Source organism: Citrobacter sp. W9 (genome assembly GCF_026719375.1).
Lineage (GTDB): Bacteria > Pseudomonadota > Gammaproteobacteria > Enterobacterales > Enterobacteriaceae > Citrobacter > Citrobacter werkmanii.
Genome location: NZ_JAPPTE010000011.1, coordinates 114,346 through 165,313 on the forward strand (window position 1 = coordinate 114,346; position 50,968 = coordinate 165,313).

Below are 50,968 nucleotides of genomic sequence, written 5' to 3' on the forward strand. Positions count from 1 at the left end.
ACGTTGTTAAACCATGCATATTCCATCCCTTCGCGCCCGGTCCAGACGTTTTTACAGGTGACGGAGCAGGTGTGGCAGCCGATACACTTGTCAAGATTAAGAACCATGCCTACCTGTGAGCGTATTTTCATTTTTTCGCCTCCTGTACCTGATCGCGACCTTCATCATCCAGCCAGTTAATATTTTTCATTTTTCTAATCATGATGAACTCATCGCGGTTAGAGCCGACCGTACCGTAATAGTTAAAGCTGTACGCCAACTGCGCATAGCCACCGATCATATGCGTCGGTTTCGGGCAGACGCGGGTGACCGAGTTATGGATCCCGCCACGCATCCCGGTGACTTCTGAGCCGGGAATGTTCATGATTCGTTCCTGAGCGTGATACATCATGGTCATTCCCGGTGGCACGCGCTGACTCACTACCGCACGGGCGGTAAGCGCGCCATTGGCGTTAAAGGCTTCGATCCAGTCGTTATCTTCAATACCCAACTCTTTGGCATCGGTCTCGCTGATCCAGACGATGGGGCCGCCGCGCGACAGCGTCAGCATCAGCAGGTTTTCGCTGTAGGTGGAGTGGATCCCCCATTTCTGATGCGGCGTCAGGAAATTGAGCGCTTTTTCCGGGAAACCGTTAGGCGGAACGTCGCGCATTTCGCTAACGCTGCGGGTGTCGATAGGCGGACGGTAGGCCACCAGGCTTTCACCAAATGCACGCATCCACGCGTGATCCTGATACAACTGCTGGCGACCGGACAGGGTGCGCCATGGGATCAGCTCGTGGACGTTGGTATAGCCTGCGTTATAGGAGACATGTTCGCTTTCAAGACCGGACCAGGTAGGGCTGGAGATAATTTTGCGCGGCTGCGCCTGAATATCGCGAAAACGGATCTTCTCATCTTCTTTGTTCAACGCCAGATGCGTATGGTCGCGTCCGGTCATGGCGCCCAGCGCTTCCCAGGCTTTGACCGCCACCTGACCGTTGGTTTCCGGCGCCAGGGCGAGGATCACCTCCGACGCATCCAGTGCGGTGTCGATCAGCGGGCGACCTTTCGCCGGACCTTCGCGTTTGGTGTAGTTCAGTTTGCCGAGGAAATCGACCTCGGTCTGGGTATTCCAGGAGATACCTTTGCCACCATTTCCGAGTTTGTCCATTAGCGGGCCGAGCGAGGTAAAACGCTCGTAGGTGGCAGGGTAGTCACGCTCCACGACGGCGATATTAGGCGCAGTTTTTCCTGGAACAAGATCGCATTCGCCTTTACGCCAGTCGAGGATGTCAAACGGCTGCGCCAGTTCTGCTGGTGAGTCGTGTTGCAGTGGTTGCAGGACGACATCGGTTTCTTGCCCAAGGTGCCCGACACAGACTTCCGAAAACACTTTGGCGATGCCTTTATAGATTTCCCAGTCGCTCTTCGATTCCCACGCCGGATCGACCGCCGCCGACAGCGGGTGAATAAACGGATGCATATCCGAGGTGTTCATATCATCTTTTTCGTACCAGGTGGCGGTCGGCAGAACGATATCGGAGAATAGACAGGTACTGGACATACGGAAATCGAGCGTGACCAGCAGATCAAGCTTGCCTTCAATCGCCGCAGCCTGCCATTCCACCTCTTCAGGTTTAATGCCCTCGCTTGAACCGAGCGCTTCTCCCTGGATCCCGCTTTCGGTACCCAGCAAATATTTGAGCATGTATTCATGCCCTTTACCGGAGGAGCCGAGCAGGTTAGAGCGCCAGACAAAGAGGTTGCGCGGATGGTTGTGGCCGCTGTCCGGCTGCTCGCAGGCAAAACGGATATCACCCGATTTCAGCGCTTGTGCGGTGTATTCAACAGGAGACAAGCCAGCCTGTTCAGCCTTCGCTTTCACGGTCAATGGGTTGAGGTTAAGCTGCGGGGCGGACGGCAGCCAGCCCATTCTTTCGGCGCGTACGTTAAAGTCGATTAAATGCCCGCTAAATTTCGACGCGTCGGCCAGCGGAGAGAGGAGCTCCTGCGCGGTAAGTTTTTCATAACGCCACTGGCTGGAGTGGTTGTAGAAAAACGAAGTGCTGTTCATCTGACGCGGCGGGCGGTTCCAGTCCAGCGCAAACGCCAGCGGTAACCAGCCGGTTTGCGGACGCAGTTTCTCCTGACCCACATAGTGCGCCCAGCCACCGCCGCTTTGCCCCACGCAGCCACAGAACACCAGCATGTTAATCATGCCACGGTAGTTCATGTCCATGTGATACCAGTGATTAACGCCAGCCCCGAGGATGATCATCGACCGGCCATGAGTTTTGTGTGCCGTATCGGCAAACTCCCTGGCGATTTGTTCGATATGACGGCGTGGCACACCGGTGATTTGTTCTCCCCAGGCCGGGGTGTAGGCTTTCACTTCGCTGTAATCTTGCGCGCTATGAACGTCATCCAGACCACGATCGAGACCGTAATTCGCCAGTACCAGATCATAAACGCTCACTACCGGACAACTGCGGCCATCGGCGAGGCTGAGGCGTTTTACCGGAAGTTGCCGTACCAGCACAGGTTCTTGTTTGACGCTGCGAAAATGCGGGTTTTCGTTGCCGCCAAAGTAGGGGAATGCTACCCCAGCCACGTCATCATGCTGACCCAGCAACGAGAGGGAAAGTTCTGTTTCTACCCCTGCGGCCAACGACTCGAGGTTCCATTTTCCCGTCTCACCCCAGCGAAAGCCGATGGAGCCGTTCGGCACGACCAGCTCACCGTCGCTGTTAAAGGCCACGGTTTTCCACTCCGGATTGTTGTTTTCGCCCAGACCGTCAACAAGGTCTGAAGCGCGCATCATACGTCCAGGCACGTAGCTGCCGTCTTCACGCGCATCCAGCAGAACCAGCATTGGCATATCGGTATAGCGGCGGCAGTAATTGAGAAAGTAGTCGCTGGGCCTGTCGAGGTGGAACTCTTTCAGGATGACGTGGCCCATGGCCATCGCCAGCGCGCTGTCGGTGCCTTGTTTTGGTGCCAGCCACTGGTCGCACAGTTTGGCGACTTCCGAGTAGTCTGGCGTAATGGCAATGGTTTTAGTGCCTTTGTAGCGCACTTCGGTAAAAAAGTGCGCGTCAGGCGTACGGGTCTGTGGGACGTTAGAACCCCAGGCAATAATATAACTGGAGTTATACCAGTCGGCGGATTCAGGAACGTCGGTCTGTTCGCCCCAGGTCATTGGCGACGCAGGCGGTAAGTCGCAATACCAGTCATAAAAGCTCAGGCAGGTGCCGCCAAGAAGGGAAAGATAACGCGTGCCTGCGGCATAGGAGACCATCGACATTGCCGGAATAGGTGAAAATCCGGCCACGCGATCCGGGCCGTAGGTCTTTACCGTCCAGACGTTGGCGGCGGCAATCAACTGATTAAGTTCTTTCCAGCTAGAACGGATAAAACCACCGCGACCGCGTACCTGCTTGTAGCTCTGGCATTTTTGCGGGTCGTTCATAATCGATTCCCAGGCCAGCACCGGGTCGGACTGGCGGGTCAGGGCGTCGCGCCACAGTTCGATCAAACGTTTACGCACTAACGGATATTTCAGGCGGTTGGCGCTGTAAAGATACCAGGAGTAGCTGGCGCCGCGCGGACAGCCGCGGGGTTCATGATTTGGCAGGTCAGGGCGGGTGCGCGGGTAGTCAGTTTGCTGCGTTTCCCAGGTCACCAGTCCGTTTTTGACGTAGATTTTCCAGCTACATGAGCCGGTACAGTTCACGCCGTGGGTAGAGCGCACAATTTTATCGAACTGCCAGCGTTGACGATAACTGTCTTCCCAGTCCCGATTGGTGTGCATCACTTGCCCATGCCCCTCGGCAAACGTATCGCCCTTTTGTTTAAAGTAGCGAAAGCGATCTAACAGTTTACTCATGACATAACTCCTGCTTCGATAATATTGCCGACGATGAATCGCACACCAGGCCTGCCTGAATGTCCGATCCAGCGGTATCCATTTCGTTATTTTTTTTGTGATTTACGGCCATAGACCAGCCAGGTCACCAGCACACAGACGATGTAAAACACCAAAAATATTTTCATAGCCCCCACCGGAGAGCCGGTTAGCGCCAGGGATGAACCAAACGCTTTGGGGATGAAGAAGCCGCCCACAGCGCCAATGGCTGAGATGAATCCAAGCGCGGCGGCGGTGTCGGTTACCGCTTCACGCTGGGCCTGTTCCTCTGTACCACCGCGCAGTTTCACCCGGTAAATCGTGATTTTGCGAAAGATCACCGCAATCATCTGGAAGGTCGACCCGCTTCCCAGACCCGCGGTCAGGAACAGCCCCATAAACACCAGATAGAAGGCGACAAAGTTTCCTTCGCCGGACCCCGGCAGAGTAAGAAACAGCAGGGCGCTGAACAGTGCCATAAAGATGAAGTTAATTAACGTGACGCGTACACCGCCGAACTTGTCAGAGATGACGCCGCCCGCCGATCGCGCAAGCGCGCCGATGAAGGGGCCGAAGAACGCCAGTTGCAGAATATCCACGTCAGGAAATTGCGTTTTCGCCAGCATGGCAAAGCCCGCCGAAAAACCGATAAATGACCCGAAAGTTGCAAGATACAGCAGGCTTAACAGCCACAAGTGAAAACGCTTGAGGACCGGTAACTGGGAAGCAATAGAAGCCTTCGAACTGGCAATATCATTCATTCCCATACCTGCCGCCAGGGTGGCTATTAGCAGAAGTGGAACCCAAATCCATGCGGCATTGGCCAGCGACAATAACGAGCCATCAGCTTGCGGTACGCCCTGGACGCCCAAAAAGGTAAATATGGGCAGAAAAATCACCAGCGGCGCGATCAACTGCATCACGCTGACGCCGAGGTTGCCAAGACCGCCGTTAACGCCCAGCGCGCTGCCTTGCTTTGCTTTGGGGAAGAAAAAACTAATATTGCCCATGCTGGAGGCAAAGTTAGCGCCAGCAAAACCGCACATCAGCGCAATAATAATAAATACTCCAAACGGAGTAGCGGTATTTTGCACGGCAAATCCCAGCCAGACGCAGGGAATAACCAGAATAATCGTGCTAAAAATGGTCCAACGGCGACCGCCAAATATAGGTACCATAAAGGAGTAGGGAACGCGCAATATTGCACCAGAAAGGGAGGGTAATGCCGTTAATAAAAACAGTTGATCGGTGGTGAAATTAAAACCAATTTTATTCAGATTGACGGCTACGGCGCTAAACAGCATCCAGACGCAGAAGGCAAGCAAAAGGCAACTTACTGATATCAAAAGATTTCTACGGGCAATGTGCTTGCCTTTGTTTTCCCAAAAGGCAGGGTTTTCTGGTTTCCAGTCAGTCAAAAGATAACGATTATTTTTCTCATTTGATGATGACATATTATTCTCCATGCACATGCCGTTCATGAAAAAGAAATAAACGCATGCAGGCCGCGCGGCTTCTTTTTAGAAACTATTGAAAGGTTTTGGGAATATTGACTGAAAGAATAGATAAAAAAGCGCAATAACGCGGGATAAGGGGAGAATTACAGGTTGGTTAAGTGTTACTAATTGTAAACTTAAATGATGTATTGTTTGTTCATCTATAACATCAACTAAATAACTCAAGCGTAATCATACGATCCAGGTGGTGCTCGAAAGCGGGATCGGCCATTTCCTCTATGCCCAACACATACATACCATCCAGGCCGCAGACCACTGCGATTAAACGCCATGCGACATCGGCGGCATCTGGGGTGGATAAAAACTCACCGGCTTTCTGTCCCTGAGTGATGATGTTAGCCGTTTCCTCATGCCACATCCGCATGGTCAGCAGATAGGCGCTTTTGATCTCAGGATCTTTATCTGCCAGCACCTGTGCTTCACGCCACAGCCTGATATGGGGTTCGAACCCGCCATCTTCGCTGCCCAGCATGGCATGCAGCCGTTCCCGAAAACTGGCGTTTTCGCTGACCAGTTCAGCATCAAGCAGGGTACGGATCAGGCGCACAAAAGCCTGAGACTTGAGTTCACCGGCAGAGGAAAAGTGATGATGCACCTGACCCGTCGCCACATGAGCTTCCGCCGCTATACGTCGTACGGTCATGGCAGTAAACCCTTCTTCCAGCGCAACGCGCATCGCCGCTTGCAGAATCACTTCCCGACGTTCATCCCGGTTCAGATAGCTCATCATTCCTCCTGTATCTCAATAGCACGCAGTCTAACAAAAAGTTGGACATACGTTCAATTTTCCGTAGGATCGCTAAAGCTGGACATGTGTCCAGTTTCGGTTTTGTTAGGGAGTTTTATGTTTCGTCAGTGGTTAACGTTAGTCATTATTGTACTGGTCTACATCCCTGTTGCGATTGATGCAACGGTGCTGCACGTTGCCGCGCCCACGCTGAGTATGACGCTGGGTGCCAGTGGTAACGAGCTGCTGTGGATTATTGATATTTATTCGCTGGTCATGGCTGGCATGGTGTTGCCAATGGGGGCATTGGGCGATCGCATCGGTTTTAAACGTCTGCTGCTGTTGGGCGGGGGGTTATTTGGCCTGGCATCTCTGGCCGCAGCGTTTGCCCACAGCGCCAGTTGGCTGATTGCCACGCGGGCGGTATTAGCGATCGGGGCGGCGATGATTGTTCCGGCTACGCTCGCGGGTATTCGCGCCACCTTTGCCGAACAGCGTCATCGCAATATGGCGCTCGGCGTCTGGGCCGCTGTCGGTTCCGGCGGCGCGGCGTTTGGGCCATTAGTAGGCGGCATACTGCTGGAGCACTTCTATTGGGGATCCGTGTTCTTAATCAATGTGCCTATTGTTGTGGTGGTAATGGCATTGACGGCTCGTTTCGTGCCACGCCAGGCTGGACGTCGCGATCAATCGTTAAATTTTGGTCATGCGATAATGCTGATTGTCGCTATTCTGCTGCTGGTCTATAGCGCCAAAACCGCCCTGAAAGGTCATATGGCGACCACTGCCATCGTGCTGACATTATTAACCGGAGCATTGCTGTTGGGGCAGTTTGTCCGTATCCAGCTTGCAGCTTCGCGGCCAATGATTGATATGCGGCTGTTTACGCATCGCATTATCTTAAGCGGCGTAGTGATGGCGATGACCGCGATGATTACGCTGGTTGGTTTCGAATTGCTGATGGCTCAGGAGCTCCAGTTTGTGCACGGTTTGACGCCGTATCAGGCTGGGCTGTTTATGCTGCCGGTGATGCTGGCAAGTGGTTTCAGCGGCCCCATTGCCGGCATGTTGGTGTCACGCCTGGGATTACGTTGTGTGGCAACGGCGGGTATGGCGCTCAGCGCCGTCAGTTTTTACGGTCTGGCGATGACGGATTTCAGTACGCAGCAAATACAGGCGTGGATATTGATGGCCTTGCTCGGATTCAGCGCGGCAAGTGCGCTTTTGGCCTCAACTGCGGCAATCATGGCAGCAGCCCCGGCAGAAAAAGCGGCAGCGGCTGGCGCCATTGAGACGATGGCTTATGAACTTGGCGCCGGGCTTGGCATCGCTATCTTTGGCTTACTGTTGAGCCGTAGCTTTTCTGCCTCGATTCTGCCACCTGCCGGACTCAATCCGCAGGAGATAGAGCGCGCCTCATCATCAATGGGCGAAGCGGTGCAACTGGCGCATTCGCTCCCGTCGTCGTTGAGTGAGGCATTGCTGGCGGCTGCCAGAGAAGCCTTTACCTGGTCACATAGCGTGGCCTTAAGCAGCGCTGGCAGTATGCTTATCGTATTAGCGATAGGGATGTGGTTCAGTCTGGCAAAGCTACAGCGTCAATAACTAGTGGGCTAAATGACAGGGGTAATCCATCTCTTCGACTTCTTTTCCACTCAAGCGAGCGTATTGCCCCGTCAGTCTCCAGAATGCAGGTTGAGTTTCCGTATAGATCTCTGCTGCTAACACCAGGCGGCGGCGATCTACCTCGTTAAGTTCCAGTAGCGTCCACGGCACAAAATAGCGTTCGCTACCCGTCAGGGTAAACCACAGCGGGCACCCACAGCCGGAACAGAAGAAACGTTCACCACGATTTGAAGAAGGAAAGTGTGAGGGTTGGGCTGAATCCGGCGACATCTGCGGATGAGCGCTGGCCTCCAGATACATAGCGATGCCACCCGACCATTTCTGACACAACGTACAGTGGCAGGCATAGACATCCAGCATTTCGACGTCAACGGTAAAATGACTCTGTCCGCAAAGACAACGACCAGTGAACGTCTGCACGGCATACTCCTTATGACCGAGACTACATCAAGAGAAAAAGCCAGCCCCGAAAGGACTGGCTTTGTATTCAGACTACAACAAAATTAGAACTGGTAGTTCAGACCAACAGCCACGATGTTGTCAGTGCTTACACCTGCATAGCGGGTGAAGTTGTTGTCATCCAGCAGGTTGATTTTGTAATCAACGAAGGTAGACATGTTTTTGTTGAAGTAGTAGGTAGCACCCAGGTCTACGTATTCAACCAGATCCTGGTCGCCGAAATAACCCAGATCTTTACCTTTGGATTTCAGGTAAGCAACGGACGGACGCAGGCCGAAGTCGAACTGGTACTGAGCAACAGCTTCAAAGTTCTGAGCTTTGTTAGCAATACCGTCGATTTTACCGAACGTAGTCATGTTGCGGGTTTCGGAGTAGGTGGTCGCCAGGTAGATGTTATTCGCATCATATTTCAGACCAGCAGCCCATACTTCCGCATTCTGACCGGATGCGTACAGACCGTTGTTACCATTACGAACCTGACGGTCGGTACGGTCAGATTTCGCGTAGGTCGCACCAACGCCAAAACCTTCGTACTCATAGGTAGTAGACAGACCGAAACCGTCGCCGTTTGCTTCTACTTCATTGTTACGATCGTTTTTGCCCTGATACTGAGCAGCGAAGTTCAGACCTTCAACCAGACCGAAGAAATCGGTGTTACGGTAGGTTGCAACGCCGGTAGCACGCTGAGTCATGAATACGTCAGTCTGGGTCCAGGTATCGCCACCGAACTCTGGCAGAACGTCGGTCCATGCGCCGATGTCGTAAGCTACACCGTAGTTACGACCGTAGTCGAAAGAACCGTATTCAGCGAATTTCAGGCCAGCGAATGCCAGACGGGTTTTGTCTGCTTCGGAACCCTGATCTTCAGAACGGTTGCCTTTGAATTCATATTCCCACTGACCAAAACCAACCAGTTGGTCATTGATCTGAGTTTCGCCTTTGAAGCCCAGACGTGCGTAGGTTTTGTCGCCATCGCTGCTGGTGTCATCAGAGAAATAATGCTGAGCGTGAACTTTACCGTAGATATCCAGTTTGTTTGCGTCTTTGTTATATACCTCAGCCGCGTTTACTGCACCTGCCGCCAACAGGCTAGTCACTGCCACTGCAACTAATTTAAGTTTCATTCTAAATAATCCTTATACCTAGATTCTACGTCAGTACTTCAAAAAGCATAATCAAAGCCTTGATAAATATGCATTCCTTCGAAATTCAGCTTTCACCCATTGGGTGAAAGAAAAGTGCTCAAAAATATGTTAAATTATCAGCTTTTATGACTCGATATATGGTAAAATAATAGTAAGAAAAGTAGTAAAAAGGGGTTCTAATTATGATTAATAAAATTGATTTCAAAGCTAAGAATCTAACATCAAATGCAGGTCTTTTTCTGCTCCTTGAGAATGCAAAAAGCAATGGGATTTTTGATTTTATTGAAAATGACCTCGTATTTGATAATGACTCAACAAATAAAATCAAGATGAATCATATAAAGACCATGCTCTGCGGTCACTTCATTGGCATTGATAAGTTAGAACGTCTAAAGCTACTTCAAAATGATCCCCTCGTCAACGAGTTTGATATTTCCGTAAAAGAACCTGAAACAGTGTCACGGTTTCTAGGAAACTTCAACTTCAAGACAACCCAAATGTTTAGAGACATTAATTTTAAAGTCTTTAAAAAACTGCTCACTAAAAGTAAATTGACATCCATTACGATTGATATTGATAGTAGTGTAATTAACGTAGAAGGTCATCAAGAAGGTGCGTCAAAAGGATATAATCCTAAGAAACTGGGAAACCGATGCTACAATATCCAATTTGCATTTTGCGACGAATTAAAAGCATATGTTACCGGATTTGTAAGAAGTGGCAATACTTACACTGCAAACGGTGCTGCGGAAATGATCAAAGAAATTGTTGCTAACATCAAATCAGACGATTTAGAAATTTTATTTCGAATGGATAGTGGCTACTTTGATGAAAAAATTATCGAAACGATAGAATCTCTTGGATGCAAATATTTAATTAAAGCCAAAAGTTATTCTACACTCACCTCACAAGCAACGAATTCATCAATTGTATTCGTTAAAGGAGAAGAAGGTAGAGAAACTACAGAACTGTATACAAAATTAGTTAAATGGGAAAAAGACAGAAGATTTGTCGTATCTCGCGTACTGAAACCAGAAAAAGAAAGAGCACAATTATCACTTTTAGAAGGTTCCGAATACGACTACTTTTTCTTTGTAACAAATACTACCTTGCTTTCTGAAAAAGTAGTTATATACTATGAAAAGCGTGGTAATGCTGAAAACTATATCAAAGAAGCCAAATACGACATGGCGGTGGGTCATCTCTTGCTAAAGTCATTTTGGGCGAATGAAGCCGTGTTTCAAATGATGATGCTTTCATATAACCTATTTTTGTTGTTCAAGTTTGATTCCTTGGACTCTTCAGAATACAGACAGCAAATAAAGACCTTTCGTTTGAAGTATGTATTTCTTGCAGCAAAAATAATCAAAACCGCAAGATATGTAATCATGAAGTTGTCGGAAAACTATCCGTACAAGGGAGTGTATGAAAAATGTCTGGTATAATAAGAATATCATCAATAAAATTGAGTGTTGCTCTGTGGATAACTTGCAGAGTTTATTAAGTATCATTGCAGCAAAGATGAAATCAATGATTTATCAAAAATGATTGAAAGGTGGTTGTAAATAATGTTACAATGTGTGAGAAGCAGTCTAAATTCTTCGTGAAATAGTGATTTTTGAAGCTAATAAAAAACACACGTGGAATTTAGGTTTCATTCTGGCGACGTCCGTATTTGCCTTTCGGAAGCATAAAATCGGACGCGTTGTGGCTCGCTTCAGGTAAAATATTGACTATTCATGTTGTTGTTATTTCGTCTCTTCCAGAATAAGGAATCCCATGGTTAAAAAATCACTGCGCCAGTTCACGCTGATGGCGACGGCAACCGTCACGCTGTTGTTAGGTTATAATTTTTTCTTGGTGTGTTTCCTAAACCATTGCTAAACGAAGGGGTTCGTCAATGGCAAACCATTTTTAAATGACGCAGTGGTATAAGTTCAATAATAAGTTTCATAATATTGCGAAATATTTGAAGTTGTGTGATCCAGATCTACATAATACAGCTGATTGTATTAATCTTAATATGTGACAAATCTGATGAGATATATTTACGCAGGGGACTATTATGGCAGCTATGGTTTAAATGGCGTTAGTTTCGCTTGTATAATATATACATGCGGAGGGTTATAGATAAACATGAAATACTTTCACGTGTTAACTAATAATCACATATTTAACATTTAATTAAACAAATATAAACAAAAAAAACAAGTGCAATGCGCAATAATTATCCATCAGCCTGGCTAAAGTATAGCCGGATTTTATTTATTTGTGATAAAACCCGGTTTTTTTTCAGGCGCGGCGCGTTGCCAACCAGCAAAGTAGCGAGCCAGCGCAAACCATCAGCGCGCCTTGCCAGAAAGAAAGTGATAGCGGGGCGCTGAGTAGCACGGCGGCAAGCGCGGAGGACAGTACGGGAGTAAAATAAGAACCCACCGCCATAATGGTGACATTACCGTGCAAAATACCAATATTCCACGCAGCATAGGCAAATCCTAACGTTAATGCTGCAGTGAACATTTTAATCGTCACCGGAGTGCTGAAAACCATTTCCGGCTGAGGGGTGACAAAATAGTAAACCCACAGACTTGCGGCTGTCAGTAAGACGAACACCGTGATGCCGTTAAAGCCTTTTGCATATTTATTGGTCACTGTGCAATATGTGGCCCAGATAAAAGCCCCCAGAAAGGCGAGAAAATAACTGAGCGGACTACTGGCAACATTGCTGATAATTTCGCCAGGATTGAGGCCATTTTCACCACCTAATACCCAACAAACACCGGTCAATGCGATAATTAATCCAGGAATGACCAGCCAGGTTGATTTTTGACCATTAAATAATATGGCGAACAATATCGTCAGGCTTGGCCAGAGATAATTTACCATCCCGACTTCAATAGCCTGATGACGGGTAGCGGCATAACCCAGGGCCAGTGCTAAACAAATTTCATAGCTAACAAAAAGCACGCTACCGGCGATTAAATAGTGAACAGGAATTTTTCTGATATTTGGAAATCCAACAGTAAATATGAGCAACAGGCCGCTTAATGAAAAAATCATCGCTGCGCCGCCAGCAGGTCCCAGTCCCTCACTCACTCCCCGAATAAGTCCAACCATCGTGCTCCAGAGTACGATGGCAATCAGACCAATTAACGTTGCTTTTTGTTTTGTCATTCTGTTTCTCTGTTCATACCACTGGCAAAAAATAAGCTGAAATTTATAGCACTTTTACACCGTAGCACGCTAATTAATTACCTTTTGCATACCTCCTTATGGGTACAAGGGTTAAACAAAGTGCACTATTTAGTAGCGGAACCGTTTCGTTTTTGATTTGACGCAAAAAAAATATGGATATAGCTGATAGTTTCGTCGCGAAGTTGTACATGTCATCTTTCAGGCTGCCTCGATTACGCACTTTGAGAGATTTCTTGTACGAATCCCTGCAAAAAAGAGGAAAGCAATGGACGTCAGCCGCAGACAATTTTTTAAAATCTGCGCGGGCGGTATGGCGGGAACAACAGTAGCCGCTCTGGGTTTTGCACCCAAAATGGCACTGGCTCAGGCGCGAAACTATAAGTTATTACGCGCCAAAGAGATCCGAAACACCTGCACATACTGTTCCGTAGGTTGCGGGCTATTAATGTATAGCCTGGGTGATGGAGCAAAAAACGCCAAAGAGTCGATTTACCATATTGAAGGGGATCCGGATCATCCGGTGAGCCGGGGGGCATTATGTCCTAAGGGCGCAGGCTTACTGGATTACGTACACAGTGAAAACCGTCTGCGTTACCCGGAATATCGCGCTCCTGGTTCCGACAAATGGCAGCGTATCAGCTGGGATGAAGCTTTCTCCCGCATCGCGAAGCTGATGAAAACTGACCGTGACGCCAACTTTATTGAGAAAAATGAGCAGGGTGTAACGGTTAACCGCTGGCTTTCAACCGGGATGCTGTGCGCATCTGCAGCAAGTAATGAAACCGGCATGCTGACGCAAAAATTTGTGCGCTCACTCGGCATGCTGGCAGTAGACAACCAGGCGCGCGTCTGACACGGACCAACGGTAGCAAGTCTTGCTCCAACATTTGGTCGCGGTGCGATGACCAACCACTGGGTTGATATTAAAAATGCTAACGTCGTGATGGTGATGGGCGGTAACGCCGCTGAAGCACATCCGGTGGGATTCCGCTGGGCGATGGAAGCTAAAAACAACAATGACGCCACGCTGATTGTTGTTGACCCACGTTTTACACGTACAGCCTCGGTGTCGGATATTTACGCACCGATTCGTTCCGGCACGGACATTACGTTCCTGTCCGGCGTTTTGCTGTACCTGATTGAAAATAACAAAATCAACGCTGAATACGTTAAGCATTACACCAACGCTAGCCTGCTGGTGCGGGATGATTTTGCTTTCGAAGAGGGTCTGTTCAGCGGGTATGACGCGAAAAAACGTCAGTATGATAAATCGTCCTGGAACTATCAGTTCGATGAAAACGGCTACGCCAAACGCGATGAAACATTAAGTCATCCGCGCTGCGTGTGGAACCTGCTGAAACAGCATGTATCCCGTTACACGCCAGATGTGGTGGAAAATATCTGTGGTACGCCGAAAGAAGACTTCCTGAAAGTCTGCGAAGTGCTGGCCTCCACCAGCGCGGCCGATCGTACCACCACCTTCCTGTATGCGCTGGGCTGGACGCAGCATACCGTCGGGGCGCAAAACATCCGCACCATGGCGATGATCCAGTTGCTGCTCGGCAATATGGGGATGGCCGGTGGTGGTGTCAACGCCTTGCGCGGTCACTCCAACATTCAGGGGTTAACCGACTTAGGTCTGCTCTCTACCAGTCTGCCGGGCTACCTGACGCTACCGTCAGAAAAACAGACAGATCTGCAAACCTATCTGGCCGCGAACACGCCAAAAGCGACGTTGGCCGATCAGGTTAACTACTGGGGCAACTATCCGAAGTTTTTCGTTAGCCTGATGAAATCTTTCTACGGCAATGCGGCGCAGAAAGAGAATGACTGGGGCTTTGAGTGGCTGCCGAAGTGGGATCAGTCCTACGACGTCATCAAATACTTCAATATGATGGATAGCGGAAAAGTCACCGGCTACATCTGTCAGGGCTTTAACCCGGTTGCGTCCTTCCCGGACAAAAACAAAGTGGTGCAGTCCCTGAGCAAACTGAAGTATCTGGTCGTTATCGATCCGCTGGTGACAGAAACTTCAACGTTCTGGCAAAACCACGGCGAATCAAACGACGTTGATCCGGCATCTATCCAGACCGAAGTCTTCCGTTTGCCGTCAACCTGCTTTGCGGAAGAGGATGGCTCAATCGCCAACTCCGGTCGCTGGTTGCAGTGGCACTGGAAAGGTCAGGACGCGCCGGGCGAAGCCCGTAACGATGGCGAAATTCTGGCCGGCATTTACCACCGTCTGCGCGACATGTACCGCACTGAAGGCGGTAAAGCAGTTGAACCCGTGCTGAAAATGAGCTGGAACTATAAGCAGCCGGACGAACCGCATTCAGAGGAAGTGGCGAAAGAGAACAACGGCTATGCGCTGGAAGATCTCTATGATGCCAACGGTGTGCTGATTGCGAAGAAAGGCCAGTTGCTCAATAGCTTTGCGCTTCTGCGTGATGATGGCACAACCTCATCTTCCTGCTGGATTTATACCGGGAGCTGGACCGAGCAGGGCAACCAGATGGCCAACCGCGATAACGCCGACCCGTCAGGGCTGGGTAATACGCTGGGTTGGGCATGGGCATGGCCACTGAACCGTCGCGTTCTGTATAACCGCGCTTCGGCGGATCCGCAGGGTAAACCGTGGGATCCCAAACGCATGCTGATCCAGTGGAACGGTACGAAGTGGACGGGGAACGACATCCCGGACTTCAACACCGCGGCGCCTGGCAGCGGCACCAATCCGTTTATCATGCAGCCGGAAGGTCTGGGTCGTCTGTTCGCCATTGATAAGATGGCGGAAGGGCCGTTCCCGGAACACTACGAGCCAATGGAAACGCCGCTGGGTACCAACCCGCTGCACCCGAACGTAATCTCCAACCCGGCAGCCCGTCTGTACGAGGCGGATAAGCTACGCATGGGAACCAAACAGGACTTCCCGTACGTTGGGACGACTTATCGTCTGACCGAACACTTCCATACCTGGACCAAGCACGCATTGCTGAATGCGATTGCTCAACCAGAACAGTTTGTGGAAATCAGCGAAACGCTGGCGGCAGCGAAAGGTATCAATAACGGCGATCGCGTGAAAGTCAGCAGCAAGCGTGGATTTATTCGCGCAGTTGCGGTGGTTACGCGTCGTCTGCGTACCCTGAACGTCAATGGTCAGCAGGTCGAAACGGTTGGGATCCCGATCCACTGGGGCTTTGAAGGAGTCGCGCGTAAAGGCTATATCGCCAACACCCTGACGCCGAATGTCGGTGATGCAAACTCGCAAACGCCGGAATACAAAGCGTTTTTAGTAAACATCGAGAAGGCGTAAGGGGGCGAATATATGTCTATGGAAACGCAGGACATCATCAAACGGTCCGCAACAAACTCCATCACGCCGCCGCCTCAGGCCCGTGATTACAAAGCAGAGGTCGCGAAACTGATCGATGTGTCCACCTGTATAGGCTGTAAGGCCTGCCAGGTGGCATGTTCAGAGTGGAACGATATCCGCGATGAAGTCGGTCATTGCGTCGGGGTGTATGACAACCCCGCCGATCTCAGCGCCAAATCCTGGACGGTGATGCGATTTAGCGAAACCGAACAGAACGGCAAGCTTGAGTGGCTAATTCGTAAAGACGGCTGTATGCACTGTGAAGATCCGGGCTGCCTGAAGGCATGCCCGTCTGCCGGGGCGATTATTCAGTACGCCAACGGGATTGTCGATTTCCAGTCAGAGCACTGCATTGGCTGCGGCTACTGTATTGCCGGGTGTCCATTTAATATTCCGCGCCTCAATAAAGAGGATAACCGCGTGTATAAATGTACGCTGTGTGTGGACCGCGTCAGCGTCGGGCAGGAGCCTGCCTGCGTCAAGACCTGTCCAACAGGGGCAATACATTTCGGCACCAAGCAGGAAATGCTGGAAATGGGCGAACAGCGGGTGGCCAAACTGAAAGCTCGCGGTTTCGAACACGCCGGGCTCTACAACCCGGAAGGTGTGGGGGGGACGCATGTAATGTACGTTCTGCATCATGCCAACCAGCCGGAGCTGTACCACGGCCTGCCGAAAGAACCGCAGATCGATACCTCTATCAATCTGTGGAAAGGGGCGCTGAAACCACTGGCCGCAGCCGGATTTATCGCCACCTTCGCCGGACTTATTTACCACTACGTTGGTATTGGTCCGAATAAGGAAGTGGACGACGACGAGGAGGATCATCATGAGTAAGTCGAAAATGATTGTGCGCACGAAGTTTATCGACCGCGCCTGTCACTGGACGGTGGTGATCTGCTTCTTCCTGGTGGCGCTGTCGGGGATTTCATTTTTCTTCCCGACTCTGCAATGGTTGACGCAGACTTTCGGTACGCCGCAGATGGGGCGTATTTTGCACCCGTTCTTCGGGCTGCTGATCTTCGTGGCGTTAATGTTCATGTTTGTACGCTTTGTTCACCACAACATCCCGGATAAAAAAGATATTCCGTGGCTGAAAAACATTGTGGAAGTGCTGAAAGGCAATGAACATAAAGTGGCGGATGTGGGCAAGTACAACGCCGGACAGAAAATGATGTTCTGGTCGATCATGAGCATGATTTTCGTGCTGCTGATTACCGGCATTATTATCTGGCGTCCGTACTTTGCACAGTTCTTCCCGATGCAGGTCGTGCGTTATAGCCTGCTGATCCATGCGGCGGCAGGCATTATCCTGATGCACGCCATCCTCATCCATATGTATATGGCATTCTGGGTGAAAGGCTCTATTAAAGGCATGATCGAAGGGAAAGTGAGCCGTCGCTGGGCGAAGAAACATCACCCGCGCTGGTATCGCGAAGTCGAAAGACAAGAAGCGAAAAAAGAGAGCGAGGAAGGGGTTAACTAATCCCTGACGTTACCTCCACGTAATGGCGCTACATCAGTAGCGCCATTTTTTTGCCAAAAAAACGTCATGTTTCTGTCATCTGCTCAACGTAAGGTGTTGTCTTTAATAATAGAAGAGTTAAAAGACAATGCATCTGGTAAAAAAATTACTCGCAGTCAGCGTGTTTCTTTGTGCGTCCGCTCAGGCGCAGAACATCCTCGAATTTCCTCAGCCGGAAAATAACCCGGAAGAGTTTTATGCCGTAACTGAAATCCCGGCAGGTGGAATGATTAAATATGAAACCGACGCCAAAACCGGTTTTATCGTTGCCGATCGCTTCCAGTCAATGCCGGTTGCCTATCCCGCCAACTACGGCTCGTTGACTCAATCTTTAGCCGGTGACGGCGACCCGCTGGACGTCATTTTTTATACCCGTGCGCCACTGGCCCCAGGAACATTGATTAAGCTGCGCGCGATTGGCGTGCTGAAGATGATCGACGGCGGAGAAAAGGACGACAAAATTGTCGCCGTTCCGGCCAGTAAAATTGACCCGACTTATGATGACATCAAAGAGTTGAGCGATCTGCCCAAGATTGAAGTGCAACGCCTGGAATCTTTCTTCCGCGTGTACAAAGATCTGCCGGAAGGGCGCAAAAAGGTAGAATTAAACGGTTTCAACGACGCCGCTACGGCAAAGCAAGAGATCAAACAGGCCTGGGATGCCTGGAAAGAGAAAAAACCGCAGTAATACATGGCATGCCGGATGACGGGCCTACAGGCGCATTTTGCTGATGTAGGCCGGATAAGCTTGCGCCATCCGGCAATGCGGTTTACTCCAGAAGTGAGTTCAGACGCGCAATCTCCTGACGCCATTGCGCTTGTAACAGCGGTTTTTGATGTTTCGGCTTACGAGCGAGATCGTCGGCCAGCCGCTGCTCCAGTTCGAGAAGTTGTTCCAGTAACGCATCACTGTCGCGGCTTATTTCATTTCTCGCTTCAACCAACGTTTTCGGGACGGGTATCTCAGCAGATGTTTCCCGAATTCGCGCGTTGATCGCGTCGAGATCGTGCCATTCGCTGAGTTCGCCGTTCTCAATAAACCAGAACCGGTTACAGCTTTTGCTGATAAGCTGGCGATCGTGACTGACCAGCAGCACGCCGCCGTGATAGCTTTGCAGCGTTTCTGCCAGCGCCTCTTTGCCTTCCATATCCAGATGGTTGGTCGGTTCATCGAGCATCAGCAGGCTATAACGCGCAAGCGTCAGTCCCACAAACAATAACCGGGAACGCTCGCCACCACTTAATGTACTGACCCGCTGTGCGTGACGAACCCATGGAAAGCCCGCGCTAATCAAGGCCATTTTGCGAATATCAGGCTGAGGAGCAAACGCTTCCAGCGCGTCAAACAGCGAGTCGTCATCAGCGAGTTGGTGCAGCGTTTGATCGTAATACCCCAGCGTAACGCGCGGGTGTAACACCAATGAAGGCGATGCCAGCTGTGAGTGAAACTGTTGCCAGATAAGCCTTAACAGCGATGATTTCCCACACCCATTGCGCCCGACAATCGCCACGCGATCACCGCTTTTTACGCGGATACCGGCTATCGAAAACAGCGAATCTGCGCCAGGAGCAGGGGCCACGGACAGATGAGTCATCTCCAGCAAACGATCCGCACGCAGGGCATCACCCTGCAATGTTAGTGTCCACTGACTTCCCGAGGTTACTTCGGTCTGTACCTCTTTCAGGCGCAGCACCTGTTTTTCCATCTGCTTGGCTTTACGGGAAAGGTCTTCGTTGTCGTAGACCCGCCCCCAGGTCGCCAGCCGTTTGGCGCTGGCGGTGACACGGTCGATCTCCTTTTGTTCAGCCTTATGGCGCAAAGCATCGCTGGCGTCTCTGTCTACCAGAGCCTGACGCGCCGCGCTACAGGGCAGATCGAAGGCATGCAGGGTGCGATCGCGCAGGATCCAGGTCCCGTGAGTCACGGCATCCAGCAACTGCGGATCGTGGGAAACCACCACAAAACTACCAGACCAGTTCTGTAAGAACTGTTCCAGCCACAGTAATGTAGGCAAATCCAGGTGGTTACCCGGTTCATCCAGCAGTAGCAGGTCAGGATTTCGCATCAGCGCCCGCGCTAATAACAGACGCGTGTGTTGTCCGCCGCTCAGCGTTTGTGCTGTCAGAGATAAATTCTCCGGCGTGAAACCCATTTCGGCCAGCAACGCTTCAACTCGCCATTGCTGGCTCGCGCGTTCATGCTCGGGAAGTTGAGCAAGCACCGCCTCTTGCAACGTAAGCGGCAGTATATCGTCAGGTAAATGTTGCTCCACACGTGCGAGATGACAGTGATTCGCCTGCGCGATAGACCCGCTGGTGGGTGAAATAGTGCCATCAAGCAGTTTTAACAGCGTACTTTTGCCGCAGCCGTTGTAACCGATAAGCCCGATGCGGTCACCTTTTTTCAGGGTGAAGGAAAGATCGTCGAATAGCGTGCCAAATGCCGTATCAACGTGTAAGGATTGTGCGGTTAGTAATGTGCTCATTGTTGCTTACTCAAGAGTTACAGGCGTAAAAACGCCTCGTCAAACATCGCTGACGATAACCCGGTAAGCCCGAGAGAAGGGGATTGAGAAGTTAGCTTCGCTCAAGCAGAAGTTATCGCAGCACGATACCGATAACGCTTGAGCACTGGCGATCGCCAAAAGCATGTGAAACGATAAAACGTTCACAGTACAGCATAAGTATCCTCCTTTTGTTTTTCAGAATGTTAATCGGTGATGAAAGTGTAAGCGCAACATACGCGGTAGCGCAAGCTTTGAACGCCCAGCAGATCACAAGACAAATAAATCAGGCAAAAGTTAATTTTCGTCGCGTCGAAAGCTTGAGTTAAGGATCACAATAACGATCGCTGTTCTCCGGTACGCTGTCGCTCACTATTTTATTATTTGGAGAATAGATGACATGAAAAAAACAATGACATTGACGATGATTGCGCTGGGATGTTTATTTTCAAATGCACAAGCAAGTGAAAAACTCGCTGGTAATGAGATACTTAAAGTGCAAAAGGGTGGTATTCCTGACAAAATTTACACGCAGAATAACCCGCATTTAAAGATTGCCACCTATAACATTGGTAAAAATGAAGCATCTGCTGATGTGGCGGATTTTACGGCACTTAATTCAGCTATTAAAAGAATAGATGCAGATATTATAGCAGTGCCAGAGGTTGATAATAAAACAGGGCGCAGTCAAAAGATCGATCAACTCAAAAAAATCGCTGATGCCAATAAACTGTATTACGCCTTTGGTAAAGCACTCGATTTTGATGGCGGTGAGTACGGGTTAGGACTGCTTTCCAAATATAAAATATTGCACACGCAGGTGGTAAAATTACCGTCGGGTAATGCTGAACAACGCGTGGCGTTACTGGCGCAGGTTGACGTGCCTGGGTTTGATTCTGCCCCCATCATTATGGTGACCCATCTCGACTGGCAAAAAGATCCTACCATGCGTACGGAACAAGCCCGCTATCTTTTAGATATCAGCATTGGCGACGCGACATCAGATTTCCCGGATATCGCCTCCTCAATTAAAATCCTTGCAGGGGACTTTAATTCGACCCGGGACGAGCAGCCGCTGAAAGAAATACGTTACTTTTTCAACGAAGTGACGAAAGAAGGGGTTGATACCCGCAGTTGGCCAGCCGTTAACCCTGCGATCGATATAGACCATATTTTCACGTTTAAAGGGCAGAAGTGGAACGTCAAAAATCTGGAAATTCCACATAACTCACCCGAATTTACGTGGTCTACGGCGAGCGATCACCTGCCGGTTATCGCTGAGCTGGAACTTTCAGAACAGTAATCTACATACTGTATTTCGTTCATCGAACGCTTAAAATTGCCCGGCAGACTCTGCTGCCGGGCAAACCGTCAAATAGAAGTTCGACGGTAGTCGCGATATTCCGCCTGCCAGAAATTATCGTCAATCGCCTGTTGCAGCGCTTCGGCGGACGTTTTCACAGCCACGCCTTGCTGCTGGGCCATTTTACCCACGGCAAAAGCAATCGCACGGGAAACTGTCTGAATGTCTTTCAGTTCCGGTAACACCAGTCCTTCGCCGTTCAGCACCAGCGGTGAATACTGCGCCAGTGTTTCACTGGCCGACATCAGCATTTCATCGGTAATGCGCGATGCGCCGGAAGCAATAACACCCAGCCCGATACCCGGGAAAATATAGGCGTTGTTACACTGGGCAATCGGGAAGACTTTTTCCTTCCACACTACCGGCGCAAACGGGCTACCGGTCGCAACCAGCGCGTTACCTTCGGTCCAGGCGATAATATCCTGTGGCGTAGCTTCCACGCGTGAAGTTGGGTTAGACAGCGGCATGACGATGGGGCGCGGACAATGCTTGTGCATTTCGCGGATGATCTCTTCGGTAAACAGGCCGGTCTGTCCGGAAACACCAATCAGGATATCCGGCTTAACGTTACGCACCACGTCGAGTAACGACAGCACATCCTCTTGCGTATCCCAGTGCTGCAGATTTTCGCGTTTTTGCACCAGCTTGGTCTGGAAGGAGAGCAGGTTCGGCATTTTGTCGGTTAACAGGCCGAAGCGATCGACCATAAACACGCGCTGACGCGCCGCTTCCTCGCTTAAACCTTCACGCTGGATTTGCGCGATGATCTGCTCGGCAATCCCGCAACCAGCGGAGCCCGCTCCCAGGAACACGATATTCTGTTCACTTAACTGGCTACCCGCCGCGCGGCTGGCGGCAATGAGCGTACCAACGGTAACCGCTGCCGTGCCCTGAATATCGTCGTTAAACGAGCAAATTTCATCGCGATAGCGGTTCAGCAACGGCATCGCATTTTTCTGCGCGAAGTCTTCGAATTGCAGCAGCACGTCCGGCCAACGATGCTTCACAGCCTGGATGAATTCATCGACAAATTCGTAGTATTCATCATCAGTGATACGCGGATTACGCCAGCCCATATACAGCGGATCGTTCAGCAGTTGCTGGTTGTTGGTACCGACGTCCAGGACGACCGGCAGGGTGTAGGCCGGACTAATTCCGCCACACGCGGTATACAGCGACAGCTTACCGATCGGAATACCCATCCCGCCGATCCCCTGGTCGCCAAGGCCCAGAATACGTTCACCGTCGGTGACGACGATGACTTTGATATTGTGGTTAGGTACGTTCTGCAGGATATCGTCCATATTGTGGCGGTTCTGATAAGAGATAAACACACCGCGCGCGCGACGGTAGATCTCAGAGAAACGCTCACAGGCAGCACCTACCGTTGGGGTATAGATAACCGGCATCATCTCATCAAGGTGATTATGCACCAGTCGGTAAAACAGGGTTTCGTTGGTGTCCTGAATGTTACGCAGGTAAATATGCTTGTCGATTTCGGTTTTGAATCCCTGATATTGGATCCAGGCGCGTTCAGCCTGTTCTTCAATCGTCTCGACCACTTCCGGCAGTAACCCCAGCAGGTTGAAGTTACGGCGTTCTTCCACACTGAAAGCGCTCCCTTTATTCAGTAAAGGGAATTCCAGCAGTACCGGGCCAGCGTAGGGGATGTAAAGGGAACGCAGTTTTTTAGTTTCGTTTTCCATGTCACTCACTCTTTTTTGAATAACCGTCCCTGGCGTTCTTTATGATCGTATGTGGCCTGTCCGCCAGGGAAACGGGCGAAGTATAAAGCATTGTGAATGGGGTATGGGGTTTTATAAGCAAAAACACCACTGCGGTTGCAATGGTGTTTATCTCGTTATTCAGTCAGACCTGCGAAAGACTATTTGCCGTCAGCGCGGCGTTTTCTTCCGGTAGGATTGTTGACCACACTGGTTTTGTCACCTTCGGTCACGACTTTACGTTGGTTTGAGATTTTGTGGTCTAGTCCAAGAATATGACGGGCCTGACGGTTCGATTTCATTCTAACTCCTTAATCCTGTTTCTGGTTTCAAGGGCGAGCCCGTATAACAACGGACGAAATACAACCTGATAGAAAGCCGATGTTTAAAATAACGGCTTTCAGGATGGTCGGTCATTTTGTCTGAAAGGTCAATGCTTAAGCGGTAAATGCAGAACTATCCCGGATGGATCATGCATTTTCTCAGGCGTCCTATACTTGTAACTTCAACGACAACACAGGAGAACGGTAATGACTATCCATAAGAAGGGTCAGGCACACTGGGAAGGCGACATTAAACGCGGTAAAGGTACCGTCTCGACCGAAAGTGGCGTGCTGAATCAGCAACCGTATGGGTTTAATACGCGGTTCGAAGGGGTAAAAGGCACCAATCCTGAAGAGTTGATTGGCGCGGCCCATGCCGCCTGCTTCTCAATGGCGCTTTCGTTAATGCTGGGCGATGCGGGCTTTACGCCAGACGCCATTGATACCACTGCCGATGTTTCTCTGGATAAGGTGGATGCGGGATTTGCGATAACCAAAGTAGCGCTGCACAGTGAGGTAAGCGTTCCGGGGATAGACGCCGCCACGTTTGACGGCATCATCCAGAAAGCGAAGGCCGGCTGCCCAGTTTCGCAGGTACTGAACGCGGAAATTACACTGGATTATCAGCTGAAGTCTTAATCGTGGCGTGCCGGATGCGACTACGTCTTATCCGGCACCCGATGATGTTATTGCGCCACCCAGCCGCCATCCATATTCCACGCAACGCCTCGTACCTGCGCCGCACCGTCTGAACATAAAAACAACGCGAGTTCCCCTAACTGCTCCGGCGTGACGAATTCGCGCGACGGTTGCTTTTCCGCCAGCAGGGCGTCACGTGCGACGTCAGGCGCAGCACCTTCGGCAATACGTTTATCAATCTGCTGCTGGACCAACGGTGTGAGCACCCAACCGGGACATAGCGCATTGCAGGTGATGCCGGTCTGCGCGGTTTCCAGCGCAATGGTCTTGGTTAATCCCACCACGCCGTGCTTGGCTGCCACGTACGCGGATTTCTCTTTAGAAGCCACCAGGCCGTGAACCGAGGCGATATTAATGATGCGTCCCCAGTTCCGTGCGCGCATGCCTGGCAGCGCCAGTCGCGTAGTGTGAAAAACGGATGAGAGGTTAATAGCAATAATTGCGTTCCATTTTTCAACCGGGAAGGTTTCTACCGGAGACACATGCTGGATCCCGGCGTTGTTGACCAGGATATCCACACCGCCAAATTCGCTTGCGGCATAGCGCATCATGTCAGCAATTTGCGCTTCATCACTCAGGTCCGCGCCGTGGTAGCCTGGCGTTTTGCCATACTGCGCCACGGCGTCTTTGGCGGCTTCGACATCACCAAACCCGTTGAGGATCAACGAAGCGCCCGCTTGTGCCAGCACCTGAGCGATGCCTAATCCAATACCGCTGGTCGAGCCGGTAACCAGGGCGGTTTTTCCCGTTAAGTTCATGATGATTCTCCTTAAACAATTCCGGTGGTGTAGAAGACGCCGATAACAAACAGCACGGCCAGGCTTTTGATCACGGTGATGGCGAAAATCCCGCCGTACGCCTGACGATGGCTGAGGCCGGTAATAGCCAGCAGGGTAATGACCGCGCCGTTGTGCGGCAGGGTATCCATGCCGCCGCTGGCCATTGACGCCACGCGGTGGAAGACTTCGAGTGGAATATTGGCGGCATGGGCAGCGGCAATAAAAGTGTCAGACATGGCGGCGAGGGCAATACTCATCCCGCCAGACGCCGAGCCGGTGATCCCGGCCAGCGTGGTGATGCTGATGGCTTCGTTAAGAAGCGGGTCGGGGATCGCCGCCAGCGCTTTTGACAACACAAGGAAACCCGGCAGGGCAGCGATCACCGCACCAAAACCATACTCCGACGCGGTGTTCATGGCCGCGAGGATCGCGCCGCCAACCGCCGTTCTGCTGCCTTCCGCCAGGCGACCTTTAATGTTGCGATAGCCGAACAGCACCACCAGCAGGATCCCTGAAATCAGCGCCGCTTCCACCGCCCAGATAGCGGTAATTTTACCGACTTCGGTGGTAATCGGTTTGGCAAGGCCTGGCAGTTCCAGTTGATGTGTTGCGCCATACCACTGTGGGATCCAGCGGGTAAACAGCAGGTTAAATACCCCAACCAGAATCAGCGGAGAGATAGCGATTATCGGGTTCGGCAGGTTAATGTTATCCGGCGTTTCCGGCTCGTTTAACAGTTCAGTGCCATAGCCTTCATTCTTTGCCTGCGCTTTACGACGCTGACGTTCGAGATAAACCAGACCGACGAAAATAATAAACAGCGAGCCTATCAGCCCCAGCCACGGCGCGGCCCAGGCGTTAGTCCCAAAGAAGCTGGTCGGAATAATATTCTGGATCTGCGGCGTGCCCGGCAAGGCGTCCATCGTGAAGGAAAACGCGCCCAGCGCAACGGTGGCCGGGATCAGGCGCTTAGGGATATTACTCTGGCGGAACAGCTCCGCCGCAAAGGGATACACCGCAAACGCCACGACGAACAGCGATACCCCGCCGTAGGTTAACAGCGCGCACACCAGCACGATCACCGGGATGGCGTGACGCCGCCCGAGAATATTGATGGCGGCGGCAACAATAGAGCGGGAAAAACCAGACAACTCGATTAACTTGCCAAACACCGCACCCAGCAAAAATACCGGGAAGTAAAGCTTCACAAAACCGACCATTTTTTCCATAAACAGGCCGGTGAAGGCAGGGCCGACGGCGCTGGGTTCGGTAAGCAATACAGCACCTAATGCCGCGATGGGGGCAAACAGGATGACGCTGTATCCGCGATAGGCTGCAAGCATCAGCAGGCCCAGCGCTGCCAGGGCGATTAATACACTCATCATGACTCCTCAATATCATTGTTATAGTGGGTACAGAAAGAGAAGTTACGGTTTCAGGGCAAAGCGCAGCTGGTGCTCTCTGCGTTGCTGGATGTACTCCTTGCGCGAATCATCCCAGCGATAAAATCCCTGGCCGCTGCGCAAACCAGTATCACCGTTGGCAACCTTGTCAGCGACCAGCGACATCATGTCGCTACCGGTGGCGAGCGTGGGTAACAGATGCTGACAAATGTCCTGTACCGTAGAAAGACCCGTCATATCAGCCGCCTCCAGCGGGCCAACCATGGCATAGCGTCGTCCGAGCGAGGCACGCATTACCTGATCCACTACCTCCGCGCTGGCGATACCGCTTTTAACGATATGCAACGCTTCACGCAGCAGGGCGAATTGCAGACGGTTGCCGACAAACCCTGGCGCGGCGCGATCGAGTACGACCGCTTCCAGCTGCATCGACAGCAGTAGTTGTTGTAATTCATGGAGATATTCCGCCTTCGTTGCTGTCCCCGGCACAATTTCAACCAGCGGAATAAAGTGCGGCGGGTTCCAGAAATGGGCAATCAGCAACCGCTCAGGATAGGCAAGCTTTTCTGCCAGGGCATCGGGTGGCAGTCCGCTGGTATTACTGGCGATCACCGCCTCCGGTGCGATCAGCTCTTCCAGTTGCGCATACAACGCATGTTTAAGTTCGAGGCGTTCCGGGATGGCTTCAATCAGCAATCCGCACGCGGCAATATCCTGTAGCGACGTCGTACCGTGTAGACGGTTCATAACCGATGCTTTTTCGCTTAGAGCAAATTGTTCAGTAGCAATAAGCTCATCCACAATACCGCTGGCAATATGGCTAATTTCCGCAATTCGGCTGCTATCGGTGTCGTACAACCAGATATCGTGACCAAAGCGGGCAAAGTGGGTGGCGATGCCGACGCCCATTAAACCCGCGCCCAGTACGCAAATTTGCTTATTTTTCATGAGATCCCCCCGGACGCTCTACTGCCAGCGCGACACCCTGACCGCCGCCTACGCACAGTGTGGCCAACCCTTTGGCGGCGTTGCTGCGGGCCATTTCATGCAGCAGAGTCACCAGAATCCGGCACCCGGAGGCACCAATCGGATGACCCAGCGCGATCGCGCCGCCATTGACGTTAACTTTGCTGCTATCCCAGTTCAGTGATTCGCCAACCGCCAGCGCTTGTGCGGCAAACGCTTCGTTGGCTTCAATGAGATCAACATCGTTCAGCGCCCAGCCTGCCCGTTGCAGACACTGAAGTGACGCATCTACCGGCCCAATACCCATAATGGCCGGATCGACGCCGGAGACCGCGTAGCCCGCAACCCGTCCCAGAACCGGCAAATTGAGTTCTGCGGCTTTGGCGGCGCTCATTAGCATCACCGCCGCGGCGCCATCATTGATTGAAGAAGCATTCCCGGCGGTCACCGTGCCGTTTCCAGGCCGAAACGCTGGCTTCAGCTGCGCCAGCTTATCAGCCTGAGTATCCGGGCGCGGTTGTTCGTCACGGTCCACTACACGCGGCGGTTTTTTCCCCTGCGGAACGCTGACCGGGGTAATCTCCGCACTAAAACGACCGGCTTCAATCGCGGCAGCTGCTTTTTGCTGGGAGTGCAGAGCAAATGCGTCCTGTTGCTCACGACTGATAGCGAACTTATCCGCCAGATTCTCCGCGGTAATGCCCATGTGATAGTCGTTGAAGGCGTCCCATAAACCGTCATGCACTACGCTGTCTTTCAGGCTGGCATGACCCAGGCGCAGACCGGCCCGCGCGCCGTCGAGGAAATAGGGCGCATTGCTCATGCTCTCCTGCCCACCGGCAATCACAATTTGCGCATCACCGCAGCGAATCGCCTGTACCGCCTGATGCACCGCCTTCAGGCCCGAGCCGCACACCAGATTAATGGTTAGCGCTGGCGTAGTGACCGGTAAGCCCGCGCGTAACGCCGTCTGTCTGGCCGGATTTTGACCACTGCCCGTCGTGAGCACCTGACCCAAAATCACTTCATCAATTTGCTCAGGCGCCACGGCCGTTTTTTCCAGCAGGGAACGGATAACCACCGAACCGAGTTCAACCGCCGAAAGCGGCGCCAGCGCGCCATGAAAACTGCCAATCGGGGTGCGCGTTGCCGCGACAATAACAACATCCTGCATGGTCAGCTCCTCAGTTAAATTGCATCTCGGGGACATTTTCAGGAACGATCAGCTTGCCGGCGGTTCTGGCGACGATGTCATCCACGCTGATACCCGGGGCGCGTTCACGCAGAATGAACGCCCCGTCGGCAATCTCCAGCAGCGCCAGATCGGTAAGTACGCGTTTGATGCAGGCCACGCCGGTCAGCGGCAGGGTGCAGGCGGGAAGCAATTTTGACTCACCGTTTTTGGAAGCATGGGTCATCACCACGATGATGTTGTCAGCTCCGGCCACCAGGTCCATTGCGCCGCCCATGCCTTTCACCATTTTTCCGGGGATCATCCACGAGGCGATATTGCCGTTAACATCGACTTCAAACGCGCCGAGCACCGTCAGGTCAACGTGGCCGCCGCGGATCATCGCGAAGGATTGCGCCGAGTCGAAAATCGCTGCGCCTTTGCGCGCCGTCACGGTCTGTTTTCCGGCGTTGATCATGTCTGCATCAATTTCGTCTTCTGTGGGAAACGGCCCCATACCCAGCAAACCGTTTTCCGATTGCAGCATCACGTCCATACCATCGGGGATGTAGTTCGCTACCAGAGTGGGAATACCAATCCCAAGATTGACGTAATAACCGTCGCGCAGCTCACGGGCGACACGCATTGCCATTTGTTCACGCGTTAACATGGTCAGGCTCCTTTCTGGCGCAGGGTGCGTTGTTCAATACGTTTTTCAAATTGCCCCTGAATAATGCGGTTAACAAAAATTCCGGGAGTATGAATCGCAGCGGGATCCAACTCGCCAGGGGGGACAATCTCTTCAACTTCCACCACGGTAATGCGCCCGGCAGCGGCCATCAGCGGATTAAAATTCTGTGCGGTATGGCGATAGATAACATTGCCGTACCAGTCGGCTTTCCAGCCTTTGACCAGCGCAAAGTCCCCGGTTATGGCCTGCTCTAAAATGTACGGACGTCCGGCAAACTCGCGCACCTCTTTTCCTTCGGCCACGGGGGTCCCGTATCCGGTCGCGGTGAAGAAAGCGGGGATCCCCGCGCCGCCAGCGCGCAACTGCTCCGCCAGCGTGCCTTGCGGCGTCAGGATGGCTTCCAGTTCGCCGCTAAGCACCTGCTTTTCAAACAGCGCGTTTTCACCCACATAGGATGCAACCACTTTGCGCACCTGACGCGTTTCCAGCAGTACGCCGAGGCCAAAACCGTCCACGCCGCAGTTGTTTGACACCACGGTAAGACCCTGAACCTCCCGACGACGTACTTCGGCAATCAGATTTTCAGGGATGCCACATAAGCCAAAACCGCCCGCCAGCAGCGTCATGTTGTCGGTCAGTCCTTCCAGCGCCTCTTGATACGTGGCGACCCGTTTATCCAGTCCAGCCATATACTTGCCCCTCCTGTTGTCCTTGCCGACATCATTGAGGGAGAAAAATGATTTGTTAATTTTAAATTTGTGACTCACTCATTGGGTTTTTTTATCAATTTAATGTTAATTAAAGGTATTCAACAGGTTAAAGGAATGCGAAATGGGAATGAGCATCAAACAGTTACGCGCGTTTTTAGCGGTAGCTCACACTCTGAATTTTGCTCATGCCAGTGAAAGACTGAATATGTCGCAACCCGCATTAAGTCTGGCGATTAAAGGACTGGAGGATTCGTTAGGTGGGGCTTTACTGTTGAGAACCACCCGCAAGGTGACCCTGACGCAGGAAGGGGAAACGTTGCTGAACATGGGGCGACAGTTGCTCGCGGACTGGGAGAACACGGAAGAGGCAATGCGCCAGCGATTCACGCTGCAACGCGGTAAAATCTCTATTGCCGCCATGCCTTCATTTGCTGCTAACGTCCTGCCGTCAGTACTGAAGACGTTTCGTGATTCCTATTCCGGTATCAACGTAACGGTTCACGATGTGATCAACGAACAAGTCATTGAGATGGTGAGTGAAGGGCGGGTGGAGATGGGCATTGCCTTCGAACCGGACTATTCCGGGCATCTGCATTTCACCCCGCTTGGTGTGGATCGTTTTATCGCGATTGTCCCGCCAACATGCCGACTGGCAGGGCGGGATCGTATTGCGTGGCGTGAACTGCTGACGCTGGATTTCATCACTCTGCAACGACCTTCCGCTGTGCGTCTGATGCTGGAAGAACAGTTGGTGCAAAGCGGGCATTCGCTGGAGGTGGCGCTGGAGAGCCATCAACTGGTGACCATTGGCCGGCTGGTGGCTAAGGGCCTGGGCGGCAGCGCGGTACCCGCGCTGTGCCGTACGCAAATGACTGAATTAGGCGCAACCTGTATCGATCTGGACACGCCAGTGATCCAGCGTCGGATCGGCGTTCTGCGTTCGGCACATCATAAGTTATCTACCGCCTCAGAAGTGCTGGTGGATACCCTGAAAAAGGCGTATTGCGCCTGATTTTCCGCCGCGTTCAGCTCACGTTAACCGCCCGCCAGCAGCGAACCTCACATCCTGATTCGCTGGACAGCAAGATCTGTTTATTCTCACAGCCACGGATCGCCAACGGACATCTGTCACGAAAAAAACAGCCCTCAGGCAGCGTTCGGTTCCCCGGTAGTTCGGTTTTCCGTAATACTAAATCCTCCGCCAGCGGTGCTCCCGTTTTAGGGACGGAGTCGAGTAATAATCGCGTGTAGGGATGGGCAGGATGAGTAAGAACCTGCTGCGTTTCTCCCAGTTCAACAATTTGCCCAAGGTACATCACCGCCACGCGATCGCTCATATGGCGAACCACCGACACGTTATGCGATATCAGCACATAGGTCAGATTTCTGCGTGCCTGCAATGACACCAGCAGGTTAAGAATTTGCGCCTGCACGGAGATATCCAGCGCCGAAGTGGGTTCATCCAGTACAATCACGTCCGGCTCTGACGACAACGCCCGGGCAATGGCAATACGCTGACGCTGCCCGCCGGAGAACGCATGCGGCAGACGGTCGAGATATTCAGGGCGGATCCCTACCTGTTGCGCCAAATCTTCGGCAAGAATGCGGCGTTCACGCTCGGAGCTTCGCTTCTGGATCCACACCGGTTCGGTGATAATTCGCCACACCGGTAAGCGCGGATCAAGCGATGAAAGCGGGTCCTGAAAGACCATCTGCATACCATTGTGCTGCTTGTCATCGCGGCGAGAGTAGTTTCCCTGACTGGGTTGCAGCATCCCCATCAGCAGTTGCGCCAGCGTACTTTTTCCGCAGCCGGATTCACCGACAATCCCCAGCGTTTCTCCCTGTCGAATCTGTAAATCCAGACCGTTGAGCGCATGCACCCGTTCGGTAACCTTGCCGAGCCAGTTTTTACGCGCGGGAAAGCTGACATGAACATCCTGCAGGGCCAGTAAAAATTCAGACATGTGTTGTCTCCAGTTGCGGATACCAGCAGGCCGATTGTTGATCCGCGCCTCCCTGACTGCTTAATGCCGGCGTCTCGTCACAGCGAGGGCCAGCCGCAAAACAGCGCTCACGAAATGCGCATCCGCTCGGTAAGCGGGTTAAATTCGGTACGGTGCCGGGAATGGCAGGCAGCAATGCGCGCGGTTCGCCGTGTTCCGGCGCACATTTCAGCAAGCCGATGGAATAGGGATGCGTGGGATGCTGAATAACGGTTGGTGTTGGACCACTCTCAATCACGCTTCCGGCATACATGACATATAACCGGTCGCACAATTGTGACACCACCGCCATATCATGGCTGATAAATAGTACGGCTGTCCCGCTGGCGCGCGCTTTTAGCTTCAATAAACGCAGCACCTGCAGCTGTACCGTGACGTCGAGCGCGGTGGTCGGTTCATCGGCAATGATCAGTTCCGGCTCGCAGGAAAAGGCCAGCGCAATCATCACCCGCTGGCGCATACCGCCGGAAAGTTCAAACGGGAAACGTTTCATCACTTCCGCCGCGTCCGGAATTTGCATCTCTTCCAGCAAAGCGATGGCTTTCTGGCGAGCATCCGTGCGGCTTAGCGCCTGGTGATGGCGGATAACTTCCACCATCTGCTGGCCGATACGTCGCGTGGGATTAAGCGCGGTCATGGGCTCCTGAAAGATCATCGCAACGCGTGCGCCGCGCCATTGACGCATTTGCTTTTCGCTGGCGTTGAGCACATCTTCACCCAGTAGCGAAACGCGTCCCTGGTGAATATGATAGCTGCCCTCCGGCAGCAGCCGCATGGTAAGCATCGCCGTCACGGACTTGCCGGAACCGGATTCACCGACCACGCCGACAATTTCTCCGCGGTTGATATGCAGCGAAACATGGTTCAGCGCATGCACGTCAGCTTTATAGCCGGGGAAACTCAGATGCAAATCCTCAATTTCCAGTACGGGTTGTGTCATGACTGTTTTCCTCCGGCTTTCGGATCCAGCAGGTCGCGAATACCATCGCCAAAAAGATTAAAGCCCACGGCGGTAATCAGAATTGCGGCGCCGGGAAAAGCGCAATACCACCACTGATCAAGCACGTAGTTGCGGCCTATCGCCACCATCGCTCCCCATTCCGCGCTGGGCTGCTGTGCGCCCAGACCAATAAACCCGAGCGTGGCGGCCATCAGGATCGCGCTGCCGATATCCAGCGACGCCTGCACAATCAGCGGCGGTAAAGAGTTACGTAAAATGTGCCAGCTAATCAGGTGCCAGCGAGAAGCGCCGTAGGTCCGCGCAGCCTGGACATAGGTAAACTGACGCACCACTAACGTTTGACCGCGGGCGAGGCGCACATAAAAAGGAATACGTACGATGGCAATCGCCAGCATGGCGTTAAACAGGCTGGGTCCCAGCGCAGCGGCCAGCGCCATTGTCAGTACCAGCGAAGGGATGGACAGCATGACGTCCATTATTCGCATGATAATTGCATCGGCGCGTCCCCCCATGACACCAGACAGACAACCCAGCAGCGAACCCAATCCGCCGGCAATTCCCACCACCACCAGACCAGCGACGACCGACTGCTGGCTTCCGACCAGAACACGGCTGAACAGATCGCGGCCCACTTCATCGGTACCAAACCAATGGGCCGCGGACGGTGGCAGCAGGCGCGCACTTAAATTGATGGCATTAGGATCGTAAGGCGTAATCCACGGAGACAGCACCATCAGCAACAGTATCAGTACAATGATGACCCCGCCTATCAACGTCAGCGGGCTGCTTTTCATCATCCACAACAATTTCGCCCAGTCCGTACGACGACGAACAGTCTGTGGGGCGGTCGGCGTTTCTTGAGTGAGCATCATTCAGCACCTCCGCGTCCAATACGTGGGTCAATCCACAGGTAGAGTAAATCAACCGCCAGGTTGACCAGCACATAAGCGAAAGAGACCACTACGGCAAATCCCATCACCGCCGGGAAGTCGAGCGCCTGAATCGACGTTACCACCCAGGCGCCCATTCCCGGCCAGGCGAAGACCGTTTCGGTCAGTACCGCACCGTAGAGCAGATCGCCCAATGCCAGGCCGAGCACGGTTATTGATGGAATAAGCGCATTCGGCAACGCGTAACACAGCACGATGTACCAGCCCGGCAGTCCGCTGGCGCGCGCGGTACGAATGTAATCTTCACTCAGTTGCTCCAGCATGGCGGAGCGAATCTGGCGGGCAACGATCCCTAAGTGCACAAAAGCCAGCGTCAGTGACGGCAGGATCAGGTGCTGGAGCGCATTGAAAAAGACTTCGCCATTGCCTTCCAGCAGGGCATCAATCAGGTAGAATCCGGTGACATGAGCCGGTGGATCCAGCCAGTCGTCTAACCGTCCACCACCGGGCAAAATTTGCAGATGACCGTAAAACAGCACGATAACCCCCAGCCCCAGCCAGAATGCAGGCGTGGAGATGCCGGTAATCGCCATCAGGCGAACGAGGTGATCAAGCCAACGGTTGCGCCAGACTGCAGATAAAATACCTAACGGAATACCGATCACCAGCGCCAGCAACAAAGAGCAGAAAGCCAGCTCCAGGGTGGCGGGAAAGAAGATACGCAGTTCATCCAGTACCGGGCGTCCGGTGCGAATAGAGGTGCCTAAGTCGCCCTGAAAGATATCGCTCACATAGCGAAAGAACTGCACATACAGCGGCTGGTTCAGCCCCAGCTGTTGACGAATATTTTCGACAATTTCATCGCTGGCGCGATCGCCCGCCAGCAACCGTGCGGGGTCGCCTGGGATCAGGTGCGAAATAATAAAGGTGATCACGCAAACACCGATAACCACCAGAATAAGTCCCCAGCATCGCTGGCGTAAAATGCTCCAGAACGTCATTAGCTTCCCCTTGCGGAGCCTGAGTGGCTCCGCATCAACGTGGCTTATTTACTCATGGTGGAGATATTGAAGACCTGTTCCAGCATGGGGTTAAATACAAATCCTTTGACGTCTTTGTTCATCGCCAGTTGATAGTTTTTCTGGAATAAATAGACGTAGGCCGCTTCATCAATCACGATGGTTTGCGCCTGCTGGTAATCATTGGTTCTGGCAACCGGATCGGTGGTGGCTAATGCGCTACGCAGCAGCTTATCGACCTCACTTTTTTCATAGAATGAACGGTTACCCGGCAGACCTTTTTTATCTGACTCAAACCAGTAGTTCATGAACATGTACGGGTCGGCGAAATCCGGGCTCCAGTTGCCGATAGCAATGTCGTAATCCCCTTTACCCACGCGGTCACGCATGGTGGCATTCGCCAGTTTTTCCAGCTTCACCTTAATACCCAGTTTGTTGAGACTGGCCTGGGTAGAGAGGGCAATCGGCTCCCAGTTAGGGTCATTATCTGAATACAAGAAACTCAGGCTCTCGGGTTTGTTCGCGACCTTGTCCCATGCGGCTTTCGCTTTGGCTTCATCAAAACTGTACTGCATAGCCTTGTCATCAAAACCCCACATACCTTCAGGGATCGGACCGCGCATCTGTTTACCATTGCCACTGAGGATCCCATTCACCATGCCTTTATAATCGGTGGCCCATGAGATGGCGCGGCGTAAATCCACCTGATTGAGCGGCGCTTTACTGTTGTTCAGATACAGATAGGTCACGCGCAGCGAGGGATAATCCACTACGTTAACTTTGCCTTCCTGTTTTAAAGCGGCCAACTGGTCGACTGGAAGCGCGTCGGCAATGTCGATATCGCCACGCGACAACTGCAGGCGACGGGAGGCGCTTTCACCAATGATTTTTACCGAAACCCGCTTAAACGTTGGTTTGGCCCCGGAATAATGCGGGTTTGGCACCAGTACCAGTTGTTGTCCTTTTTGCCAGCTTTTCAGCATGAAAGGACCGGAGCCTGCCGTGTTCTGCGCCAGGAATCCGCGGGCATCGTCTGCGGCATGCTCTTTTAAGATTGCCGGGTTGATAATTGAGGCCCCGTCATTTGCCAGCGTATACAGGAATGGCGCGAACGGCTGGCTGAGGGTAAATTTCACCGTATTGTCATCAATGGCCTCAACCTTCAGATCTTTCGGGAATGCTTCAGCGGGTCCCTGGCCAATTTTGAGCAGGCGCTCAAAGGATTGTTTTACTGCATCTGCCGTCACCGGCGTACCGTCGGCGAATTTGGCATCGTTTTTCAGGGTGAACGTCCACTCTTTCTGATCGTCAGAGGCTTTCCAGCCGCTGGCTAAATCACCTTCAACTTCCGTTGAGCCTTTACCGCCTTCGGTTTTGTACTGAACCAAACGCTGATAAGAGGGATAGGTGACCGTCCAGTCGTTGTTATCGATTGTCACGGCGGGGTCGAGCGTCTGCGGGTCGGCGGCTTTACCGATGACCAACATATCTTTCGGCACGGCGGCCTGCGCGGCAGGGAGGGCAAATGCCAGCGCAATGGCGATCAGAGCGGGGCGAAAAAACGCATTTAACGCAGGTGTAGTCTTCATAACCAGGCTCCAGAATTAAAAAGGATGTTGTGTTGTTATGGGGGGAACAGGGAAACAGGCTATCTGGTCGTCAAGCAGTGGATAACGCGCGGCATCAGGTAATTCAAAATGCCACCACTCGCTGTTAATGCCGACAAAACCGCCACCGAACATAATGGCGTTGAGTAACAACCGGTTACGCTGCGCGGCTGGTGGAACAGAAGGGTGCCAGGCATGAGAACGGTCGTGCATCTCATCAAAATCAGCGCCCATATCAAGAACATTGCCACGATCGTCCATCAGCGTAACGTCGATGGCCGTCCCACGGCTGTGATTGGATCCAATCGCCACATCGACGACGTACTGGGGATCCGGGCACGCATTCCACAGCACCGCCTGCGCCTGCTGGGGGCGATACGCGTCATAGATTACAAGCTTCAGGCCCGCCAGCTGCGCGATACTGATGCTTTTAGCCAGCGCGGTTACCGCCTCGCGGTGTAACAGGCAGCGCGCTTCCCGGTAGATAGGCGCGCCGGTAATGTTGTCGGCCGTGGCGTATTTGAGATCGATATGCAGTGACGGGAATATCACCGACAGATCGACCAGTTCTGGGGTTTCTGACATAGCACATTTCCTGTTTATTGTTCGAATTGACCAAACTGTTGTTGTAACTGGCGATTGGTTTGCAGGCGTCCTGCGAGGGAATCACCAAGTTGCTCCACCACCGCAGAGAGTAATAAGTTGAACAGACAGCTCACGGGAGCCAGAGAATCCCAGAAATGTCCGGTGTCAGTTTTTACCTGGAGTAAATCAAGGGCATAATCTCTGGCCCACGGACACCACACATCGGTGATCAGCGCCAGTGGAATATGGCGTTCTGTCGCGACACGGCAATATTGTCGGGAGATAGCGGAGTAGGCGCGCATGTCGGTGATCACCACGTATGGCTGGTTAAATCCCGAATTCAGCGACTCGACCCAACTGCCGGAAAGCCCTTCGGAGTAGCTGACTTTAGGCCGCAGGTATTCAAGATGACTAAAAAAGGCGTTGGCAATCCCACGTGTAGATTGGATCCCGAGGATGTAAACCGCTTCCGCATGCGCCAGCTGCTGCGCAATGCGTAAAAATGTTTCGCTTTGCGCGAGTTGATAGACATGGGTAATGGCGTCGATTTCCAGTAACAGCGACTGCTGCGCACGATCCGGCAGGCTTTGCTGCTGGTGCCAGGAATCCAGCCGTTCGTTCATTCCCCAGGGCTGATAGGGGACGACGGGCAGCTCACGCAGGCTGGCTTTTGCATCCTCCAGATTGCGAAAGCCCAGCTTACGCAGATAGCGTCCTACGGTAATGCCGCTGGTTCCTGCTGCTTTAGCGATGCCATCCGCGGTTTCAAAAGGGATCTGTACACCGTGGGCTAACAGCCATCCGGCTACGCGCTTTTCGCTCGGCGTAAGCTGGCTGAAGGTCTGTTCTATGCGGGTAAATAATTCAGGTTTCGCTGTCATTACCTTCTCGCTGTCATTACCTTCTCGCTGTTAGTTGTCTGTCAGATGACGGCTCACTGTTAGTGAATTAACAATGCAGGACGCGTGCCAGGTCGCTAACAGCGATACGCTGGCTGTTTTTGTTAAAACACAAACCATATTCATTAACCAATGATCAACATTTGTGCAGCGTAGTTCAGTTTTGGTGCAGCGACAGGAGAGCGGGGTATGAATCTGCTGATTTCGTCGGAACGATCACATTGTCGGCAACATTCCCCCTCAAACATCAGAATCGGTAATGGGAAATATCAATTTCAGCCAAATCAATAATGGCAATCTTTATTCTTATAACGGTAGGGGTATTATTTTTGCGAACTACATTAACGGTTTGAAGCGCGAGTGTAGATATTATCTATATTATAAATGGAGTACTACAATGAATAAATTCTCCCTTTCTACAGCAGGTATTCTGGTCGCAGCGCTGTTAACCAGTGTTAGCGTCAATGCAGCCACTGATAGCGCGAAAACTGAAGTGACGCCGAAAGGCATGAGCTGCCAGGAATTCATTGATCTGAACCCGCAGACCATGGCTCCGGTGGCTTTCTGGGTGCTTAATGAAGACGAAGATTTCAAAGGTGGTGATTACGTCGACTATAACGAAACCGTCACAACCGCAGTACCTCTGACCGTAGAACTTTGTAAAAAACATCCGCAGAGCGAATTAAGTAAAATAAAAGACGAAATCAAAAAAGAATTATCAAAATAAAATTAAAGCGTTATTAAAACCCGGCCAAAGTGCTGGGTTTTGCTATTTGTGACGCCGTCACTTATTTATTTTGCAATACTTAAGGAAACTTTATAAAGATAAAAACGCCGGTGCCGATACTGGGTAAAAGTTAGCCTTTTGCAGAAGGAGTTTGTATGGCCTGGTATCCTACTCGTATTTCAACGCGTTTAACCATTGGCGGCATTCTGCTGCTTGCAGTCACTACACTTGTTATTGTTGCGATTATGCTCTGGCGAGGGCAGCCGCGCGTCGTTGAAATCAATACCGCCCTGATCGAAGAAACGGGGCAAGGTTTAACCCGCCAGTTAAGTACCGTGTTGTCGCGAATTGAAGGTGAGACCGTCGGTTTGTCGCGACTGGCCGAAGTGCTGCCCAACGATGAATCGCTATATCAAAGCGTTGTTCCACATTTGATAGGTGAAGATAAAGAATCGATCATTACCGGCGGCGGCATTTGGCCAGAACCAGACGCCTTCACCGCAGGCGTAGAAAAACGCAGCTTTTTCTGGGCGCGTAACGCTGAAGGAAAGCTGATGTACTCCAACGACTATAACGTCGAAGGATCAAGCGGATACCACAATGAAAGCTGGTATCAGCATGCCAAGGGACATTCACAAAACAGCTGCTTATGGTCTGATGTTTACCAGGATACCAGTTCCGGGGTCAACATGGTAACCTGCAGCGTTCCTTATCAACTGGCCGGTAAGTTTGCCGGCGTCGCCACTACCGATATTCGTCTCGATAACGTTGCCACCTTTATGCAACAGCAGGGAAACAGCACCGGCGGTTACGCGTTCGTGGTGGATAAACAGGGACAAATTCTCTATTTCCCGCAGGCAGACCTGACAAAACACAAAACCATTAACGATCTGGCGCAAAGCGCGCAATGGCTTATCCCGGTGGAAAACGGTCTTAAATCTTTACGTCCGGCAGATGGGGTGAAGACGATTACGCTTGCCAACGACAATGTGTTGAATACGCCGACCCGGGTAATGCTATTCCCGATGGCGGATACCGGCTGGGTCGTGGGGCTGGTGACGCCTGAATCACGCATCGTCGGTCTCGCCAAAGTGATGATGCAGGACGTGCTGGAAGTGTTGATCCCAATTATGACGCTATTGCTGGTGGGATCCTGGCTGGTGGTTCGCCGACTGATTTCGCGTCTCGATGATACCCGCCAGGCGCTCGATGATATTGCGCAGGGCGAAGGCGATCTTACCCGTCGCCTGGATGTGCGCGGCAAAGATGAGATTTCGGCTATCGCCGAGGCGTTTAATCTGTTCGTCGATAAAATCTCAGCCATTCTGATCACCGTCAGAAGCAGTAGCGTGGTGGTGGCGAATAATGCCGTCAGCCTGGCAGACAGCAATATGGAACTTTCATCTCGCGTCACGCAGCAGGCCGCTGCGCTGGAAGAGAGTTCGGCGGCGATGGAACAGTTAAATGCGACCGTTCATCAAAATGCCAGTAATACGCAACTGGCGGATGAGCTATCCGATAGCACCGCGCAAACGGCCAACCGCTGTGGCGATGTTATGCAGGGCGTGATCTCAACAATGGATAACGTCAGCGCGTCATCCGGCAGAATGGTGGAAATTGTCGCGGTGATTGACAGCATTGCGTTCCAGACCAATATTCTGGCCCTGAACGCCGCCGTTGAAGCCGCCAGAGCGGGCGATGCGGGTAGAGGGTTCGCCGTTGTCGCCTCTGAAGTACGTACGCTGGCCCAGCGTAGCGCCACCGCCGCGCAGGAAATTAAAGCATTAATTGATGAATCCGTATCTCATGTTGGTAGCGGAAGTCAGCAAATTCACAATGCAGGCGAACGGCTGGGAGAACTGGTCAATAACGTACGGCAGGTGCGTCAGTTGATGGGGGAAATACGCGTTGCAGGCGAAGAACAGCGTAAAGGCGTTTCCGAAGTCACGCTGGCCGTTACCGAAATGGACAGCACCGTTCAGCAGAATGCCTCGTTAATTGATGATGCCGCAGCACGTACCCAGGCCCTGAAAGAGGAGGCGGAACAACTGGCGTTGCTGGTCTCCTCATTTAGATTACCAGAACCTGCTACCGCCTGAGCGTCGAGTGAGGTCCGGGCGCAACCATTGCACCCGGACAGTCGATTAATGATCAAGGTACAGGTAGTGCATCCAACTGGTCATGCGCAAGAGTATTTTCCGTAGCAATGATAATGCTTCAAAATGCTGAGCTGAATAGACGGCAACCTGAGCGGCAACACCGTCTGGGAGTTGCTGTTCAGCCTGATTATTATCAACTTCGATACTGACCAGCACTTTGTTGCTGCCCGGTGTGACGTTTAAGGATTGCAATGTTCCCTGGGCATAATAAGCCCCGGTCGGGATCACGGGGGCAACACTGACGACTTTTCCCTGTACTACTTGTCCCGGCAAGCCATTGAAGACAATCTCAGCTTCATCACCCACATTGAGACGTAAGATCGAGTTTTGACGAAACGCCGCAACAATTTGGTTTTTGTGCGCAGGAATAAACACCATAACTGGCTTAAAAGGCAGTCTCGACGCATAGGTTCCCGGACGAACCAGTAATTGGCTGACATAACCGTCGCTGGGGGCGCGAACAATAGTTTGCTCATAATTAAATCGAGCCTCATCAATTTGAGCTTGCAGACTGGCGATCTGCGAGTTTTGTCCATGAATGGTGCTGTCGAGTTCTTTCTGAATACTGTTCAGTTCAGCATTGGCGGCGTTCATCGCCGCGTCCTGAGCCAGATAATCCTGGCGCGCTGTATCAATATCATTGGCAGTAAATGGGTTCACTTTTGCCTGACTGCCTTTCTGGTAGCGCTGATAGTTTTTGTAATATTTATCACGTTCAGCCCTGGCCTGTTCTAGCTGCAGTCGCGCGCTATTGCGTTTCTCCTCAAGGGCCAGAACGTCATGTTTTGCCGTAACAATGTCTGCTTCAAGCTTTTCCAGTTTAGCTTTATAACGGGCAGGATCGATTTTAAACAGGACATCTCCTTTTTTTATTGGTGTGTTAATTTTATCCGTTACTTCTGAAACCACCCCGGTAACTTGCGGAACAACGGGAATGCCCACAACCAATTTTTGTGCATCTTCTGTATAGGGATGATTATAATTCATGGTAAGGATCAGCGCCCCAAGCATGACCACGCCCCCCAATACCGCTGAGGGTAATGTCCACTTATTCAACGGAACCTTAAATACTTTAAAAATGACGTAAACGATAGCGGCGTAGGTTAATGTTAATAATATTTCCACGATTAATTTACCTTTGGATCCTGCGGGCTGTATGCGCTATTAGTTTGTTTATGTGTTTTTTCCAGTATCGCAATCCGCGCGCTTAGCTCAGCGATATTATGTCCTGAGGTATTGCCATGCCAGCCATGCTTATCACTGTATAATGTTGCCCAAATCCAGAGAAATGGCCAAATCGCATGTAATGTAAATAAACTGACCCAACCCGCGACATGTATGGCATCGAGGTGAGGGTGGTTGCGTTTCTTAGCGATCTCGTACGGGATGTCGTGCAAGATTAATACGCCATAAAAAATAATTAAGAACACCAGGATGAGTATTGCTAATGATAAATAATTGAGCAACATAGTAACTCCAACAGAATTTATAACTTAATTAGAGGGTATCTCTAACGTTGTTTTTCGCCGGATTCGAGCACCACTACTGCTACCAGTAAAGCGACCGACCAACCAGTTAGCAGTGCGCCTGTCATGCCTTCAAGTGAACCGGAGATCTCCCAGAATCGTGGTAACAGCAAATCGCCATAACCGACGGTGGCAAAACTTGTAATTGAAAAATAAAGCGAGTCGTAAAATGAACTAAAGCAATGATGAATATAATAAAATGTTGCATAAACGCCACATTCCAATAAATGAGCAAGTAGTAATAAAGAGCATAATAATCCTGCTCTCGGCTTTCTCAATGTTGCACATTGCAGGCGTCTGGTTACCCATCGCGTCAAAATATAATGAACCCCCACACATAACCCAGTAATAAATAGCGACCACAAGATATTTTTAATTAACATTGAAAAAGCCCACAAGAACCATTTTGTTCATTGATATTATCACTGTGTTTTTTTGACAAAAAGTATTAATGTATTGCAAGTATAAAATCAGACTTTCTTGTAAGGCTAATGTTAATAATCAAATCCAAAAATGGACTTTTCAGGTTTGATTTTTCCTCTATTACCGATAATCATTAATAAGATTATTTAGTGAATTAGACTGAGCCTTCTATGACCAGCAATACTGAACAAACCGGTAGCAGCGAAGAACTCCTTGCGACTAATATAACCAAACTTTTCAACGCATTACTGCCACTTTCTGAAGCCCAGTCGCTATATCGTAGCGGTTCTTTTATTATGGACTCTCAGGGTGAGAATGGGATCTGGTTGTTGACCGAAGGTAGAATAGTCATTCGCCGGCGCACTGATGGGCTCATCCTGGCCAGTCAGCAGGCGCCAATGATGCTGGGAATGGCCGAGTTCTTTCTTCCCACTGGGCATAACTTTTATGATATCGAAGCAGTCAGCCCATGTACTACTCATGTAGTGAAGAAAACGGATTTCATGACTATCGTTAATCGCGATCGACTCTGGGAATCTGTGGCAATAGTTGAAGCGTATATTATTCAGGTAATGAGCCAGCGCGACCGCCTGATCACCAGTCGAACCGCAACTGATATGGTTTGGGGACATCTTGAACTTTTACAGCAAGAGCCGGATGACGTCAGAAAAAGAATCCCGGCGGTACAGTATATCAGGGAGCGAACCGGGCTTTCCCGCAGCACCATTATGGATACGCTTGCCAGGTTAAAACGACAGGGGGCGATCCAGTTGCATCGCGGGCATTTAATCTGCATTTCGGCAGATTAACCACCGCATCCGTCCATGATTTAAATATAGTATGATGGGTCTTATGACGGATTTATGACGTTAAATCCATCAAAACATATGTTATCTGCTTTGTATCAACCTCACTTTAACTCTATAATATTGTGTGTAAACTGGCATTTATCCAAATAAGGGCCAATATTATGGATTTAACACTCAATACGGCTGCTGATATCGTCAAACTACTCTGTGACAGATTGCGTAAAGAACGACTCGCGCGGCAAATGACGCAGGCAGATGTTGCCGCGCGTTCAGGTGTCGGTGTGAATACCGTTTCGAATCTGGAAACAGGTAAGAATGTAGGATTTGAGAATCTGGTCAAAGTCGCAATGGTGTTAGGTTATGGCGATGCGCTGGAGGGTTTATTCAAACCCAGGATTGACAGTCTGGATGATATTTTGCGTTATGAGAGGAGTGCGGCACGCCAGCGGGTGAAAAGGAAAAATTCTGATGCCTGAACAAGTTGATGTCTTTTATGAAGGTTGGGGTGAGAAATGGCTGTGGGGGAAACTGGTGTCTTCCACAGCCCTGACCGGACGCCCGTTGATCGCCTTTGAATACAGTGAAGACGCCATACGTAAGGGACTGGAACTGTCCCGGCTGATGTTACCGCTGAACGGTCCACGTTTACGCAGGGATTTCCCGGCTCATCAGTTGGGATTGCCTGGACCAGTCTATGATTCGTTACCTGATGGCTGGGGTATGCTGTTGATGGACCGATTATTTAAACGCCGCGGACTAAACGCAGCGCGCATAGGTCCTTTGGAGCGCTTAACCTGGGTCGGCAACAACGCGATGGGCGCCATGACTTTCCAGCCCGTTCAGTCAGATGTCGAGAAGATTTCAAAAGAGGATGTGCCTCTCGAACAACTGGCCGCTGAGGTGCAGGAAGTCCTGAGTGGAGACGGCGGGGAATTCTTGCAAAAATTGCTTCAGATGGGCGGTTCGCCACAAGGGGCAAGGCCAAAAGCGCTACTTTATCGTGACAATGTCACGTCAAAATTTACTACTGCGCCTCTACCCGGGAGCGAAAGCTGGTTGATTAAATTTCCCGCCAGGCATGAGCATGCTGAAGTATGCGCCATCGAAGCGGTTTATGCTGAATGCTTGCGTCAATGTGGGATTAGCACGCCCGATACGGCATATTTTGATCTGCCTGGTGGGCAGGCGGCCTTTGCCACCCGCCGTTTCGACCGTGACCAGTCAGTACGTATTCCAATGCAGAGTCTGGCGGCTCTAACCGGCGCAAATTACCAGTTACCCGGCGCTTTAGATTACCGGGATTTTCTGCGCGCCACGCAGATCTGTACCAATGATGTCAGAGAAAAGGCGAAAGCGTTCGAACGCGTAGTTTTCAACGTGGCATTCAACAATCGAGACGATCATCCGAAGAACTTTGCTTATTTAATGTCAGCCGATGGAAACTGGACTCTGGCTCCGGCTTACGACGTTACCTGGTGTGAAGGACCCGGCGGGTACCACCAAATGGACGTGCTGGGGGAGGCGCTGGATATCGAAAGAAAGCACCTTCAGTTGCTTGGCGTTCAGGAAGCTGAGCTCTCTGCTGACCAGGTGAACGCCATAATCGAAAAGATCTGCCACTCTGCGTCAGTGCTGAGCGCTATCGCCAGTGACAAATATCCCGAGCAGATAACGCAAACCACGCTGGATACGATCCAAAAACAAATTAATGACAATGTCCGCCGGTTACTGTCCAAGTGATGCAGATACCGTCGTTACACTGACCTAAAGATAACCATTAACGCCCCCAACGGTTGCGAATATAGGTTACGGCCTCCTGCGTTTGCGGCTGATTAAGATAATCTTCGCGAAACAGGATGGTGCCGTTGATGTGTGGTTCGGACTCGTTCAGATCGAGCTGCTTTTTCAGCTCTGGCACGCCGCCTTTGACTGTCCAGTCCGGCTCTTTTCGTGAAGGTTCGCCGACTTTATACAGCGCCACTCCAATATAAAGGCGGGTGTTGGTTGATTTCACAACATCTGCCCACCACTTCGCCAGCACATCGTATCGCGCCGCATCACGGGCAAAAGGCCAGTACAACTGTGGGGCGATGTAGTCCAGCAAGCCTAATTGTACCCAGCGACGAGTATCGGCATAAGATTCATCATACGCTGCTGCGCCACGGGTGTCGGAACCCGCAGGATCGTGAGAACGATTGCGCCATACACCGGCGGGGCTGACGCCAAATTCCACCTCAGGCTTAAGTTTCTTAATGGTCCGCGAAACCTGGGCGATCAATCGTTGCGTGTTATCGCGTCGCCAGTCGGCTTTGGAATCAAATCCCTGACCATATTTTCTGAAGGTCTGGCTGTCGTTAAGCGCTGAACCGGGAGACTCGGTATAGAAGTAGTCATCAAACTGCACGCCGTCGACCGGATAATTTTCCACCACTTCCGCCACGATGCTGGTGATCCAGTCGCGCACTTCGGGAATACCGGGATCCAGTACAAAACGCTCACCCGAGGTGCGGATCCAGTCCCGGTGCAGGACATAAACGCTGGAGGGCGTCTGCGACAGCGTGCTGTTTAATTCGGTGATCGTTGATGGTTTGAGATTAACGGATACGCGGTAAGGGTTAAACCAGGCATGAACTTTCATGCCGCGTTTATGCGCTTCATCGAGCATAAACTGTAGCGGATCGTAACCCGGATCCTGACCAATCGTGCCGGTTAGCGTATCTGACCACGGCAAGATTTTAGATTGCCACAATGCGGTGCCATCGGGTTTGACCTGGAAAAAAACGGTGTTGATGCCAAGACGTTTCAGGTTATCCAGCTTATCCGTCAACGCTTTCTGCTGCAGGCTGATACGGATGGCAGGGGAACTGACATTCACTGATGAGATCGGCGGCCAGTCCAGACGGGAAACCGTCGCCAGCCAGATTCCGCGCACCGGCTCCTTATTCTGTTGCGGTTTACTCACCGGAGGTAGTGGGGCGACTTTGGGACCGGGCGGCTGTGAAGAGCAACTGCCAAGTAACAACATACTGCCCACAAGTACCGCGAACCATTTCAGATTGGTTCGCGGTAATCTGGCGTGGCAACGGACGAAGATATTCGCCAGTTTTTTCTGATATTTTCCTGAAAAGAAACCGGATGCTGGCATCAGACTATGCTCTTATTTTTTCTTGTTGCGGCTGTTAGCCCAGGGATCAATAGCAGGTGTAGTGTTGTTGAACGGGGTCACGTCATGCAGCGAATCAAGATAGAGCGCTTCAACTTCAGCACGCGCCCACGGCGTACGGCGCAGAAATTTTAAACTGGATTTAACGCTCGGTTCATTTTTAAAGCAGTTGATGTTAATGCGTTGAGCAAGCTCGGCCCAACCAAAACGATCGACCAGTGCATTGACCTGCATTTCTAGCGTTACGCCATGTAAAGGGTCTTTTGAAGTATGAGCATTCATATGAAGTCCAGTTCGGTATTTCCAGATTTTGTCAGTCGTGCAACGAGACAGATTACAAGAAAGCGGAACGACCAGCAATGGCCCAAATCGACACTGATCTTCCAAGGAACATTCGCTGAAACTGTAAAAAGAAGAGGGCGGACAGACCTGACACTTCAGGCTAATCGCGATGGAAGAACTCTTTCTCGTATAGCAATCCGTTACCAATTTAGCTAAAGTAGTGTATAGCAATTTGTTACCAACAGGAGATAACCATGCAAAGCAGCGCCCGTAAGCCGACTCGTGATAAGCAAATTAATATCCGGGCTACTGATGAGGAACGTGCGGTAATTGACTACGCTGCAAGTTTGGTCAATAAAAACCGTACTGACTTCATCATTGAGAAGGCCGTGCACGAGGCCCAGAATATCATTTTGGATCAACGAGTATTCGTCCTGGACGATGCCCGTTATCAGTCTTTCATTGAACAGCTTGAAGCACCTGTTCAGAACGTTGAAGGGCGTCAACGCCTGATGAATGTGAAGCCCGAATGGAAATAAACGTCACGACACCGGTGTTGCTGACCGAAGGGCATGATCTCCAGCCATTTGATTGTGGTAATGACGTGTTAAATGATTGGCTACGTCGACGGGCGATTAAAAATCAGTACCTCAACGCATCGCGCACATTCGTCATTTGTCTTGAATCTACTCAGCGTGTTGTGGGTTACTATTCCATTGCAACCGGGTCCGTGAGCCATGCTGATTTAGGCCGTAGTTTACGTCAGAATATGCCCGATCCGGTTCCGGTCGTTCTGCTGGGACGTCTTGCTGTTGATGTCTGTACTCAGGGGCATAGTTTCGGAAAATGGCTGCTTAATGATGCGGTACTGCGAATTTCCAACTTAGCCGATCAAGTGGGCATCAAAGCCATCATGGTACATGCTATTGATGGCAAAGCTCGGGCATTCTATGAGTATTTCGGCTTCGTTCAGTCTCCGATAGCAGCAAATACGTTGTTCTACAAAATTTAGGTAGTGCGGGAAAAAGCACAGCTCATTTAATATCATTTTTACCGACAGATTTTCTCAGAACAGTTATATCCCTTTTAGGTGACTCCCCGAACATTCTCGAATATTCTCGGCTGAAATGGGACAGGCTTTCATAACCGACAGCATAGGCTGATGTGGTAACATCGTAATGTTCATTCAGCATCAGTCGCCTGGCTTCATTGAGGCGCAGCCATTTCTGATACCGAAGCGGGCTCATTCCCGCAAGCTGCCTGAAGTGTTGGTGGAAAGAGGGCGTGCTCATTTGCACTCGAGCTGCCAGCTCCTCGACACGTAAAGGTGATGCTATATTCGTCTTTAACCAGTCGATAGCTTTACCGATACGGTAGCCATGGCCGTCTACTGCTGCGATCTGTCTGAGATGATCAGACTGATCGCTCATCAAAAGCCGGTAATGTATCTCTCTGTGAATCAACGGCCCGAGAACAGGAATGGCTTCAGGCTCGTCAAGCAAAGAAAGCAGACGGCAGAAAGGCTCCAGCAAAACATGAGTAATAGTTCCTATACCGACACCCGTTCCCGCATCTCGTTTTTTGACCGGCGGCAGGCTTCCTTGTGCGATTAATTCCATCAGCACGCGCTGGTCAAGTTTGTAGGCTACGCCGACGCAGGGCCGGAATGTCGAAGCCTGTAATACTTCCGAACTGGCTGGCAGATCAAGAGAAGTGATCAGGAATTTTTCCGCACTATATTCATAAGGTTCACCACCAACCCACATGATCTTCGCGCCATCGGCCACCAGAACGATACTGGGAGGGACCAGACAGCTCACCGGAGGAGCGGGTTCGTTTCGGCGGAACAATTCGAGTCCTTCTACGGCTGTAGGAAAATCACCGGTGCCGGGTGTACGCTGAGCAATATCGTTCGAAAGCTCACAAAGTAATTTTTCAACCGACTTGTCAGAAATCATTCTGTAATACCTCACATTTTTACGTCTTTTGGCGTAATCAACTTAGCAGCTATGAAAATTGAAATATACGCTTTGAAATCAGGTTCAGAGGATCAGGCAAATAATGCAGAGTATTTTAATAACATCTTTCATTAAAGATACTCAAAATAACAACACTGAAATTACAATGAAAGGTTTTAATATCATGTCGCCAAAATCTTCAGCGCGCTTTTTTAATGGCGCACTCCTAGCCGGAGCAATGGCTCTGATTTCAACAGAAACTGCGGGCGCCCAGCCTGCACCAGGCACAGCAGATTCTTCAGTGCGTCTGGTTCATACGTGGGATAAAACTTTCCCAAGAAGCGAAAAAGTGGATCATCAAAAAGTTACTTTTAAAAACCGTTACGGCATTACGCTGGCCGCAGATATGTATCTTCCTAAAGATCGCGGGAACAAGAAGCTTTCTTCGCTTGTTATTTCCGGACCTTTTGGCGCAGTAAAAGAGCAGGCCTCAGGTCTCTATGCTCAGACCTTAGCAGAGCGCGGATTCGTGACGCTGGCATTTGATCCTTCTTATACCGGTTAAAGCAGTGGCGAACCCCGCAATATTGCGTCACCCTATATCAATACCGAAGACTTTATGGCCGCAGTCGATTTTATTGGACTGCAACCTTATGTAGACCGTGAACGTATCGGTGTCATCGGTATCTGCGGCATGGGAGGGATTGCCCTGAACGCTGTTGCCATGGATAAACGCGTTAAAGCGGTCGTTGCCAGCACCATGTATGATATGAGTCGCGTGATGTCGAAAGGTTACAATGACAGCGTAACACTGGAGCAACGTGAGCAGGCGCTGGAGAAGATGAGTCTTCAGCGCTGGGAAGATGTGGCAAACGGCAAACCTGCATACCAGCCAGCCTATAATAAACTGAAGGGCGGTGAAGCACAGTTCCTCGTGGACTATGCGGATTACTACATGACCAAACGCGGCTATCATTCACGGGCCGTCAACTCTGGCAATTCATGGTCCGTGACAACGCCGATGGCCTTCATGAATTTCCCGCTAATGACCTATATTAAGGAAATTTCTCCGCGCCCGATCCTGTTCATTCATGGCGAAAAAGCACATTCGCGTTATTTCTCCAAAACGGCTTATGAAGCGGCAAATCAGCCAAAAGAGCTTCTCATTGTAAATGATGCCACTCATGTCGATTTATACGATCGTATGGACAAGATCCCGTTCGATAACATCACTGCATTTTTCAACAAAAATCTTAATAAGTAAGTCATAGGTACTCTGGAGCAGACTGATGACAGCTACTCTACTTTCTGATGCAAAATTAAATTTCTTAATATTATCGAGTTAATGCTGCAAAAGAAAAAAAACGCATATGAAATAGGAGAGGTTTATGTTCTGGAATCCTGAATTATTAGCAAAAATAGATGCGGCTGACGACTTGAAAATCGCTCCGTACCACCCCGATATGAATACGACCGGTACGCCGACATGGATTTGGGAAGTGAAGGTGGATAACCGACTTTTCGTCAGAGCCTATAGTGGTACCAGTTCAAAATGGTATCAGGCAGCATTGTCTCAGCAGGCAGGTAAGATACGGGCTATCGGACAGGAGTTCGTCGTGCTGTTCGCAAAACCATCAGACCCTGAGCTTGAAAGTAAAATTGATCAGGCTTACCAGAAAAAGTACCTCAGCAGTCGCTATGTTTCCGCAATGACTGGGACACGTGCCAGAGCGGCCACGATCGAGATTTTACCTTCGTGAAGTGATGCTGCGTGTTTACCAGCGCCAGCTGATTGATCGCCTGACAAAGTTAAAAGCCGCCTACATAGAAGGTGGCTTTTATTTCTTCCCATCGATAGGGTAGTCAGAAATCACAACGTATTTAATTATTGCGTATCCAAGAGTAGAGACAGAAGCGATGAGTTAGTAGTGGTGTCAACCAATGTCCAAATGCCAGCAAACGAAAGATTGATGGGGATTTAACTCTATGACTTTGTGCGCATTACATGATTTAACATAATATACATTATGCGCACCAGTGATGTAATGGCTCAATAGTAATGTCCGCCTGTGGCTCAATTCAGATGTCCGCGCTATGGTAAGCTTCACTGGTCCGTTTAAACTACCGGGAGGCATATCATGAGCGCAGAAAGCTCAGGAGTGTTTACT

At 51.1% G+C, this 50,968-nt stretch carries 45 protein-coding genes and 2 pseudogenes (1 of these 47 cut by a window edge); 18 read left to right on the forward strand and 29 right to left on the reverse strand.

Annotated features, from left to right (window positions below; genetic code table 11):
- From narH to OOJ59_RS16470, 4 genes are all read right to left on the reverse strand, one after another.
- A protein-coding gene (gene narH / locus OOJ59_RS16455; protein WP_038640659.1) for a nitrate reductase subunit beta crosses the window boundary here: on the reverse strand, positions 1-131 show its 5' portion. It extends 1,414 nt beyond the left edge of the window; the window shows 131 of its 1,545 coding nt (coding positions 1-131); it begins with the start codon at positions 129-131; the stop codon falls past the left edge of the window.
- The gene (locus OOJ59_RS16460; RefSeq protein WP_087856597.1) at positions 128-3,868 is read right to left on the reverse strand and encodes a nitrate reductase subunit alpha; all 3,741 of its coding nucleotides are present in this window, start codon (positions 3,866-3,868) and stop codon (positions 128-130) included. The genes narH and OOJ59_RS16460 overlap by 4 nt, the downstream gene beginning before the upstream one ends.
- Before the next feature lie 86 nt (positions 3,869-3,954).
- Positions 3,955-5,340 (reverse strand): NarK family nitrate/nitrite MFS transporter, encoded by a 1,386-nt coding sequence (locus OOJ59_RS16465; RefSeq protein WP_087856598.1) that lies wholly within the window; start codon positions 5,338-5,340, stop codon positions 3,955-3,957.
- A 211-nt stretch (positions 5,341-5,551) separates the two neighbouring features.
- Positions 5,552-6,130, reverse strand: a complete 579-nt coding sequence (locus OOJ59_RS16470; protein WP_085048192.1) for a TetR family transcriptional regulator — start codon at positions 6,128-6,130, stop codon at positions 5,552-5,554.
- A 117-nt stretch (positions 6,131-6,247) separates the two neighbouring features.
- On the opposite strand from OOJ59_RS16470, the gene OOJ59_RS16475 reads away from it, so the two are divergent.
- A complete protein-coding gene (locus tag OOJ59_RS16475) occupies positions 6,248-7,735 on the forward strand; it encodes an MFS transporter (protein ID WP_087856599.1) in 1,488 nt (495 codons plus the stop codon).
- Here OOJ59_RS16475 and OOJ59_RS16480 read toward each other — a convergent pair whose 3' ends face one another.
- Together OOJ59_RS16480 and ompD are read right to left on the reverse strand one after the other, a co-directional pair.
- Positions 7,736-8,176 carry a GFA family protein gene (locus tag OOJ59_RS16480; RefSeq protein ID WP_038640650.1) on the reverse strand — a complete coding sequence of 147 codons (441 nt, stop codon included), beginning with the start codon at positions 8,174-8,176 and terminating at the stop codon, positions 7,736-7,738.
- An 83-nt stretch (positions 8,177-8,259) separates the two neighbouring features.
- A complete protein-coding gene (ompD, locus tag OOJ59_RS16485) occupies positions 8,260-9,339 on the reverse strand; it encodes a porin OmpD (RefSeq protein WP_038640648.1) in 1,080 nt (359 codons plus the stop codon).
- A 203-nt stretch (positions 9,340-9,542) separates the two neighbouring features.
- Between ompD and OOJ59_RS16490 the strand changes: the two genes are divergently transcribed.
- On the forward strand, positions 9,543-10,805 hold the full coding sequence (locus tag OOJ59_RS16490) for an IS1380-like element ISEcp1 family transposase (RefSeq protein ID WP_000608644.1): 1,263 nt from the start codon (positions 9,543-9,545) through the stop codon (positions 10,803-10,805).
- An 847-nt stretch (positions 10,806-11,652) separates the two neighbouring features.
- Here the strand turns inward: OOJ59_RS16490 and yddG are convergent.
- Entirely contained in the window at positions 11,653-12,534 is an 882-nt protein-coding gene (yddG, locus tag OOJ59_RS16495) for an aromatic amino acid efflux DMT transporter YddG (protein ID WP_087856600.1), read from the reverse strand.
- 286 nt (positions 12,535-12,820) lie between these two features.
- Here yddG and fdnG point away from each other — a divergent pair, with 286 nt between their 5' ends.
- From fdnG to OOJ59_RS16515, 4 genes and pseudogenes are all read left to right on the forward strand, one after another.
- A complete protein-coding gene (gene fdnG, locus OOJ59_RS16500) occupies positions 12,821-15,868 on the forward strand; it encodes a formate dehydrogenase-N subunit alpha (protein WP_160956247.1) in 3,048 nt (1,015 codons plus the stop codon).
- Between the two features lie 12 nt (positions 15,869-15,880).
- Positions 15,881-16,765, forward strand: a complete 885-nt coding sequence (gene fdnH, locus OOJ59_RS16505) for a formate dehydrogenase N subunit beta (RefSeq protein ID WP_160956246.1) — start codon at positions 15,881-15,883, stop codon at positions 16,763-16,765.
- Positions 16,758-17,414: a formate dehydrogenase-N subunit gamma gene (fdnI, locus tag OOJ59_RS16510; RefSeq protein ID WP_038640638.1), complete on the forward strand. Its 657-nt coding sequence runs from the start codon at positions 16,758-16,760 to the stop codon at positions 17,412-17,414. The genes fdnH and fdnI overlap by 8 nt, the downstream gene beginning before the upstream one ends.
- Positions 17,415-17,541: 127 nt before the next feature.
- Positions 17,542-18,142: pseudogene (locus OOJ59_RS16515) on the forward strand (inorganic diphosphatase); the annotation flags it as partial.
- 81 nt (positions 18,143-18,223) lie between these two features.
- Here OOJ59_RS16515 and OOJ59_RS16520 read toward each other — a convergent pair.
- Entirely contained in the window at positions 18,224-19,939 is a 1,716-nt protein-coding gene (locus OOJ59_RS16520; protein WP_160956245.1) for an ABC-F family ATP-binding cassette domain-containing protein, read from the reverse strand.
- Positions 19,940-20,357: 418 nt separating this feature from the next.
- Here OOJ59_RS16520 and OOJ59_RS16525 point away from each other — a divergent pair, with 418 nt between their 5' ends.
- A complete protein-coding gene (locus tag OOJ59_RS16525; RefSeq protein ID WP_160956244.1) occupies positions 20,358-21,260 on the forward strand; it encodes an endonuclease/exonuclease/phosphatase family protein in 903 nt (300 codons plus the stop codon).
- A 68-nt stretch (positions 21,261-21,328) separates the two neighbouring features.
- Here the strand turns inward: OOJ59_RS16525 and maeA are convergent, their stop codons facing one another.
- The gene (maeA, locus tag OOJ59_RS16530; RefSeq protein WP_087856604.1) at positions 21,329-23,026 is read right to left on the reverse strand and encodes a malate dehydrogenase; all 1,698 of its coding nucleotides are present in this window, start codon (positions 23,024-23,026) and stop codon (positions 21,329-21,331) included.
- Between the two features lie 179 nt (positions 23,027-23,205).
- Positions 23,206-23,346: a stationary-phase-induced ribosome-associated protein gene (gene sra, locus OOJ59_RS16535; RefSeq protein ID WP_038640628.1), complete on the reverse strand. Its 141-nt coding sequence runs from the start codon at positions 23,344-23,346 to the stop codon at positions 23,206-23,208.
- Between the two features lie 228 nt (positions 23,347-23,574).
- Here sra and OOJ59_RS16540 point away from each other — a divergent pair, with 228 nt between their 5' ends.
- Complete coding sequence (locus OOJ59_RS16540) at positions 23,575-24,006, forward strand: OsmC family protein (protein ID WP_085048199.1); 432 nt, start codon at positions 23,575-23,577, stop codon at positions 24,004-24,006.
- Between the two features lie 47 nt (positions 24,007-24,053).
- On the opposite strand, the gene OOJ59_RS16545 is transcribed toward OOJ59_RS16540, so the two are convergent.
- The 6 genes from OOJ59_RS16545 to OOJ59_RS16570 are packed head-to-tail and all read right to left on the reverse strand — an operon-like array spanning position 24,054 to position 29,765.
- On the reverse strand, positions 24,054-24,824 hold the full coding sequence (locus OOJ59_RS16545; RefSeq protein ID WP_085048200.1) for a 3-hydroxybutyrate dehydrogenase: 771 nt from the start codon (positions 24,822-24,824) through the stop codon (positions 24,054-24,056).
- Positions 24,825-24,835: 11 nt separating this feature from the next.
- The gene (locus tag OOJ59_RS16550) at positions 24,836-26,230 is read right to left on the reverse strand and encodes a GntP family permease (RefSeq protein ID WP_199951110.1); all 1,395 of its coding nucleotides are present in this window, start codon (positions 26,228-26,230) and stop codon (positions 24,836-24,838) included.
- A 42-nt stretch (positions 26,231-26,272) separates the two neighbouring features.
- Entirely contained in the window at positions 26,273-27,196 is a 924-nt protein-coding gene (locus tag OOJ59_RS16555) for a 3-hydroxyacyl-CoA dehydrogenase family protein (protein WP_137347284.1), read from the reverse strand.
- A complete protein-coding gene (locus tag OOJ59_RS16560) occupies positions 27,186-28,388 on the reverse strand; it encodes an acetyl-CoA C-acetyltransferase (protein ID WP_110498064.1) in 1,203 nt (400 codons plus the stop codon). Before OOJ59_RS16560 ends, OOJ59_RS16555 begins: the two co-directional genes overlap by 11 nt.
- Before the next feature lie 10 nt (positions 28,389-28,398).
- The gene (locus OOJ59_RS16565; RefSeq protein WP_038640615.1) at positions 28,399-29,055 is read right to left on the reverse strand and encodes a CoA transferase subunit B; all 657 of its coding nucleotides are present in this window, start codon (positions 29,053-29,055) and stop codon (positions 28,399-28,401) included.
- A gap of 2 nt (positions 29,056-29,057) precedes the next feature.
- Entirely contained in the window at positions 29,058-29,765 is a 708-nt protein-coding gene (locus tag OOJ59_RS16570; protein WP_032939731.1) for a CoA transferase subunit A, read from the reverse strand.
- 142 nt (positions 29,766-29,907) lie between these two features.
- Between OOJ59_RS16570 and OOJ59_RS16575 the strand changes: the two genes are divergently transcribed.
- The gene (locus tag OOJ59_RS16575; protein WP_038640611.1) at positions 29,908-30,798 is read left to right on the forward strand and encodes a LysR family transcriptional regulator; all 891 of its coding nucleotides are present in this window, start codon (positions 29,908-29,910) and stop codon (positions 30,796-30,798) included.
- A gap of 13 nt (positions 30,799-30,811) precedes the next feature.
- Here the strand turns inward: OOJ59_RS16575 and OOJ59_RS16580 are convergent, their stop codons facing one another.
- The 7 genes from OOJ59_RS16580 to OOJ59_RS16610 are packed head-to-tail and all read right to left on the reverse strand — an operon-like array spanning position 30,812 to position 37,735.
- Entirely contained in the window at positions 30,812-31,753 is a 942-nt protein-coding gene (locus OOJ59_RS16580) for an ABC transporter ATP-binding protein (RefSeq protein WP_085048204.1), read from the reverse strand.
- Complete coding sequence (locus OOJ59_RS16585) at positions 31,746-32,732, reverse strand: ABC transporter ATP-binding protein (RefSeq protein WP_038640607.1); 987 nt, start codon at positions 32,730-32,732, stop codon at positions 31,746-31,748. The genes OOJ59_RS16580 and OOJ59_RS16585 overlap by 8 nt, the downstream gene beginning before the upstream one ends.
- The gene (gene ddpC / locus OOJ59_RS16590) at positions 32,729-33,625 is read right to left on the reverse strand and encodes a D,D-dipeptide ABC transporter permease (RefSeq protein WP_137347282.1); all 897 of its coding nucleotides are present in this window, start codon (positions 33,623-33,625) and stop codon (positions 32,729-32,731) included. Before ddpC ends, OOJ59_RS16585 begins: the two co-directional genes overlap by 4 nt.
- Positions 33,622-34,644: an ABC transporter permease gene (locus OOJ59_RS16595; RefSeq protein ID WP_038640603.1), complete on the reverse strand. Its 1,023-nt coding sequence runs from the start codon at positions 34,642-34,644 to the stop codon at positions 33,622-33,624. The genes ddpC and OOJ59_RS16595 overlap by 4 nt, the downstream gene beginning before the upstream one ends.
- A gap of 44 nt (positions 34,645-34,688) precedes the next feature.
- Entirely contained in the window at positions 34,689-36,251 is a 1,563-nt protein-coding gene (locus OOJ59_RS16600; RefSeq protein ID WP_137347281.1) for an ABC transporter substrate-binding protein, read from the reverse strand.
- 15 nt (positions 36,252-36,266) lie between these two features.
- On the reverse strand, positions 36,267-36,854 hold the full coding sequence (gene ddpX / locus OOJ59_RS16605; protein WP_160956243.1) for a D-alanyl-D-alanine dipeptidase: 588 nt from the start codon (positions 36,852-36,854) through the stop codon (positions 36,267-36,269).
- Positions 36,855-36,868: 14 nt separating this feature from the next.
- Positions 36,869-37,735, reverse strand: coding sequence for a MurR/RpiR family transcriptional regulator (locus OOJ59_RS16610; RefSeq protein ID WP_038640598.1), 867 nt, complete (start codon positions 37,733-37,735; stop codon positions 36,869-36,871).
- Positions 37,736-38,150: 415 nt separating this feature from the next.
- Between OOJ59_RS16610 and hdeB the strand changes: the two genes are divergently transcribed.
- Both hdeB and OOJ59_RS16620 read left to right on the forward strand, forming a co-directional pair.
- The gene (gene hdeB, locus OOJ59_RS16615) at positions 38,151-38,480 is read left to right on the forward strand and encodes an acid-activated periplasmic chaperone HdeB (RefSeq protein WP_032939734.1); all 330 of its coding nucleotides are present in this window, start codon (positions 38,151-38,153) and stop codon (positions 38,478-38,480) included.
- 155 nt (positions 38,481-38,635) lie between these two features.
- A complete protein-coding gene (locus tag OOJ59_RS16620; protein WP_137347279.1) occupies positions 38,636-40,579 on the forward strand; it encodes a methyl-accepting chemotaxis protein in 1,944 nt (647 codons plus the stop codon).
- A gap of 45 nt (positions 40,580-40,624) precedes the next feature.
- On the opposite strand, the gene OOJ59_RS16625 is transcribed toward OOJ59_RS16620, so the two are convergent.
- The 3 genes from OOJ59_RS16625 to OOJ59_RS16635 are packed head-to-tail and all read right to left on the reverse strand — an operon-like array spanning position 40,625 to position 42,548.
- Positions 40,625-41,764: an HlyD family secretion protein gene (locus OOJ59_RS16625; RefSeq protein WP_085048210.1), complete on the reverse strand. Its 1,140-nt coding sequence runs from the start codon at positions 41,762-41,764 to the stop codon at positions 40,625-40,627.
- A gap of 2 nt (positions 41,765-41,766) precedes the next feature.
- Positions 41,767-42,108 (reverse strand): DUF3302 domain-containing protein, encoded by a 342-nt coding sequence (locus tag OOJ59_RS16630; RefSeq protein WP_160956242.1) that lies wholly within the window; start codon positions 42,106-42,108, stop codon positions 41,767-41,769.
- Between the two features lie 41 nt (positions 42,109-42,149).
- Complete coding sequence (locus tag OOJ59_RS16635) at positions 42,150-42,548, reverse strand: ion channel (RefSeq protein ID WP_085048211.1); 399 nt, start codon at positions 42,546-42,548, stop codon at positions 42,150-42,152.
- A 210-nt stretch (positions 42,549-42,758) separates the two neighbouring features.
- Between OOJ59_RS16635 and OOJ59_RS16640 the strand changes: the two genes are divergently transcribed.
- The 3 genes from OOJ59_RS16640 (at position 42,759) to OOJ59_RS16650 (ending at position 45,137) form a co-directional block, all read left to right on the forward strand.
- On the forward strand, positions 42,759-43,397 hold the full coding sequence (locus OOJ59_RS16640) for a helix-turn-helix domain-containing protein (protein WP_110498069.1): 639 nt from the start codon (positions 42,759-42,761) through the stop codon (positions 43,395-43,397).
- 161 nt (positions 43,398-43,558) lie between these two features.
- Positions 43,559-43,873, forward strand: a complete 315-nt coding sequence (locus OOJ59_RS16645) for a helix-turn-helix domain-containing protein (protein WP_160956483.1) — start codon at positions 43,559-43,561, stop codon at positions 43,871-43,873.
- Positions 43,866-45,137, forward strand: coding sequence for a type II toxin-antitoxin system HipA family toxin (locus OOJ59_RS16650; RefSeq protein WP_160956482.1), 1,272 nt, complete (start codon positions 43,866-43,868; stop codon positions 45,135-45,137). The genes OOJ59_RS16645 and OOJ59_RS16650 overlap by 8 nt, the downstream gene beginning before the upstream one ends.
- Before the next feature lie 37 nt (positions 45,138-45,174).
- Here the strand turns inward: OOJ59_RS16650 and OOJ59_RS16655 are convergent, their stop codons facing one another.
- Positions 45,175-46,542, reverse strand: a complete 1,368-nt coding sequence (locus OOJ59_RS16655) for a glycoside hydrolase family 10 protein (RefSeq protein ID WP_160956481.1) — start codon at positions 46,540-46,542, stop codon at positions 45,175-45,177.
- Positions 46,543-46,554: 12 nt separating this feature from the next.
- Entirely contained in the window at positions 46,555-46,842 is a 288-nt protein-coding gene (locus tag OOJ59_RS16660; RefSeq protein ID WP_087856619.1) for a VF530 family DNA-binding protein, read from the reverse strand.
- A gap of 254 nt (positions 46,843-47,096) precedes the next feature.
- On the opposite strand from OOJ59_RS16660, the gene OOJ59_RS16665 reads away from it, so the two are divergent.
- Together OOJ59_RS16665 and OOJ59_RS16670 are read left to right on the forward strand one after the other, a co-directional pair.
- Positions 47,097-47,381, forward strand: coding sequence for a type II toxin-antitoxin system TacA family antitoxin (locus OOJ59_RS16665; RefSeq protein WP_038640582.1), 285 nt, complete (start codon positions 47,097-47,099; stop codon positions 47,379-47,381).
- Positions 47,372-47,854 carry a GNAT family N-acetyltransferase gene (locus tag OOJ59_RS16670; RefSeq protein ID WP_085048216.1) on the forward strand — a complete coding sequence of 161 codons (483 nt, stop codon included), beginning with the start codon at positions 47,372-47,374 and terminating at the stop codon, positions 47,852-47,854. Before OOJ59_RS16665 ends, OOJ59_RS16670 begins: the two co-directional genes overlap by 10 nt.
- 22 nt (positions 47,855-47,876) lie before the next feature.
- On the opposite strand, the gene OOJ59_RS16675 is transcribed toward OOJ59_RS16670, so the two are convergent.
- Entirely contained in the window at positions 47,877-48,800 is a 924-nt protein-coding gene (locus tag OOJ59_RS16675; RefSeq protein ID WP_160956480.1) for an AraC family transcriptional regulator, read from the reverse strand.
- 166 nt (positions 48,801-48,966) lie between these two features.
- On the opposite strand from OOJ59_RS16675, the pseudogene OOJ59_RS16680 reads away from it, so the two are divergent.
- Both OOJ59_RS16680 and OOJ59_RS16685 read left to right on the forward strand, forming a co-directional pair.
- Positions 48,967-50,064, forward strand: a pseudogene (locus tag OOJ59_RS16680) (alpha/beta hydrolase).
- 124 nt (positions 50,065-50,188) lie between these two features.
- Positions 50,189-50,560 (forward strand): DUF2255 family protein, encoded by a 372-nt coding sequence (locus tag OOJ59_RS16685; RefSeq protein ID WP_160956479.1) that lies wholly within the window; start codon positions 50,189-50,191, stop codon positions 50,558-50,560.
- Positions 50,561-50,968: the final 408 nt, after the last annotated feature.

Coding starts and splice junctions, on each gene's coding strand:
- OOJ59_RS16550 (WP_199951110.1), bottom strand. CDS start 26,230: ATGATGAGTGTATTAATCGCCCTGGCAGCGCTGGGCCTGCTGATGCTT.
- OOJ59_RS16585 (WP_038640607.1), bottom strand. CDS start 32,732: ATGACACAACCCGTACTGGAAATTGAGGATTTGCATCTGAGTTTCCCC.
- OOJ59_RS16610 (WP_038640598.1), bottom strand. CDS start 37,735: ATGACAGCGAAACCTGAATTATTTACCCGCATAGAACAGACCTTCAGC.
- fdnH (WP_160956246.1), top strand. CDS start 15,881: ATGTCTATGGAAACGCAGGACATCATCAAACGGTCCGCAACAAACTCC.
- OOJ59_RS16635 (WP_085048211.1), bottom strand. CDS start 42,548: ATGTTAATTAAAAATATCTTGTGGTCGCTATTTATTACTGGGTTATGT.
- OOJ59_RS16465 (WP_087856598.1), bottom strand. CDS start 5,340: ATGTCATCATCAAATGAGAAAAATAATCGTTATCTTTTGACTGACTGG.
- OOJ59_RS16650 (WP_160956482.1), top strand. CDS start 43,866: ATGCCTGAACAAGTTGATGTCTTTTATGAAGGTTGGGGTGAGAAATGG.
- OOJ59_RS16490 (WP_000608644.1), top strand. CDS start 9,543: ATGATTAATAAAATTGATTTCAAAGCTAAGAATCTAACATCAAATGCA.
- OOJ59_RS16545 (WP_085048200.1), bottom strand. CDS start 24,824: ATGAACTTAACGGGAAAAACCGCCCTGGTTACCGGCTCGACCAGCGGT.
- ompD (WP_038640648.1), bottom strand. CDS start 9,339: ATGAAACTTAAATTAGTTGCAGTGGCAGTGACTAGCCTGTTGGCGGCA.
- OOJ59_RS16565 (WP_038640615.1), bottom strand. CDS start 29,055: ATGTTAACGCGTGAACAAATGGCAATGCGTGTCGCCCGTGAGCTGCGC.
- OOJ59_RS16575 (WP_038640611.1), top strand. CDS start 29,908: ATGGGAATGAGCATCAAACAGTTACGCGCGTTTTTAGCGGTAGCTCAC.
- yddG (WP_087856600.1), bottom strand. CDS start 12,534: ATGACAAAACAAAAAGCAACGTTAATTGGTCTGATTGCCATCGTACTC.
- fdnI (WP_038640638.1), top strand. CDS start 16,758: ATGAGTAAGTCGAAAATGATTGTGCGCACGAAGTTTATCGACCGCGCC.
- maeA (WP_087856604.1), bottom strand. CDS start 23,026: ATGGAAAACGAAACTAAAAAACTGCGTTCCCTTTACATCCCCTACGCT.
- OOJ59_RS16630 (WP_160956242.1), bottom strand. CDS start 42,108: ATGTTGCTCAATTATTTATCATTAGCAATACTCATCCTGGTGTTCTTA.
- OOJ59_RS16645 (WP_160956483.1), top strand. CDS start 43,559: ATGGATTTAACACTCAATACGGCTGCTGATATCGTCAAACTACTCTGT.
- OOJ59_RS16470 (WP_085048192.1), bottom strand. CDS start 6,130: ATGAGCTATCTGAACCGGGATGAACGTCGGGAAGTGATTCTGCAAGCG.
- OOJ59_RS16620 (WP_137347279.1), top strand. CDS start 38,636: ATGGCCTGGTATCCTACTCGTATTTCAACGCGTTTAACCATTGGCGGC.
- OOJ59_RS16640 (WP_110498069.1), top strand. CDS start 42,759: ATGACCAGCAATACTGAACAAACCGGTAGCAGCGAAGAACTCCTTGCG.
- OOJ59_RS16595 (WP_038640603.1), bottom strand. CDS start 34,644: ATGACGTTCTGGAGCATTTTACGCCAGCGATGCTGGGGACTTATTCTG.
- OOJ59_RS16540 (WP_085048199.1), top strand. CDS start 23,575: ATGACTATCCATAAGAAGGGTCAGGCACACTGGGAAGGCGACATTAAA.
- ddpX (WP_160956243.1), bottom strand. CDS start 36,854: ATGTCAGAAACCCCAGAACTGGTCGATCTGTCGGTGATATTCCCGTCA.
- OOJ59_RS16600 (WP_137347281.1), bottom strand. CDS start 36,251: ATGAAGACTACACCTGCGTTAAATGCGTTTTTTCGCCCCGCTCTGATC.
- OOJ59_RS16580 (WP_085048204.1), bottom strand. CDS start 31,753: ATGTCTGAATTTTTACTGGCCCTGCAGGATGTTCATGTCAGCTTTCCC.
- OOJ59_RS16475 (WP_087856599.1), top strand. CDS start 6,248: ATGTTTCGTCAGTGGTTAACGTTAGTCATTATTGTACTGGTCTACATC.
- OOJ59_RS16655 (WP_160956481.1), bottom strand. CDS start 46,542: ATGCCAGCATCCGGTTTCTTTTCAGGAAAATATCAGAAAAAACTGGCG.
- OOJ59_RS16460 (WP_087856597.1), bottom strand. CDS start 3,868: ATGAGTAAACTGTTAGATCGCTTTCGCTACTTTAAACAAAAGGGCGAT.
- OOJ59_RS16525 (WP_160956244.1), top strand. CDS start 20,358: ATGAAAAAAACAATGACATTGACGATGATTGCGCTGGGATGTTTATTT.
- OOJ59_RS16670 (WP_085048216.1), top strand. CDS start 47,372: ATGGAAATAAACGTCACGACACCGGTGTTGCTGACCGAAGGGCATGAT.
- OOJ59_RS16660 (WP_087856619.1), bottom strand. CDS start 46,842: ATGAATGCTCATACTTCAAAAGACCCTTTACATGGCGTAACGCTAGAA.
- OOJ59_RS16685 (WP_160956479.1), top strand. CDS start 50,189: ATGTTCTGGAATCCTGAATTATTAGCAAAAATAGATGCGGCTGACGAC.
- OOJ59_RS16570 (WP_032939731.1), bottom strand. CDS start 29,765: ATGGCTGGACTGGATAAACGGGTCGCCACGTATCAAGAGGCGCTGGAA.
- OOJ59_RS16555 (WP_137347284.1), bottom strand. CDS start 27,196: ATGAAAAATAAGCAAATTTGCGTACTGGGCGCGGGTTTAATGGGCGTC.
- hdeB (WP_032939734.1), top strand. CDS start 38,151: ATGAATAAATTCTCCCTTTCTACAGCAGGTATTCTGGTCGCAGCGCTG.
- OOJ59_RS16520 (WP_160956245.1), bottom strand. CDS start 19,939: ATGAGCACATTACTAACCGCACAATCCTTACACGTTGATACGGCATTT.
- OOJ59_RS16665 (WP_038640582.1), top strand. CDS start 47,097: ATGCAAAGCAGCGCCCGTAAGCCGACTCGTGATAAGCAAATTAATATC.
- ddpC (WP_137347282.1), bottom strand. CDS start 33,625: ATGATGCTCACTCAAGAAACGCCGACCGCCCCACAGACTGTTCGTCGT.
- OOJ59_RS16675 (WP_160956480.1), bottom strand. CDS start 48,800: ATGATTTCTGACAAGTCGGTTGAAAAATTACTTTGTGAGCTTTCGAAC.
- sra (WP_038640628.1), bottom strand. CDS start 23,346: ATGAAATCGAACCGTCAGGCCCGTCATATTCTTGGACTAGACCACAAA.
- OOJ59_RS16560 (WP_110498064.1), bottom strand. CDS start 28,388: ATGCAGGATGTTGTTATTGTCGCGGCAACGCGCACCCCGATTGGCAGT.